General features: G+C 60.8%; 54 protein-coding genes and 2 tRNA genes (1 of these 56 running past the window's edge). 34 read left to right on the top strand and 22 right to left on the bottom strand.

Annotated elements, in window-relative coordinates; genetic code table 11:
- Positions 1-382, top strand: the 3' portion of a protein-coding gene (locus tag ACOYQJ_RS21775; protein WP_422908074.1) for a hypothetical protein. It extends 254 nt beyond the left edge of the window; the window shows 382 of its 636 coding nt (coding positions 255-636); its start codon lies beyond the left edge, outside the window; the stop codon is at positions 380-382.
- A 505-nt stretch (positions 383-887) separates the two neighbouring features.
- Here the strand turns inward: ACOYQJ_RS21775 and ACOYQJ_RS21770 are convergent.
- A tRNA-Ser gene (locus tag ACOYQJ_RS21770) sits at positions 888-977 on the bottom strand.
- Between the two features lie 155 nt (positions 978-1,132).
- On the opposite strand from ACOYQJ_RS21770, the gene ACOYQJ_RS21765 reads away from it, so the two are divergent.
- The 8 genes from ACOYQJ_RS21765 (at position 1,133) to ACOYQJ_RS21730 (ending at position 8,818) form a co-directional block, all read left to right on the top strand.
- Complete coding sequence (locus tag ACOYQJ_RS21765; RefSeq protein ID WP_422908073.1) at positions 1,133-1,942, top strand: DUF2059 domain-containing protein; 810 nt, start codon at positions 1,133-1,135, stop codon at positions 1,940-1,942.
- A 277-nt stretch (positions 1,943-2,219) separates the two neighbouring features.
- Positions 2,220-3,347, top strand: a complete 1,128-nt coding sequence (locus ACOYQJ_RS21760; protein WP_422908072.1) for a calcium-binding protein — start codon at positions 2,220-2,222, stop codon at positions 3,345-3,347.
- Positions 3,348-3,657: 310 nt separating this feature from the next.
- Entirely contained in the window at positions 3,658-4,245 is a 588-nt protein-coding gene (locus tag ACOYQJ_RS21755) for a 50S ribosomal protein L21 (RefSeq protein ID WP_422908071.1), read from the top strand.
- An 18-nt stretch (positions 4,246-4,263) separates the two neighbouring features.
- Entirely contained in the window at positions 4,264-4,533 is a 270-nt protein-coding gene (gene rpmA / locus ACOYQJ_RS21750) for a 50S ribosomal protein L27 (RefSeq protein WP_422908070.1), read from the top strand.
- A gap of 165 nt (positions 4,534-4,698) precedes the next feature.
- Positions 4,699-5,241 carry a GNAT family N-acetyltransferase gene (locus tag ACOYQJ_RS21745; RefSeq protein ID WP_422908069.1) on the top strand — a complete coding sequence of 181 codons (543 nt, stop codon included), beginning with the start codon at positions 4,699-4,701 and terminating at the stop codon, positions 5,239-5,241.
- A 94-nt stretch (positions 5,242-5,335) separates the two neighbouring features.
- Entirely contained in the window at positions 5,336-6,382 is a 1,047-nt protein-coding gene (gene obgE / locus ACOYQJ_RS21740; RefSeq protein ID WP_422908068.1) for a GTPase ObgE, read from the top strand.
- A complete protein-coding gene (proB, locus tag ACOYQJ_RS21735) occupies positions 6,370-7,476 on the top strand; it encodes a glutamate 5-kinase (RefSeq protein ID WP_422908067.1) in 1,107 nt (368 codons plus the stop codon). The genes obgE and proB overlap by 13 nt, the downstream gene beginning before the upstream one ends.
- A 76-nt stretch (positions 7,477-7,552) precedes the next feature.
- Positions 7,553-8,818, top strand: coding sequence for a glutamate-5-semialdehyde dehydrogenase (locus ACOYQJ_RS21730; RefSeq protein WP_422908066.1), 1,266 nt, complete (start codon positions 7,553-7,555; stop codon positions 8,816-8,818).
- Between the two features lie 72 nt (positions 8,819-8,890).
- On the opposite strand, the gene ACOYQJ_RS21725 is transcribed toward ACOYQJ_RS21730, so the two are convergent.
- Positions 8,891-9,496, bottom strand: coding sequence for a histidine phosphotransferase family protein (locus ACOYQJ_RS21725; RefSeq protein ID WP_422908065.1), 606 nt, complete (start codon positions 9,494-9,496; stop codon positions 8,891-8,893).
- A gap of 27 nt (positions 9,497-9,523) precedes the next feature.
- Between ACOYQJ_RS21725 and ACOYQJ_RS21720 the strand changes: the two genes are divergently transcribed.
- The 3 genes from ACOYQJ_RS21720 to olsA all read left to right on the top strand — a co-directional run bounded on the left by ACOYQJ_RS21720 (position 9,524) and on the right by olsA (position 11,427).
- Entirely contained in the window at positions 9,524-9,709 is a 186-nt protein-coding gene (locus tag ACOYQJ_RS21720) for a DUF3553 domain-containing protein (RefSeq protein ID WP_422908064.1), read from the top strand.
- A gap of 132 nt (positions 9,710-9,841) precedes the next feature.
- Positions 9,842-10,606 carry an L-ornithine N(alpha)-acyltransferase gene (gene olsB / locus ACOYQJ_RS21715; RefSeq protein WP_422908063.1) on the top strand — a complete coding sequence of 255 codons (765 nt, stop codon included), beginning with the start codon at positions 9,842-9,844 and terminating at the stop codon, positions 10,604-10,606.
- Complete coding sequence (olsA, locus tag ACOYQJ_RS21710; protein WP_422908062.1) at positions 10,603-11,427, top strand: lyso-ornithine lipid O-acyltransferase; 825 nt, start codon at positions 10,603-10,605, stop codon at positions 11,425-11,427. Before olsB ends, olsA begins: the two co-directional genes overlap by 4 nt.
- On the opposite strand, the gene ACOYQJ_RS21705 is transcribed toward olsA, so the two are convergent.
- A complete protein-coding gene (locus ACOYQJ_RS21705; RefSeq protein WP_422908061.1) occupies positions 11,424-12,041 on the bottom strand; it encodes a thiamine phosphate synthase in 618 nt (205 codons plus the stop codon). The two genes, olsA and ACOYQJ_RS21705, sit on opposite strands and share 4 nt — an antisense overlap.
- A 173-nt stretch (positions 12,042-12,214) precedes the next feature.
- Between ACOYQJ_RS21705 and ACOYQJ_RS21700 the strand changes: the two genes are divergently transcribed.
- Positions 12,215-12,997 (top strand): RNA methyltransferase, encoded by a 783-nt coding sequence (locus ACOYQJ_RS21700; RefSeq protein ID WP_422908060.1) that lies wholly within the window; start codon positions 12,215-12,217, stop codon positions 12,995-12,997.
- A 44-nt stretch (positions 12,998-13,041) separates the two neighbouring features.
- Here ACOYQJ_RS21700 and ACOYQJ_RS21695 read toward each other — a convergent pair whose 3' ends face one another.
- A complete protein-coding gene (locus ACOYQJ_RS21695; protein WP_422908059.1) occupies positions 13,042-13,362 on the bottom strand; it encodes an SH3 domain-containing protein in 321 nt (106 codons plus the stop codon).
- A gap of 208 nt (positions 13,363-13,570) precedes the next feature.
- On the opposite strand from ACOYQJ_RS21695, the gene ctaA reads away from it, so the two are divergent.
- Positions 13,571-14,719, top strand: coding sequence for a heme A synthase (ctaA, locus tag ACOYQJ_RS21690; RefSeq protein WP_422908058.1), 1,149 nt, complete (start codon positions 13,571-13,573; stop codon positions 14,717-14,719).
- Between the two features lie 3 nt (positions 14,720-14,722).
- Entirely contained in the window at positions 14,723-16,201 is a 1,479-nt protein-coding gene (locus ACOYQJ_RS21685; RefSeq protein WP_422908057.1) for a carboxypeptidase M32, read from the top strand.
- A gap of 6 nt (positions 16,202-16,207) precedes the next feature.
- Here ACOYQJ_RS21685 and ACOYQJ_RS21680 read toward each other — a convergent pair whose 3' ends face one another.
- Both ACOYQJ_RS21680 and gyrA read right to left on the bottom strand, forming a co-directional pair.
- Positions 16,208-16,558 carry a DUF6614 family protein gene (locus ACOYQJ_RS21680; protein ID WP_422908056.1) on the bottom strand — a complete coding sequence of 117 codons (351 nt, stop codon included), beginning with the start codon at positions 16,556-16,558 and terminating at the stop codon, positions 16,208-16,210.
- Between the two features lie 49 nt (positions 16,559-16,607).
- Positions 16,608-19,364, bottom strand: coding sequence for a DNA gyrase subunit A (gene gyrA, locus ACOYQJ_RS21675; protein WP_422908055.1), 2,757 nt, complete (start codon positions 19,362-19,364; stop codon positions 16,608-16,610).
- A gap of 196 nt (positions 19,365-19,560) precedes the next feature.
- On the opposite strand from gyrA, the gene ACOYQJ_RS21670 reads away from it, so the two are divergent.
- Entirely contained in the window at positions 19,561-19,830 is a 270-nt protein-coding gene (locus tag ACOYQJ_RS21670) for an usg protein (RefSeq protein WP_422908054.1), read from the top strand.
- A 123-nt stretch (positions 19,831-19,953) separates the two neighbouring features.
- Here the strand turns inward: ACOYQJ_RS21670 and ACOYQJ_RS21665 are convergent, their stop codons facing one another.
- Together ACOYQJ_RS21665 and hemB are read right to left on the bottom strand one after the other, a co-directional pair.
- The gene (locus ACOYQJ_RS21665; protein WP_422908053.1) at positions 19,954-20,523 is read right to left on the bottom strand and encodes a lipid-binding SYLF domain-containing protein; all 570 of its coding nucleotides are present in this window, start codon (positions 20,521-20,523) and stop codon (positions 19,954-19,956) included.
- A 117-nt stretch (positions 20,524-20,640) separates the two neighbouring features.
- The gene (gene hemB, locus ACOYQJ_RS21660) at positions 20,641-21,639 is read right to left on the bottom strand and encodes a porphobilinogen synthase (protein WP_422908052.1); all 999 of its coding nucleotides are present in this window, start codon (positions 21,637-21,639) and stop codon (positions 20,641-20,643) included.
- Positions 21,640-21,750: 111 nt separating this feature from the next.
- On the opposite strand from hemB, the gene ACOYQJ_RS21655 reads away from it, so the two are divergent.
- From ACOYQJ_RS21655 to ACOYQJ_RS21640, 4 genes are all read left to right on the top strand, one after another.
- Positions 21,751-22,278: a component of SufBCD complex gene (locus ACOYQJ_RS21655; protein ID WP_422908051.1), complete on the top strand. Its 528-nt coding sequence runs from the start codon at positions 21,751-21,753 to the stop codon at positions 22,276-22,278.
- Between the two features lie 48 nt (positions 22,279-22,326).
- Positions 22,327-25,797, top strand: a complete 3,471-nt coding sequence (mfd, locus tag ACOYQJ_RS21650) for a transcription-repair coupling factor (RefSeq protein WP_422908050.1) — start codon at positions 22,327-22,329, stop codon at positions 25,795-25,797.
- Between the two features lie 47 nt (positions 25,798-25,844).
- Positions 25,845-26,123, top strand: a complete 279-nt coding sequence (locus ACOYQJ_RS21645; protein ID WP_422908049.1) for an excalibur calcium-binding domain-containing protein — start codon at positions 25,845-25,847, stop codon at positions 26,121-26,123.
- 86 nt (positions 26,124-26,209) lie between these two features.
- Positions 26,210-27,097, top strand: coding sequence for an endonuclease/exonuclease/phosphatase family protein (locus ACOYQJ_RS21640; RefSeq protein ID WP_422908048.1), 888 nt, complete (start codon positions 26,210-26,212; stop codon positions 27,095-27,097).
- Positions 27,098-27,145: 48 nt separating this feature from the next.
- Here ACOYQJ_RS21640 and ACOYQJ_RS21635 read toward each other — a convergent pair whose 3' ends face one another.
- Genes ACOYQJ_RS21635 through ACOYQJ_RS21620 form a run of 4 tightly spaced genes read right to left on the bottom strand, consistent with a single transcriptional unit; the run spans position 27,146 to position 30,143 of the window.
- On the bottom strand, positions 27,146-28,222 hold the full coding sequence (locus ACOYQJ_RS21635; RefSeq protein ID WP_422908047.1) for a methyltetrahydrofolate cobalamin methyltransferase: 1,077 nt from the start codon (positions 28,220-28,222) through the stop codon (positions 27,146-27,148).
- Positions 28,219-28,881, bottom strand: coding sequence for an HAD family hydrolase (locus tag ACOYQJ_RS21630; RefSeq protein ID WP_422908046.1), 663 nt, complete (start codon positions 28,879-28,881; stop codon positions 28,219-28,221). Before ACOYQJ_RS21630 ends, ACOYQJ_RS21635 begins: the two co-directional genes overlap by 4 nt.
- Before the next feature lie 12 nt (positions 28,882-28,893).
- Positions 28,894-29,820 carry a methylenetetrahydrofolate reductase gene (locus ACOYQJ_RS21625; RefSeq protein ID WP_422908045.1) on the bottom strand — a complete coding sequence of 309 codons (927 nt, stop codon included), beginning with the start codon at positions 29,818-29,820 and terminating at the stop codon, positions 28,894-28,896.
- 26 nt (positions 29,821-29,846) lie between these two features.
- Positions 29,847-30,143 (bottom strand): virulence factor, encoded by a 297-nt coding sequence (locus ACOYQJ_RS21620; RefSeq protein WP_422908044.1) that lies wholly within the window; start codon positions 30,141-30,143, stop codon positions 29,847-29,849.
- 219 nt (positions 30,144-30,362) lie between these two features.
- Between ACOYQJ_RS21620 and ACOYQJ_RS21615 the strand changes: the two genes are divergently transcribed.
- The 3 genes from ACOYQJ_RS21615 (at position 30,363) to ACOYQJ_RS21605 (ending at position 33,028) form a co-directional block, all read left to right on the top strand.
- On the top strand, positions 30,363-31,049 hold the full coding sequence (locus ACOYQJ_RS21615) for a sulfotransferase family 2 domain-containing protein (protein ID WP_422908043.1): 687 nt from the start codon (positions 30,363-30,365) through the stop codon (positions 31,047-31,049).
- Between the two features lie 32 nt (positions 31,050-31,081).
- Positions 31,082-32,194, top strand: coding sequence for a Ppx/GppA phosphatase family protein (locus tag ACOYQJ_RS21610; RefSeq protein WP_422908042.1), 1,113 nt, complete (start codon positions 31,082-31,084; stop codon positions 32,192-32,194).
- Positions 32,195-32,302: 108 nt separating this feature from the next.
- Entirely contained in the window at positions 32,303-33,028 is a 726-nt protein-coding gene (locus ACOYQJ_RS21605; protein ID WP_422908041.1) for an RlmE family RNA methyltransferase, read from the top strand.
- On the opposite strand, the gene ACOYQJ_RS21600 is transcribed toward ACOYQJ_RS21605, so the two are convergent.
- A complete protein-coding gene (locus tag ACOYQJ_RS21600) occupies positions 33,017-33,241 on the bottom strand; it encodes a hypothetical protein (protein ID WP_422908040.1) in 225 nt (74 codons plus the stop codon). The genes ACOYQJ_RS21605 and ACOYQJ_RS21600 overlap by 12 nt on opposite strands.
- A gap of 177 nt (positions 33,242-33,418) precedes the next feature.
- On the opposite strand from ACOYQJ_RS21600, the gene ACOYQJ_RS21595 reads away from it, so the two are divergent.
- The 4 genes from ACOYQJ_RS21595 to ACOYQJ_RS21580 are packed head-to-tail and all read left to right on the top strand — an operon-like array spanning position 33,419 to position 37,155.
- Positions 33,419-34,045: an SGNH/GDSL hydrolase family protein gene (locus tag ACOYQJ_RS21595; protein ID WP_422908039.1), complete on the top strand. Its 627-nt coding sequence runs from the start codon at positions 33,419-33,421 to the stop codon at positions 34,043-34,045.
- Positions 34,042-34,488, top strand: a complete 447-nt coding sequence (locus tag ACOYQJ_RS21590; RefSeq protein ID WP_422908038.1) for a lipocalin family protein — start codon at positions 34,042-34,044, stop codon at positions 34,486-34,488. The genes ACOYQJ_RS21595 and ACOYQJ_RS21590 overlap by 4 nt, the downstream gene beginning before the upstream one ends.
- Positions 34,485-35,894, top strand: coding sequence for a carnitine 3-dehydrogenase (locus ACOYQJ_RS21585; protein ID WP_422908037.1), 1,410 nt, complete (start codon positions 34,485-34,487; stop codon positions 35,892-35,894). Before ACOYQJ_RS21590 ends, ACOYQJ_RS21585 begins: the two co-directional genes overlap by 4 nt.
- On the top strand, positions 35,881-37,155 hold the full coding sequence (locus tag ACOYQJ_RS21580; RefSeq protein ID WP_422908036.1) for a glycerate kinase type-2 family protein: 1,275 nt from the start codon (positions 35,881-35,883) through the stop codon (positions 37,153-37,155). The genes ACOYQJ_RS21585 and ACOYQJ_RS21580 overlap by 14 nt, the downstream gene beginning before the upstream one ends.
- On the opposite strand, the gene ACOYQJ_RS21575 is transcribed toward ACOYQJ_RS21580, so the two are convergent.
- Positions 37,146-37,895 carry a hypothetical protein gene (locus ACOYQJ_RS21575; protein WP_422908035.1) on the bottom strand — a complete coding sequence of 250 codons (750 nt, stop codon included), beginning with the start codon at positions 37,893-37,895 and terminating at the stop codon, positions 37,146-37,148. The two genes, ACOYQJ_RS21580 and ACOYQJ_RS21575, sit on opposite strands and share 10 nt — an antisense overlap.
- A 113-nt stretch (positions 37,896-38,008) precedes the next feature.
- Between ACOYQJ_RS21575 and ACOYQJ_RS21570 the strand changes: the two genes are divergently transcribed.
- The gene (locus ACOYQJ_RS21570; protein ID WP_422908034.1) at positions 38,009-38,884 is read left to right on the top strand and encodes a glycosyltransferase family protein; all 876 of its coding nucleotides are present in this window, start codon (positions 38,009-38,011) and stop codon (positions 38,882-38,884) included.
- Positions 38,885-38,887: 3 nt separating this feature from the next.
- Here ACOYQJ_RS21570 and ACOYQJ_RS21565 read toward each other — a convergent pair whose 3' ends face one another.
- The 5 genes from ACOYQJ_RS21565 to ACOYQJ_RS21545 form a co-directional block, all read right to left on the bottom strand.
- Positions 38,888-39,424, bottom strand: a complete 537-nt coding sequence (locus ACOYQJ_RS21565; protein WP_422908033.1) for a hypothetical protein — start codon at positions 39,422-39,424, stop codon at positions 38,888-38,890.
- A gap of 262 nt (positions 39,425-39,686) precedes the next feature.
- Entirely contained in the window at positions 39,687-41,201 is a 1,515-nt protein-coding gene (trpE, locus tag ACOYQJ_RS21560; protein ID WP_422908032.1) for an anthranilate synthase component I, read from the bottom strand.
- Positions 41,202-41,216: 15 nt separating this feature from the next.
- Positions 41,217-43,064, bottom strand: a complete 1,848-nt coding sequence (locus tag ACOYQJ_RS21555) for a peptidyl-prolyl cis-trans isomerase (RefSeq protein WP_422908031.1) — start codon at positions 43,062-43,064, stop codon at positions 41,217-41,219.
- A 34-nt stretch (positions 43,065-43,098) separates the two neighbouring features.
- Positions 43,099-44,295 (bottom strand): aminotransferase, encoded by a 1,197-nt coding sequence (locus ACOYQJ_RS21550; RefSeq protein WP_422908030.1) that lies wholly within the window; start codon positions 44,293-44,295, stop codon positions 43,099-43,101.
- A gap of 57 nt (positions 44,296-44,352) precedes the next feature.
- Positions 44,353-44,754: a winged helix-turn-helix transcriptional regulator gene (locus ACOYQJ_RS21545; RefSeq protein WP_422908029.1), complete on the bottom strand. Its 402-nt coding sequence runs from the start codon at positions 44,752-44,754 to the stop codon at positions 44,353-44,355.
- Between the two features lie 93 nt (positions 44,755-44,847).
- On the opposite strand from ACOYQJ_RS21545, the gene ACOYQJ_RS21540 reads away from it, so the two are divergent.
- Complete coding sequence (locus tag ACOYQJ_RS21540; protein ID WP_422908028.1) at positions 44,848-45,714, top strand: SDR family oxidoreductase; 867 nt, start codon at positions 44,848-44,850, stop codon at positions 45,712-45,714.
- A 132-nt stretch (positions 45,715-45,846) separates the two neighbouring features.
- On the opposite strand, the gene gpt is transcribed toward ACOYQJ_RS21540, so the two are convergent.
- Genes gpt through fabI form a run of 3 tightly spaced genes read right to left on the bottom strand, consistent with a single transcriptional unit; the run spans position 45,847 to position 47,779 of the window.
- Positions 45,847-46,353 carry a xanthine phosphoribosyltransferase gene (gene gpt, locus ACOYQJ_RS21535; RefSeq protein ID WP_422908027.1) on the bottom strand — a complete coding sequence of 169 codons (507 nt, stop codon included), beginning with the start codon at positions 46,351-46,353 and terminating at the stop codon, positions 45,847-45,849.
- 10 nt (positions 46,354-46,363) lie between these two features.
- Positions 46,364-46,966: a LysE family translocator gene (locus ACOYQJ_RS21530; protein ID WP_422908026.1), complete on the bottom strand. Its 603-nt coding sequence runs from the start codon at positions 46,964-46,966 to the stop codon at positions 46,364-46,366.
- Between the two features lie 6 nt (positions 46,967-46,972).
- Entirely contained in the window at positions 46,973-47,779 is an 807-nt protein-coding gene (gene fabI / locus ACOYQJ_RS21525) for an enoyl-ACP reductase FabI (protein ID WP_422908025.1), read from the bottom strand.
- A 113-nt stretch (positions 47,780-47,892) separates the two neighbouring features.
- Between fabI and pdxH the strand changes: the two genes are divergently transcribed.
- From pdxH to ACOYQJ_RS21500, 5 genes are all read left to right on the top strand, one after another.
- Complete coding sequence (gene pdxH / locus ACOYQJ_RS21520) at positions 47,893-48,498, top strand: pyridoxamine 5'-phosphate oxidase (RefSeq protein ID WP_422908024.1); 606 nt, start codon at positions 47,893-47,895, stop codon at positions 48,496-48,498.
- 143 nt (positions 48,499-48,641) lie between these two features.
- Entirely contained in the window at positions 48,642-49,169 is a 528-nt protein-coding gene (locus ACOYQJ_RS21515) for a cold-shock protein (RefSeq protein ID WP_422908023.1), read from the top strand.
- The gene (locus ACOYQJ_RS21510; RefSeq protein WP_422908022.1) at positions 49,145-49,615 is read left to right on the top strand and encodes a DUF192 domain-containing protein; all 471 of its coding nucleotides are present in this window, start codon (positions 49,145-49,147) and stop codon (positions 49,613-49,615) included. The genes ACOYQJ_RS21515 and ACOYQJ_RS21510 overlap by 25 nt, the downstream gene beginning before the upstream one ends.
- Before the next feature lie 46 nt (positions 49,616-49,661).
- Positions 49,662-49,738 (top strand) — tRNA-Pro (locus tag ACOYQJ_RS21505).
- A 585-nt stretch (positions 49,739-50,323) separates the two neighbouring features.
- Positions 50,324-53,998 carry a vitamin B12-dependent ribonucleotide reductase gene (locus ACOYQJ_RS21500; RefSeq protein ID WP_422908021.1) on the top strand — a complete coding sequence of 1,225 codons (3,675 nt, stop codon included), beginning with the start codon at positions 50,324-50,326 and terminating at the stop codon, positions 53,996-53,998.
- Positions 53,999-54,500 lie beyond the last annotated feature (502 nt).

The raw sequence follows: 54,500 nt of genomic DNA, 5'->3' as shown, positions 1-54,500 counted from the left end.
TGCAATGACCGGCAAGGGGTTGTTGCAACTTTTGACGATAAATGCGCTGGAAAATGGGAGAACATCTTTCAACCGGTTTGATGTGGAGAAATTCTTTGTTGACCACCACGCGCATGAAGCCGCGAATTTTGTTGAGCAGACGCTACCGCTGATCATCAACCCTGAAGCCGTCTCCACTTTGCCAGATGATCCACACCGCCACCGCGCAAGGCATGAACGCGGCAAGAATGGCAGCACTTGGCAGCGACTGAAGGTCATCGGACAGGACGAACCCTTGCCTGAACCTGAACCGCTACCGCTGAACGGCAAATTTTCGCTGTTAGAATTGGTTGAACACAGTTGGCAAACCGGAAGGCTGGCCCGCGCGATGGACGGCAACTGAATACGAACACCGGCGGTTGCATCCACAGTCGCCGGGATAGTGACCGCAACGATCCTCATGCAGTTTTTTGATTTTTCCCTGCATGAGGATCGTTGCGGTTGCGACACGTCCGAGCCGGTTGGGGTGCCTCATCAGCACAGCGCCAACCGGCCACCGTTGGAAAGCATCAAGATGACCTTCACGATCCGAAATCCGACAGATGTGACTGGGTGGCTGACAGCGTTTAGGACCACTGATTTCACAGTTACAACGATGTTCAGGCCGGAACAGGTGCAGTCAATCGACGTATGCGTACGGGTTGATGGTTCAGAGTTTTACAGTATCGCGATAGGGCCGGTCGATCAGGACGGGCAACATCGGTATTGCTACTATCCGAAACATCACAAGTGACCATCTGTTGCCAGTTGTGGCGGGATGTATTGTTCCTGAGTGGATAGGCACAAGGTCAGTCACCTGACGTGGCAACTACCTAAATATTTGATTTTATTGATAAAAATAAGCCAAATGGCGGAGAGACAGGGATTCGAACCCTGGGTGGACTTGCGCCCACAACGGTTTTCGAGACCGCCCCGTTCGACCACTCCGGCACCTCTCCGCGGGGGTCTGGTGAAGGGGCGTTTAGCGGCTTGGCGCGGGGCTTGCAACATAGAAATTGCCGGTAATCGGCAGGATCTTTCTGCAAGCGCCAAGTCGCCCTTGGATTCCCCCCGGCACATCCTTAGGTTTGGCTCTGCCCTGAAAGGATTCTCGATGCGGAAATCTCTGATTGCCAGCCTTGTCATGTTCTCTCTTGCTTCGCCGCTTGCGGCGGCGCCGGTTGATGATGTGTTGGAGGCCATGCGCATCGATGAAATGATCGATATCATGCGCAGCGAAGGGCTGACCTATGGCGAGGAACTGGCCATGGACATGTTCGGCCGCCCGGGCAACGCCAAGTGGCAGGCCATGCTTGCGCAGATCTATGACACCGAAAAGATGGGTGAAGTGGTGCGCAGCGCTTTTGTCCGCAGCTTTGGAGATGCCGAGGCCGCGCCTTTGGTCGAGTTTTTCGAAAGTGATCGCGGGGTCAAGATTGTCAATCTGGAACTGGACGCCCGCCGTGCCATGGTTGACGACGATGTGGAAGATGCAGCGCGGGCTTCGTTCCAGGAGATCGATGGCAGCGATGACGAGCGCCTGTCGCAGGTTCAGGCCTTTGTCGAAGCCAATGATCTGATCGAGGCGAATGTGGCCGGGGCGATGAATGCCTCGTTCCAGTTCTATCGCGGTCTGGTCGAGGGCGGTGCCTTCGATATGAGCGAGCAGGACATTCTCACCGATGTCTGGTCACAGGAAAGCGAAACCCGGCAGGATACACGCGAATGGCTGTTTGCCTTCTTGTTGCTGGCCTATGGGCCCCTCGAGGATGGCACGCTGGACGCCTATATCGAGATGTCAGCCTCGCCCGAGGGCAAGGCGTTGAATCAGGCGCTGTTTGATGGGTTCAACAAGATGTACGACGAGATTTCCTTTGCCTTGGGTCTGGCCGTGGCCGAGCAGATGCGGGGCGAGGATCTCTGATACTCGCCGTTTGACGGATCGCGTGGCAATTTTGATTCGCCTGATATCCTGCCTTCATTTCCTCTTGGAAACAGTTTCTGGAAACGGACGTTTTGGTTTCCGGTCCTCGGGATAATCACCGGGGGGCTGTCCGTCAATTACGGCGATCTTGCCTCTAATATGTCGAAATCCTTGCAAAATCCCCGCGAATGCGGCGGATGTATGGCATGGCGTCGCTGCGAATGGTGGGTGTGGCAGCGCGTGTTTGTTTCGATGTCAAAGAACGAGGGACCGTTCCGTGAGTTATTATTCCTACTCATCTTGGGGAAGCTGCAGCTATAGCAGCAATTATTCGTATTCCGGCTGGGGGGGATCCTATTCCGGCTGGGGTGGGTCCTGGGGCGGCTCCTATTCTGGTTGGGGCGGTTATTCGAGCTGCAAATGGGGCAGTTCATCGTGGGACAGCTGGGGAAGCTATTCCAACTGGGGCAGCTACGACTGGGGCGGCAAGAGCTGCTACAGCTGGAGCGACGACAGCGCCGACGATGAGACGACGGATGAGGGCGAAGATACCGTCACCAGCGGCGGCGAAGACACCGTCGGCACGGGCGAAGACACGGTTGCCAACCTTGACGACTACATCGAGGGCACCTCGGACAGTGAAATCCTTGATGGTGGTGACGGCAATGACACGCTGAAGGCGGGCGAAGGCTTTGACACCGTTTACGGCGGCGCGGGCGACGATCAGCTGGTCGGCGGCGATGACGCGGACGAAGTCTATGGCGATATCGGCAGTGACACGCTCTACGGTGAGCAGGGCGACGATACCCTGAACGGCGGTGATCAGGGCGATGAGCTTTATGGCGGCACCGGCAATGACCTTGTCCAGGGCGGCTATGGCGACGATCTGGTCGAGGGCAACGAAGACGACGACACCCTGATGGGCTGGGAAGGCAACGACACCATGGACGGCGGCACGGGCAACGACTCGATGACCGGCGGCACCGGCATGGACGAGATGTCCGGAGGTGACGGCAATGACACCATGGACGGTCAGGAAGATGACGACACGCTGTATGGCGGCGCGGGCGACGACGAGATCGGCGGCGGCCTTGGCGAGGACTTGCTTTATGGTGACGATGGCGACGACACCCTGAACGGCGGCGAAGGCGCTGATGTACTCGAGGGTGGCGCTGGCGCGGACACCTATGTGCTGGCCAAGGATGGCTCGTCCGACCAGATCGTCGGCTTTGAAGATGGCACGGACGTGATCGACCTGGTCGACAGCGGGCTGACCTACGAAGATCTGATGATCACCTCGGATGACGACGGCGTGGTGCACATCAGCTTTGACGACGAAGAACTGGCGAGCCTTGATGGCGTGGCCGCGGATGATTTCAGCGAAGAGGATTTCCTCTTTATCTGATTTGCAGGCAAAACGTCTGGAGGCCGGTCCGGCAATGCACGGGCCGGCCTTTTCTTTTCGCTCCGGCCTGCCAATGGTCTGCGGTCACCTTGAAAAACAAGGGGCAGGGCGATGGAAGGGCGCTTGACACCCGCGCTTGGAATATGGATAAGGCGCCCACCAAAGGACGGGGCTTCGGCTCCGCCTTTTGTTTTTTGAAACGATTGCCCCGAAGGGGGCACGCAGTTTGCGGCGATCCATGCTGGGGCAGGATCACGAACACCGGGCGGACCCGGCGGCCACAGGACGCGACAGAACAAGGACGACGCGCATGTTCGCGGTACTTAAGACCGGCGGCAAACAATACAAAGTTCAGTCGGGCGATACGCTCCGGGTGGAAAAGCTGGCCGCAGACGCGGGTGAAACCGTGCAATTCAACGAAATTCTCATGCTGGGTGGCGACAATGTGGTTGTCGGCGCGCCGCTGGTTGCTGGCGCGGGCGTTCAAGCCGAAGTCGTTGACCAGATCAAAGGCGAAAAGCTGATTCACTTCGTCAAGCGTCGCCGTAAGCATGGCTCGCAGCGCACAAAGGGCCACCGCCAGAAGCTGACCCTGATCAAGATCACCGAGATTCTTGCATCGGGCGCAGACAAGACCGGCGTCAAAGCCGCTGTTGGCTCTGGTTCGGTTCCTGCCGCCGCTGCTGCTGCACCCGCAGCCAAGCCGGCCAAAGCCGCTGCCCCCGCAGCTGGTGCCGACGATCTGACCCAGATCACCGGTGTCGGCCCTGCCGCCGCAGCCAAGCTGAACGACGCGGGTGTTACCACCTTCGCCCAGCTTGCCGCTGTTGATCCCGAGACCTTCGAGGCCACGAAAGTGAAGCCTGAGTGGGTCGAACAGGCCAAATCGCTGGCCTAAGCTCAAGGAGAGTACCTCATGGCACATAAAAAAGCAGGCGGTTCCTCCCGCAACGGTCGCGACTCCGCAGGGCGTCGTCTTGGCGTCAAGCTGTACGGTGGCCAGTCGGTTATCCCCGGCAACATCATCGTGCGTCAGCGCGGCACCAAGTTCTGGCCAGGCGCCGGCGTCGGCATGGGCAAGGATCACACGATCTTTGCGACCGTGGACGGCTCCGTAACCTTCCACAAGGGCCTCAAGGGCCGCACCTTTATTTCGGTTCTCCCGGTGGCGGAGGCCGCCGAGTAAGCCGACCTTAAGGTCTTCGAGACAAAAAGGGGGATCGGCGGTACCGCCGGTCCCTTTCTTCGTTTCCGGGCACATGACGCGGCGTCACGTCTCTGTCAGGGTGTCCTGTTAAACGTTGATAAGACCCGTATATCTGTATGGTCGATGCACAGGAGGAGCGTGCAGATGAGCCTTGATGCAATGGAAAAGCAGCCGACGGTCGAGACCGAGCGTTTCGATCTGCGCCCCTTGCGGCGGTCGGATCTGGGGCTCTTGGAGCATTACGCTGGGGATGAGCGCGTGGCGCGCATGACCGCGGCGATTCCGCACCCTCTGCCGCCCGGTGCTACCGAGGCCTTTGTAAACCGCGCCACGGCGCCCAATCGGTCCGAGATGGTCTGGGCGATTGACGGCACAAAGGCGGATGGGCCGGAACTGATGGGGGTGATGTCCCTCAAGGTGATGGATCGCGCGCAATCCGAGCTGAGCTATTGGGTCGGGCCGCCGTTCTGGAACACCGGGCTGGCCTCGATGGCCGCCACGGCGCTGGTTACGGCCAATCCGCTGGCGAACGATACGATGTTTGCCTGCGTTCTTCAGGACAACCCGGCCTCGGCCCGGGTTCTGGTGAACTGCGGGTTCGAATATATTGGCGACGCCGAGGCCTATTGTGTCGCGCGTGCCGCCAAGGTCCCAACCTGGACTTATATCAACCGCCTTGGCTCTTAATCGGGGGCAGGGCGCCAGTCCGCCCTTCCTGCCGCTTGTGACGCGGGTGAAAGGCGGCTAAACCGCCCCTCACGTCGCAAGTGGAACCACACCCATGAAATTCCTCGATCTCTGCAAGGTTTATGTCCGCTCCGGCGCGGGCGGCAACGGCTGTATCTCATTCCGCCGGGAAAAGTACATCGAATACGGTGGCCCGGATGGCGGTGACGGCGGCAAAGGCGGCGATGTCTGGGTCGAGGCCGTGGATGGCCTGAACACCCTGATCGACTTTCGCTATCAGCAACATTGGTTCGCCAAGAACGGGCAGGGCGGCATGGGCCGCAACCGGACCGGCAAGGATGGCGACGATATCGTGCTGCGCGTGCCCGTCGGGACCGAGATCCTCGAAGAAGACGAAGAAACCGTTGTCGCCGACATGACGGAACTGGGCCAGCGGGTCTTGCTGGCCAAGGGTGGCAACGGCGGCTGGGGCAACCTGCATTTCAAAACCTCGACCAACCAGGCGCCGCGCCGCGCCAATCCCGGTCAGGAAGAGGTCGAGCGCACGCTTTGGCTGCGCCTCAAACTGATTGCGGACGTCGGGCTGGTAGGGCTGCCCAACGCGGGCAAATCCACTTTCCTTGCCGCCACGTCGAATGCGCGGCCCAAGATCGCTGACTATCCCTTTACCACGCTGCATCCCAACCTTGGTGTCGTCGGTGTGGACAATACCGAATTCGTGGTCGCGGACATTCCCGGCCTGATCGAAGGCGCGCACGAAGGCCGTGGCCTTGGCGATATCTTCCTTGGCCATGTCGAGCGCTCGGCGGTTCTGTTGCACCTGATCGACGGCACCTCGGGCACATTGATCGAGGATTACCAGACCATCTGCGACGAACTCGACGCTTATGGCGCGGGTCTTGCAGACAAGCCGCGCGTGACGGTTCTGAACAAGATCGACGCGCTGGACGAAGAAGAGCGTGTCTTTCTCAAGGATGAGCTTGAAGCCGCAGGAGCCGAAGGCGTCATGCTGATGTCCGGCGCCACCAAGGAAGGCGTGACCGAGGTGCTGCGCGCCCTGCGGCCGCACGTCGAGGAACGCCGCCGCGCTGACAGGCCCGCCGCGCAGGAGGACGAAGAGGACGGGACATGGACTCCCTGACCTCGGCCAAACGGATCGTCATCAAGATCGGCTCGGCGCTTTTGGTCGACCGGGCCACGGGGCAGTTGCGCGCCGATTGGCTGCGCGCCATGGCCGAGGACGTGGTTGAGCTGAAACAGCGCGGCGTTGACGTGGTTCTGGTCTCCTCCGGCTCGATTGCGCTGGGGCGCGGCGTGCTGGGCTTGCCCGCAACGGCGCTGTCGCTGGAACAGTCACAGGCCGCGGCCAGTGTCGGGCAGATCCGTCTTGCCCGCGCCTACGAAGAGGTGCTGGCGCCGCATGGCCTGACCACCGCGCAGGTTCTGGTGACGCTCGAGGACACCGCGGATCGCCGCCGCTATCTGAACTCGCGCGCCACGCTGGAAACGCTTTTGGGGTTCGGTGCGGTGCCGATCGTCAATGAGAACGACACGGTTGCCACGGACGAAATTCGTTATGGCGACAACGACAGGTTGGCGGCCCAGATCGCCGTCACCGTGGGCGCCGACGTGTTGATCCTGCTTTCGGACGTGGACGGGCTATATACTGGAAACCCGAATGACGACCCCACAGCCACGCGCTTTGACGTGGTGACCGAGATCACGCCGCAGATCGAGGCCATGGCGGGCGATGCAGGGTCGGGCCTGTCCAAAGGCGGGATGAAGACCAAGCTGATGGCCGCCAAGACCGCCACCGCCTCTGGCTGCGCCATGGCGATCACCCATGGCTTTGAAAACCATCCCCTGAAGCGCCTTGCGACGGGCGCTGCCGCCACATGGTTCACCCCGCAGCTTGATCCGCACGCCGCGCGCAAACGCTGGATTGCCGCGATGAAACCGCAGGGCGCGGTGCTGGTTGACGAAGGCGCGGCAAAGGCGCTGAGCAGCGGAAAATCACTGTTGCCCGCAGGATTGCGCGGCGTCGAAGGCCGCTTTGGCCGCGGCGATCCGGTAACCATCCGGGTGACCGACGGGCGCAGCCTGGGTCAGGGGTTGACCCGCTACACCCATGACGAAGCCCGCGCCATTGCGGGCCATCACAGCGCCGAAATCGAGGAAATCCTCGGGTATCCGGGCCGCGCGGTTCTGATCCACCGCGACGACATGGCCCTGTGATCGGCAAATCTTTTGACCAACACGCGACTTCTTTTCATAACTGCACGACAACCAACAACAGCCAGACGGAGACACCATGAAGGATATCACTGACATCCCCGCCCTCATGTCCGAGATCGGTGCGCGCGCCAAAACCGCCGCGTCCGAGCTGGCTTTTGCCCCATCGGCCGCCAAGCAAAAGGCGCTTGAGGCCGCCGCCGATGCGGTCTGGGCTGCGCGGGCCGAGATTATCGCCGCCAATGCCAAGGATCTTGATTTTGGCCGGGAAAAGGGCCTGTCTGATGCGATGATGGACCGGCTGATGCTGGACGAGCCGCGCATTCAAGGCATTGTGGATGGCTTGCGCGCCGTTGCGGCGCAGGACGATCCGGTTGGTGCCGTGCTTGAGGAATGGGACCGCCCGACCGGTCTGCACATCAAACGGGTGCGCACACCTTTGGGCGTGGTCGGCGTGATCTATGAAAGCCGCCCCAACGTTACGGCGGATGCGGGCGCACTGTGCCTGAAGGCTGGGAATGCGGTGATCCTGCGTGGCGGCTCGGAAAGTTTCCACAGCTCCAGCGCCATCCACGCCTGTCTGGTGCAGGGGCTCAAGGCGGCCGGTCTGCCCGAAGACGCGATCCAGCTGGTCCCGACCCGCGACCGCGCCGCGGTCAGCGAAATGCTGACCATGACCAATTTTATCGATGTGATCGTGCCGCGCGGTGGCAAGGGCCTTGTCGGGCTTGTCCAGCGCGAGGCCCGCGTGCCGGTCTTTGCCCATCTCGAAGGCATCGTGCACATCTACATCGACAAGGACGCCGATCCGGTCAAGGCGCTGCGCGTGGTGATGAACGCCAAGACCCGCCGCACCGGAATCTGCGGCGCCGCTGAATGCCTGCTGATCCACCGCGATGTGCTGGATACCATCGGGCAGGGGCTGATCAAGGCGTTGCTCGAAGCCGGAGTCGAAGTGCGCGGCGACGAAACGCTTCTGGGCATTCAGGGGGTGACGGCGGCGCAGGACAGCGATTGGGGGTGTGAATATCTGGACATGATTATCGCCGCCCGCGTGGTCGAGGATCTCGAAGCCGCCATCGCTCATATCAACAAATACAGCTCCAGCCACACCGAATGCATCATCACCGAGGATGACGCCGCCGCCGATCGGTTCTTCCAACGGATCGATAGCGCCATCCTGATGCGGAATGCCTCAACCCAGTTTGCGGACGGCGGTGAATTCGGCATGGGCGCCGAGATTGGCATCGCCACCGGAAAGATGCACGCGCGCGGCCCGGTGGGTGCGGCGCAACTGACCAGCTTCAAGTATCTGGTGACCGGCGACGGCACCGTGCGCAGCTAAGCGAATGCACATCAAAAAAGGCGGCCTGATCCCACCGGATCTGCCGCCTTTTTTCATGCACTTGCATCACGCTCAGGGGATTTCGATCCGCAGGCTATCGCTGCCCTTGTGAACACGGATCTTGCGGCCGCGTTCATCTGCAACCAGCGCCAGCATCGCGAATTGGACTTTGTCGGCAGTGATCTCTTCCGGGCCAGGACCGCCTTCGAGATGGGCCCAGAGCGGTTGATTGATGTTCAGCCGCGGCCCTTTGGCGCCAATCGACCAGCCGGCCTCGCTTTTTTCGAAGCGGACCGAGCCGCCTTGCGGCAGGGCGGATTCGCAGCACAGATAGACCAGAAAGGCCAATTGAACATCGGTTCGCAGCATATCGAGTTCCGGGCGCCAATCTGCCTTGACCCGCGCGGATTTTGTCAGATCGCTCAGGACGGACACAACCTCGCGGCGGCCCATCATCTGCGCAGCGCCAGCACTGCCAAAGGCGACGCGGAAAAAGCGGATTCGCGCGGCGGCATTGGCACAACTGTCGCGGATCAGCTCCATCTCGGGCAAATCGCTGCTGATGCCGGACAGATCCAGCAGTTCCAACCCGTTCTGGATCGCCCCGACTGGGCTAATCAGGTCATGGCACAGGCGCGACCCTACCAAGGCGGCGAGAGTGGCACTATCTTTAGGCATTGTAAGCTCCGGCAAAAAGGACAGCCAATGGACGATTTGAACGCGTTTCTCGAACCTGGAATGCTGGTCGCGCATCCTGACAGGCCCGACTGGGGTGTTGGTCAGGTACAGTCCAACATCGGGAGCCGTATCACAGTGAATTTCCGCGAAGAAGGCAAAGTCGTCATCGATGGTCGGCGTGTGGGTTTGGTTCCAGTCTACGAGCAGGAATAAAATACGCAAGTTTAAGAAAAGTTAATTCAAATATTCAAGTGTTCGAAGGTTTGGCGAGTCGTAAAACGCGGCGGCATTGCGGTTTTTCTGTTGTCTGAATAGAAGCGGATCAGGACAGGGCAGGGATCATCCATGACGGCAGCACCCCAGCAGGCCTTTTCGGTAAGGCTTGCCCGGACACAAGACGACGTCCTTGCAGCGCAGCGTCTGCGCTATGAGGTGTTCGTCAGGGAACTTGGCGGCGACGGGGCGCTTGTCGATCACAAGGCCGGATTGGAGCGCGATCGCTTTGATCCCTATTTCGACCATCTTCTGGTGACGGATGTGGCGCGGGGCGATGTGGTTGTCGGAGTCTACCGACTGCTGCGCGACGATCAGGCCCGCGAGGCCGGGCAGTTCTATTCCGAAGACGAATACGACCTGACACCACTGCGGGCGAGCGGGCGCAGGCTGCTCGAATTGGGGCGGTCCTGTCTGCACCCTGAGTATCGCGGCGGCCCGGCGATGTTCCATCTTTGGCAGGGGCTGGCGGACTATGTGCTGGCCCATAAGATCGAAATTCTTTTTGGTGTGGCAAGCTTTCATGGCACCGATCCGCAGGCGCTGGCGCAGCCCCTGTCGTTGCTTCACCATCGCCATCTGGCGCCACCGGAACTGCGGGTGCGGGCGCGCAACTTCCAAAGCATGGACCTGATCCCCGAGAACCAGCTGGACCGCCGCGCGGCCATGCTTGAGGTGCCCGCGCTGATCAAGGCCTACCTGCGTCTGGGGGGCTGCGTTGGCGAAGGTGCCTTCGTCGATCACAGCTTCAACACCACGGACATCTGTCTTGTGATGGACACCGCGCGGATGAATGCCCGGCAAAAGGGGCTGTATGTGAAAGGGCCGGAGGCATGAGCCCCTGGGAGGAACCCGCGCGGCCGCCGTTCCCGCGCTTTGGCCTTCTGGGCTGGGCGCTGGTGGGGCTGCGCGGCATCACTATGGGCACGGTCGTCTTTGGCGGTCTGGCACTGCTTTTGCTGGTGCGGCTGGTGGAACGTCCGCTGTTTGGCATGGATCGCCCGGTCACGCCCTGGATAACCCAAGGCGTCTGCCGCGCTGCTCTGGCCATTCTCGGGCTGCGGGTTGCCGCGCGCGGCGCCGCCCTGACCGGGCGCGGCGCTGTGGTGGCCAATCATTCGTCGTGGCTGGATATCTTTGTGCTGAACAGCCGCAAGAACATCTATTTTGTCTCCAAGGCCGAGGTCGCAGGCTGGCCCGGGATCGGCTGGCTGGCGCGCGCCACGGGCACCGTCTTTATCAAGCGCGACCGCCGCGAGGCCAAGGCGCAGACGCTGTTGTTCGAAGAGCGTTTGATGCATGGACACAGGCTTTTGTTTTTCCCAGAGGGCACCTCGACCGATGGCCGCCGGGTTTTGCCGTTCAAGACAACGCTGTTTGCGGCCTTTTTTTCCGAACGGCTCGAACATGCCATGCAGATGCAGGCGCTGAGCGTGATCTATCACGCGCCAAAGGGCGCCCCCCCCGAGTTTTATGGCTGGTGGGGCGATATGGATTTCGGATCATCGCTGCTGCGCATGCTGGGCACCTGGCGGCACGGGCGCGTTGATCTGATCTATCATCCGCCTGTGCGGGTCGATGATTTCCCAAACCGCAAATCGCTTGCCGTGCATCTGGAAGAGCAGGTCCGCGCCGGGCATTCGTCGGCCTTGATCTAAAGCATGGCCTGCCGGAGGCCGCGCAGGGCTGCCAAAGCATCGTCCTGCGACCAGATCTCTTCTCCGATGGCAAAGAAATCGGTGATTGGGGCGAGGTCGCGGATGCGTTCGGGGGTCAAGCCGCCTTCGGCGACGACCGGCACTTCGATCATTTCGGACCACCAGGAAAACAGCTCGTCCCCGGCGGTTTCGCCATCCCCCAGGGCGCCTGTGATTGGCCCGAAGGCGACATAGTCGGCGCCCGCTTCGCCCGCGTTCATGCCGTCGTGGCGTGATTGGCCGCAATAGCAGCCGACAATCGCATCGGGGCCAAGCTCCTTGCGCGCGGCGCGCACCGAGCGGGCCCCATCGGTCAGGTGAACCCCGTCCAGACCAAGCCGCTGCGAGAGCACCACATGGGTGTCGATCACCAGAGCCACGTCAAAGCGATGCGCCACCTCGCGCACCGCATCGGCGGCGCGCATCAGACGGTCTTCGTCGCGGGTGGCAAGGGACAGGCGCAGACAGGCGATCTCTTCGGCCTCCAGGACCTGCGCAAGACGGGTGGGGAAGGTGCCCAGATCGAATTCGGGCGGGGTGACCAGATAGATCTGTGGGGCGTCCTGCTCGCTCATGGTGGGCTCCTTAATGGCTTGGTGCGTTGTCTTATCGTGGGATTTGGCCTTTGACCATGGGGATTTGCGTGTAGGGCGGGTCGAAGAATGGGTATTTGGCACAAGATGAAGATTGGGCCGGGTTGCGATTTTCGGAGCGGACCGTTAGGGGGAGACGGTTTCAGGAGATTGCCATGCCGACCGACATGCCACAGCCGAGTTTTGTACTGGTACGTCCACAGATGGGCGAAAACATCGGCGCGGCGGCGCGGGCGATGTGGAACTTCGGCCTTGATCGGATGCGTCTTGTGGCGCCGCGCGACGGCTGGCCCAACCCCAATGCGGTGGCGATGGCCAGCGGCGCGGGGCGGCTGTTGGACGAGGCATTGTTATGTGACGATATTGCCGGGGCAGTGTCCGATTGCACCTATGTCATGGCCACAACCGCCCGTCCGCGCGATCTGACCAAGACGGTTTTCGCCCCCGAGGCCGCCATGGCCGAAGCGCATCGGCGTATTGCACAGGGGCAAAAGGTGGCGGTGCTGTTCGGGCCGGAACGCGCTGGCATGGAAAACGACGATATTGCGCAGGCCAATGCGATCATCTCGGTACCGGTGAACCCTGTTTTTGCCTCGTTGAATCTGGCGCAATGCGTGTTGCTGTGCGCCTATGAATGGCAACGCGCCAGCGGTGAAACTCTGGCCGTCCGCGAGGAACTGGCCGGAACCGACTGGGCCGAAGGGCAGGAGGTCGATCATCTGGCGCGCCACTATGAAGAGCGGCTGGACGAGGCGGGCTTTTTCTTTCCCGAACACAAGGCCGGCAGCATGAAGGTCAACCTGCGCAACATGTGGAGCCGTATGCCCCTGACCCGCGCTGACGTGCAGATGATGCACGGCATTCTTCGGCAAATGGTGCGCTGGAAGGAAAAATCAGACGGCAAAGCTCCGGCCAATAAAAAGTCGGACCGAGCGTAAGGCCCAGTCCGACAGTCGGCTGATCGGTCAGGGAGGTGTCCCGATCAGTAATTGTTGTAGCCGTTGTTGTGCTTTTTCGGCGCGGGCTTGTAATAGCCGGTGTTGCAGGCGTGGTTCTGCAGATACTTGGCGGAAACCCAGTAATAATAGTTGTTGAAGGCGACCTTGGCCCAGCCGTGATGATAGCCGACCACATGCACTTTGGTGCAGGGGTTGAACGAGCCGACTACGTGGTAATTGGTGCCGGGGCCGGAACGGGCGTTCAGCGTGATGCCTTTGTCGACCCAATAGGTCGTGGCGGAGGCGGCACCCGCGGCGAGGGTTGCGGAAACGGCGATAACGGCGGCGGTCAGAAAGTTTTTCATGGGGTAATGTCCTAAGGTTGAACGTGGTCGTTGAATGCTGATGTCGTCTCGGTTTGATGTACCCAAGCTACATCTTCGGCCACTTTCCCATAAGTCAGGAATGCCTGACTGGGGTATTCCTGACCCGTCCCCCTGCGGCACGGCGTCTGGGGCGCTTGAAGCCCTGTCACCGCAGGACTAATGTTCGCGCCAGACTTGGAGGCAGGGAATGGCTGAAAAACGTAAGCTTTTCGAGGAAGTGGCAAGCGGCGCGCAGGTCGAGGCCAAGGCGCCCGCAGGCGGGATGATCGACGCTGGCAAACGCGGCGCGCGCGGTGGCATTCGACTTTGGCTGATGCTGATGTTCGCGCTGGTGGTGGTGATGATTGGCGTGGGCGGGCTGACCCGTCTGACCGACTCTGGCCTGTCTATCACCGAATGGAAGCCGGTCACCGGGGCGATGCCACCGATGGATGCCGCGACCTGGGATTCCGAATTCGAAAAGTACCGGCAAATCCCCGAGTATCAGCTTCAGAACAAAGGCATGACCCTGTCCGAGTTCAAATCCATCTATTGGTGGGAATGGGGGCATCGCCAACTGGGCCGGGTGATCGGCCTTGTCTGGGCCATCGGCTTTTTCGGCTTTCTGCTGGCGCGGCGCATTCCGACGGGCTGGACCGGGCGGTTGCTTGGGCTCGGGGCTTTGGGCGGACTTCAGGGCGCTGTCGGCTGGTGGATGGTCTCGTCCGGACTGGGCGGCGAGATGCTGGATGTCGCCTCGTATCGGCTTGCCACCCATCTTGGGTTGGCCTTTGTGATCCTTGGGTTCATCGCCTGGTATGTGTACTCATTGGGGCGCGAAGAACGCGACCTGATGCAGGCGCGCCGCGATGCCCAGCCCAAGCTGTTCTCGATTTCGACCGGGTTGATGCATTTCGCCTTTTTGCAGATCCTGCTGGGCGCGCTCGTGGCCGGGATCGACGCCGGGCGGACCTATAACGACTGGCCGCTGATGGCCGGGGCCTTCTTGCCGCCGTTCCCCTTTGAGCTTGAGCCGCTGTGGCGGAATTTCTTTGAAAACGCCGGGCTGGTTCAATTCATGCACCGCATGGCAGGCTATGGGCTTTTTGTCTTTGGCATCGTCGTTTGGCTGCGCGGTCGCCGGGCACCCAATGCCGACACAAGGTTCCGGTTTAATTCGGTATTTGCCATGTTGCTCGTCCAAGTTGCGTTGGGTATCGTCGCGGTTGTCTATGGGGCACCGCTACAGATCGCGATCTTGCATCAACTGGGCGCTGTCATCCTGTGGGCACTGATCCTGCGGGCGCGGTTCGCCGCCCGTTATCCGAAAAAGCAGTCCATTCGAGAGGGCGTATAAAAAATGCAGGCTTTTAAAGAGTTGATGTCCTTCCAACGGGAAACCGAAGCGCTGGCGCAAGTGGCCGGGCGGCTGAGCTGGGATCAGGAGACCATGATGCCGCGCGGCGCGGCCGAGCAACGCAGCGACGAACTTGCCGCGATGGAGGCCGTCTTGCACGCGCGCCGTGTTGCGCCGCAGATCGGCGACTGGCTTTCCAAGATCGATGCCGAAGCGCTGGACCCTGTCGGGCAGGCTCACCTCTACCATATCCGCCGCGCGCATGATCGGGCGACCAAGGTGCCCGCGCGGCTTGCCTCTGAACTGGCGCGGATGATCAGCCGCGCCCATGTGGTCTGGGCCGAAGCTCGGGCCGATGACGATTACGCCGCCTTCGCGCCAACCCTGGCCGAGGTCGTCGCCCTGCGGCGCGAAGAGGCGCAGGCGCTGGCCAATGGCGGTGACATCTATGACGCGCTGCTGGACGATTATGAACCGGGTGCCAAAGGCAGCGATCTGGAGGCGATGTTCGGGGCTTTGCGGCCGCGTCTGGTGGCGCTGCGCGAAGCTGTGCTGGCGAAACCGGCGCCCAAGGGTGTGACCGGCACCTTTGACGAACACGGCCAGATGAAACTGACGCGTCTTGTGGCCCGTAGTTTTGGATATGATTTCAAGCGGGGCAGGGTCGACAAGGCCGTACATCCCTTCAGCTCGGGCAGCGGCGATGATGTGCGCATCACCACCCGGACAAACGCCCTTGATCCCTTTGGCTGTGTTTATTCGACCATCCACGAGGTGGGTCATGCCAGCTATGAGCAGAACATCAACCCTGACTACCGCCTGACGCCTTTGGGGCGCGGTGTGTCGATGGGCGTTCACGAAAGCCAAAGCCGCATCTATGAAAACCAGTTGGGTCGTTCGCGCGCCTATACCGGATGGCTGTTTGGCCAGATGCGCGACACCTTCGGCGATTTTGGCATCGCCGATGAAGACACCTTTTACGCCACCGTGAACATGGTCAAGAACGGCTATATCCGCACCGAAGCCGATGAGGTCCAATACAACCTGCATGTGCTGCTGCGCTTTGATCTTGAGCGTGCGCTGATCAAGGGTGACCTGCCGATCGGCGATCTCGAAACCGCTTGGAACGACCGTTTCGAGGCCGACTTTGGCTATGCGGTCGACAGACCCTCGGACGGGGTCTTGCAGGATGTGCATTGGTCGGCAGGGCTGTTTGGCTATTTTCCGACCTATTCTTTGGGCAACGTCTATGCGGGCTGCCTGAACCAGTGCCTGCGCGAAGCGGTGCCGGATCTCGACGACCAACTGGCCCAGGGCGAAACCAGCGCGGCGACGTCATGGTTGAGGGATAATCTGCAACGGCACGGCAGCCTTTATGAGCCGCGTGAGGTCATCGCCCTTGCCTGCGGCGGCAAAGCCCCCAGCGAAGCGCCACTGCTGGATTATCTCGAAGAGAAGTTCCGCGCGCTTTATGACCTGTAACCGCGTTTAAAGCATCGCCATACGCTCGGCCCGCTCGGGATCGGGGAAGGGACGATACAGCCCAAATTCGGCGTGCATGATCTGATCGTGCACGGCGCGATACAGCTTGTCGATGTGTTCATCGTGCTGCCCCAGCATCCGAAAGGCCTGATCAAGCTGGGCCAGATCCTTGACCGCGATTTGCAGCAGGAAATCGCGGTGGCTGGAGGATGCAAGGTTGAGTTTGCGGCGATATAGCTGCCAGCTCAGGATGACCTCGCGCTCTTGCAGGTGGGTCATCCATTCGTCGAGCGCCTTGGCGAATTTCAGCGCCACGCCGTCGTTTCGCAGATCAATCGAACAGGTATAGAGGTTCATCGGAGTCTCCCTTCCCGCACGATTATGGGGAAGGGAGGTTAATTCCCGATTATTCCGCGCCGCCCTCGGGTGCCGCAGCTTCGCCGCCGTCTTCGTCCTCGTCGGTTTGCTCGGCAATCCAGGCGACCGAAACGACTTCTTCGTTCTTGCCGGTGTTGAAGACCTTCACACCGCCCGCGTTGCGCGACCGGAATGAAATGCCGTCCACAGGCACGCGGATCGATTGGCCGGTGGAGGTGGCCAGCATGATCTGGTCGTCCATTTCCACCGGGAAGCTGGCCACAATATCGCCGCCACGCATGGATTTTTCCCAAGCGGTGACGCCCATGCCGCCGCGCCCGCGCACCGGATAGTCGTGGCTGGACGACAGTTTGCCCAACCCCTTGGCGGTGATCGTCAGGATCAGGTTTTCGGCGGCCGACATTTCGGCATAGCGTTCCTGCGGCAGCGGCGTGTTGGCATCGCCTTCCTCGTCGCTGCTTTCTTCTTCGGTGACGCCCGCCATTAGACGGCGCATCTTGAGATAGCTGGCGCGCTCGTCGGATTCGGCGTCAAAGTGGCGGATGATCGACATCGACACGACCTCGTCATCGCCCATCAGGCGCACGCCGCGCACACCGGTCGAGTTGCGCGAGTTGAAGACCCGCACATCAGGCACCGGGAAACGGATCGCGCGGCCCGAGTTCGTCACCAGCATCACGTCATCATCTTCGGAACAGATGCGTGCGTTGATCAGGCGGGTGTTCTCATCCTCGCCCTCGAACTTCATGGCGATCTTGCCGTTGGACTTCACATTGGTGAAATCCGACAGCCGGTTGCGCCGGACACTGCCCTTGGACGTCGCAAAGACGATTTGCAGGTCATCCCAGTCTTTTTCGTCGCGGTCGACGGGCATGATCGCCGCCACAGACACGCCTGTCGGGATCGGCAGGATATTGACGATCGCCTTGCCCTTGGAGGTGCGCCCCCCCTGCGGCAGGCGCCACGTCTTGAGCTTGTAGGCCATGCCGTCGGTGGTGAAGAACAGAAGTTGCGTATGGGTATTGGCGACAAAGAGGTTTGTCACCACGTCGTCGTCTTTCATCGCACCGCCCGACAGCCCCTTGCCGCCGCGCTTTTGCGCGCGGAAATCAGCCAGCGCGGTGCGTTTGATCCAGCCGGACTGGGTAACGGTGACGACCATGTCTTCCTGTTCGATCAGGTCTTCGTCGTCCATGTCGCCGGACCAGTCGACAATCTCGGTGCGGCGCGGCACGGCGAAATCATCGCGGACCTGACGCATCTCGTTGCTGATGATCTCCATGATGCGCTCGCGGCTTGACAGGATATCAAGGTAGTCCTTGATCTTGGCGGCCAGCTCTTCCAGTTCATCGGTGACTTCCTTGACGCCCAATTGGGTCAGACGTTGCAGACGCAGTTCAAGGATCGCGCGGGCCTGGGCTTCGGACAGGTTATAAGTCCCATCCTCATTGGCCTTGTGGGTCGGATCGTCGATTAGCGCGATATAGGGTAGAATTTCTCCTGCCGGCCAGCGGCGAGTCATCAGTTTTTCTCTTGCCTCGGAGGCATCGGCGGAGGCCCGGATCGTGGCCACAACCTCGTCCACGTTGGACACAGCGACGGCGAGACCACACAGAATATGTGACCGCTCCCGAGCTTTACGCAGGAGATAAGCTGTTCGGCGCGCGATCACTTCTTCGCGGAAATCGATGAAGGCGGTGAGGAAGGTACGCAGGGTCAACTGCTCGGGCTTGCCGCCGTTCAGTGCCAACATGTTGCAGGCGAAAGAGGTCTGCATGGGCGTAAAGCGGAACAACTGGTTCAGCACCACCTCGGCGGTGGCGTCGCGCTTGAGTTCAACAACAACACGCACGCCATCGCGGTCGGATTCGTCCTGAACGTGGGCGATGCCTTCGATCTTCTTGTCGCGCGCGGCCTCGGCAATGCGCTCGATCATCGTGGCTTTGTTCACCTGATAGGGAATCTGTTCGATCACGATGGCGAAACGGTCTTTGCGGATTTCTTCGATCCGGGTCTTGGCGCGGATGATGACGCTGCCACGTCCCTCAATATAGGCTTTGCGCGCGCCCGAGCGGCCAAGGATGACGCCGCCGGTCGGGAAATCGGGGGCGGGGATGTATTGGATCAGATCCTCGGACGACAGGTCCGGGTTTTCCATCAACGCAAGCGTCGCGTCGATCACTTCGCCCAGGTTGTGGGGCGGGATACGTGTCGCCATGCCGACAGCGATGCCTTCGGCGCCATTGACCAGAACGTTGGGATAGCGCGCGGGCAGAACCGTCGGTTCCATCCGTTCGTTGGCATAGTTGGCGACGAAATCGACGGTGTCCTTGTCGATATCCTCAAGCAACGCCTCGGCCGACTTTTGAAGCCGGGATTCCGTGTAACGATAGGCGGCGGGTGGATCGCCATCCATCGAGCCAAAGTTGCCCTGACCGTCGATCAGCGGCAGCGACATGGAAAAGTCCTGCGCCATCCGCACCAGCGCGTCATAAACCGCGCTGTCGCCGTGTGGGTGATAGCGGCCCATGACGTCGCCAACCGCTGTCGCGCATTTGCGATAGGGCTTGGCGCGGGTCTGACCGTTCTCCCACAGCGTATAAAGAATGCGCCGGTGCACGGGTTTCAGGCCGTCGCGCAGATCGGGAATCGCGCGGCTCACGATCACGCTCATCGCGTAATCGAGATAGCTCGTCTTCATCTCGTTTTCGATCGAGATCGACGGCCCGCCGTGCGGAGCGCGTTTTTCTTCTTCGTTTTCAGGGGTTTCGGGCGTATCGCTCACGAGTGTAGCCTGTCCGTTGGTCTGCCATATCTTGTTGTCAGAGGTTATACCCTAGACAAGTTGTAGGGTGCAATGGCAGCGGGCGGTGCGATTTTGGCAGCCGACAAGGAGGCCTGCTAACATGCTGTTTTTATTGAAAAGTAAAGATTTGGCGCGCAGAATTCTTTTCTCAGGCAAAAATCATTGAGGTGTCGCAATGCCGACCAGCGAAACGGAACTGATGTTGAAAGGCTATGGGCTGACCACGGCCGAATTCTTTTACCACATGCCGGACTATGCCCACGTGCTGAACACGTTCATCTGGCAGGACTACGATCTTGCGCCGGATCACCCGCGGCTGTTCAAATTCATCGAGTTTTGGCAGGACGAGATTGAGGGGCCGCTGCATTCGATCCGGTTCACGCATCGCAAGATGATCTCACCGGGGGAATGGCGCAATGTGGTGGGGGAATTCCACTATCATTGAATGCCCGCGCTCCGGAAGGGCGCGCGCGGGCTATGTCCGTGAAGGCAATTGAGCTGGACGGGGGTCTTTTCGTTCCGAAAAGCCCCCTTTATCGACCGTAACGCTCACGCTGGAATGGGCGTATCAAGGGATGATGCGGGTGTACTTCACGCCTTCCAGCGTCGCGCCAATCCGCAGGCCCGCCTGTCCGAAGATCACCGCGATGACCGGGGCCAGCGAGGTTGTCGTCTCGGCGGCAAGCGTCTCGCCGCGCTCGGGGATCGCATACTCGATGTTGGCCCCAGCCGCATAGCCGGGCGAACGACGGAAGGTCTGCAGCGCCTCTTCGGTCATGAAGAACAGCACATGGGCGTATTGCTGGGCGCCGATCTGAAGCCCGCCCGAGGCCTTGGTGACCGAGTAATAATCCACAGTCGCGCCGCCGACACGCAGGGCACCGCGGCCATAACCGCCGCCGAAGCCAAGGCCAGCTTCGGTGACAAGCGGCATCACCAGAATGCCCGCCGCCTTGGACGCAAGGCCCTGTGTCGCCGGATAATCGGAATACATCTGGCTCAGCGTCGCATCGACGCGTGCGTCGATGGTGGCCGGGCCGCGGCCGCCAATGCCATTGCCGCAGGCGGCGAGAAACGGAACGGCGCAAAGGCCAAGGGCCAGGTTGCGCCGGGAAAGGGTGCGTCGTGTAAATGTCATCTGTCTGCTCATTCTTTTGCCAAAGCCTCGGGTCCGGATTATGTTCCGGTTAATTCACGTTATACGCATGGCGGAGGCTCTTGTCACCATATCATGTGGTCGCTCGGCGGAGCGCCGCTATCCTTGCAGGATGCGTGCGGCGGCGGGGGCGAAATAGGTCAGCACGCCATCGCAGCCCGCGCGCTTGAAGGACATCAGGCTTTCCATCATGACCTTGTCGCCATCGACCCAGCCGCGCTCGCCGGCGCCGGCGAGCATCGCGTATTCGCCGGAAACCTGATAGGCAAAGGTCGGCGCGCCGAACATGTCCTTGGCGCGGCGGCAGATATCCAAATAGGGCATGCCCGGTTTGACCATGACCATATCGGCCCCTTCCGACAGATCCCGGTGGATCAGCCGCATGGCTTCGTCCGAATTTCCCGGATCCTGCTGATAGGTTTTCTTGTCGCCTTTGAGCGCGCCGGACGCGCCCACCGCGTCGCGAAACGGGCCATAGAAGGCGCTGGCAAACTTGGCCGCATAGGAAAGCAGCAGCACGTTTTGATGGCCGGCCTCCTCCAGTGCGCTGCGCAGTGCGCCAATGCGCCCGTCCATCATGTCCGAAGGGCCGATGATGTCGGCCCCCGCATCGGCCTGAGACAGTGCCTGTTTGACCAGCGCTTCGACGGTGCGGTCATTGACGATCTCGCCATCTTCGACAAAGCCGTCGTGGCCGTTGATGTTGTAAGGATCAAGCGCCACGTCTGTCATCACCGCCATGTCGGGCACCGCTTCCTTGATCGCGCGTGTGGCGCGGTTGGACAGGTTCTGCGGGTTCCACGCCTCGGCGCAATCTTCGGTTTTCAGCGCGGGATCGGTGTAGGGAAACAGGCAGATCGCCGGGATGCCAAGGGCATGGGCTTCGATTGCCGCTTCGACCACCTTGTCCACCGACAGCCGGTTCACTCCGGGCATGGATCCGATGGGCTCGACAATGCCGGTCCCATCGCGGACAAAAACGGGCCAGATGAAATCGGCGGGCGACAGAGTGGTCTCTTGCACAAGGGCGCGGATCGCCGGGGTCCGGCGCAGACGGCGCAAACGTGTGGCAGGGAAAGCGGCAATTGTCGGTTTCATGGGGCTTGGTCCTTGTAAACGCACCCTTTGGGTGGCATGGAATGGCCGGTCTCACAAGAGCCGCGCAGCAATTTTGCGCCGCGCGGTTCTCGCAGGAAGAAAGACGGGCGCTTGGACTGGTACAAAACCGTATTTGAAGTGATCGACATGCGGTCGTTCTCGAACCTGTGGTTCTGGATCGTGTTGGCGGTGGTCTGGTCCTCTGCAAGCCATTGGGTGCTGGGGGTGCCTTTTGACATGGTGGCGCGGGCGCGGCGCAATGGCGGGCAGGCGGAAACCGATCTTGAGGATCTGGTGCGGATCAACACCAACCGCCTGATTTTCATCGCGGAAGAGGCCGGGCTTTGGCTGACGGCGCTTGGGTCAGCTTGTTTGACGGGGCTGGCCATTCTGGGCTTTTATTACGACGTGGAAATGGCGCAGGCGCTGTTTCTACTGGGCTTTCCTTTGACGCTGGTGGGTTTGCTGAGCATCGCGTCCTCGCGGCGCATTCAGAGCGGCGAAGGGCAGGGCGAGGCGCTCTGGCGCCGGTTGCGGATTCACCGGACATTGGTGCAATTCATCGGCATGGCTTCGATCTTTTGCACGGCGCTTTGGGGCATGTACCAGAACCTCTCGGCGCATGTTTTGGGCGGTTAGGCGCAGCCCGCCATTGACGCCGCGAGGCGCTCGGGCCATTTGACCGACATGGCAAAAAACAGCATCACCATCGGCGGCGCCCCTGAAGGGTTTGACGCCACTCTGCTTCTCAAGGAAATGGCGCGGGCCGATGGGCCGGTGATCCATGTAGCGCGCGACGACAAGCGTCTGGCGTCCATGCGCGACGCCTTGGCGTTCTTTGCGCCTGATGTGCCGGTGATGTCTTTCCCGGCCTGGGATTGTCTGCCTTACGACCGGGTGTCGCCGAACGCCGATATTTCCGCCGCGCGCATGGCGACGCTGGCCGGTCTGGTGCACGGAATGCCGGGGCAATACATCCTGCTGACAACGCTCTCTGCGGCCACGCAGCGATTGCCCGCACGGTCAATATTGAAAGAGGCGGCCTTTGCCGCCCGCGTCGGCGATCGCGTCGACGAAGAGGCGTTGCGCAACTTTCTGGTGCGGATGGGATTTTCTCAGGCGCCCACGGTGACCGAGCCGGGGGACTACGCCATTCGCGGCGGTATCATCGACATCTTCCCACCGGGCAGCGGCGGGCCGGTGCGGCTTGATTTCTTTGGCGACGTTCTGGATGGCGCGCGGCGCTTTGATCCGGTGTCCCAGCGCACCACCGAAAAGCTTGATCTGGTCGAACTCGCCCCGGTCTCCGAGGTTATTCTGGACGAGGCCGGTATCACCCGGTTCCGGCAGAACTATCGGATCGAGTTTGGCGCAGCGGGCACCGACGATCCGCTGTACGAGGCGGTGAGCGCGGGCCGCAAACATCAGGGCATCGAACATTGGCTGCCGTTCTTCCATGCGCGGCTTGAAACCCTGTTCGACTACCTCCCGAATGCACCTGTGGTGATGGATGATCAACTGACCGCCGCGCGCCTGTCGCGTTGGGACAGCATCGAGGATCAATACGAAACCCGCCGCTTGGCCATGGCGCAGAAAAAAACCATGGGCAGTTCGGTCTACAAGCCGATCCCGCCGGATCAGCTGTATCTGGACGATGAAGCATGGCTTGGGGCATTGGGCGATCGGCGGGCCGTGCAACTGCATCCCTTGCCGCAGGCCAGCGGGCCGGGTGTCGTGGACGCGGGCGGGCGCATCGGGCGGAACTTTGCGCCGGAACGGCAGCAGGAAAGTATTAGCCTTTTCGGAGCCTTGGCAGAGCATGTGAAGGCAAAGCTTCAGGACGGACCCGTGCTGATCGCCTCATATTCCGAAGGCGCGCGGGAACGTCTGACCGGCCTGATCGAAGACGAAGGGCTGGCCGAGGCGGTTCCAATCAGCAACGGCACCCGGCTTGGTAAACGCGGCCTGCATCTGGCGGTCTGGGCGCTTGAGGCGGGTTTTGAAGCGCCTTGGCAGCACGGCAAGATAACGGTGATCTCAGAGCAGGACGTTCTGGGCGATCGCCTGATCCGCCAACCGCGCAAGAAACGCCGGGCCGAGAATTTCCTGACCGAACACCAAAGCCTGACACCCGGCGATCTGGTGGTCCATGTCGATCACGGCATCGGGCGGTATCAGGGGCTTGAGGTGATCACGGCGGCGGGCGCGGCGCATGAATGCATCAGCCTCGAATACGCCGAAAACGCCAAGCTGTATTTGCCGGTCGAGAATATCGAACTGCTGTCCAAGTACGGCCACGAAGAGGGCCTGCTTGACCGTCTTGGCGGCGGCGCTTGGCAGGCCAAGAAGGCCAAGCTCAAGGAACGCATCCGCGAAATGGCGGATCGCCTGATCCGCATCGCTGCCGAACGCGCCCTGCGCAAAGCCCCCGTGATGGACCCGCCCCCGGGTGCCAACGAAAGCTTTGCCGCGCGCTTTCCCTATCAGGAAACCGACGACCAGCTTGGCGCGATCAATGACGTGATGCAGGACATGCACTCGGGGCAGCCAATGGATCGCCTGATCTGCGGCGACGTTGGCTTTGGCAAGACCGAGGTGGCGATGCGCGCGGCCTTTGTAGCCGCCATGTCGGGCGTTCAGGTGGCGGTGATCGCACCCACAACCCTGCTGGCGCGTCAGCATTACAGGTCATTTGCTGAACGATTTCGGGGATTTCCTCTACAGGTCGCGCCTTTGTCGCGCTTTGTCGGCACGAAACAGGCCGCTTTGACGCGCGAGGGGATTTCCCGTGGGACCGTCGATATCGCCGTGGGCACGCATGCTTTGCTGGCCAAGGGCATTCGGTTCAACAACCTTGGCCTGCTGATCATCGACGAGGAACAGCACTTTGGCGTGCAGCACAAAGAGCGCCTGAAACAGCTGCGCAGCGACATCCACGTGCTGACCCTGACCGCAACGCCGATCCCGCGCACCTTGCAACTGTCGCTGACCGGCGTGCGCGATCTGTCGATCATCGGCACGCCCCCGGTCGACCGTCTGGCGATCCGCACCTATGTGTCCGAATTCGATCCCGTGACGATCCGCGAGGCGCTGCTGCGCGAACATTATCGCGGCGGGCAGTCCTTCTATGTTGTGCCGCGCATCACTGATCTGCCCGAGATCGAAGCGTTCCTCAAGGAACAGGTTCCCGAGGTCAGCTATGTCATTGCCCATGGCCAGATGGCCGCGGGCGAGCTGGACGAGCGGATGAACGCCTTTTATGACGGCAAATACGACGTGCTTCTGGCGACAACCATTGTTGAATCCGGTCTGGATATCCCGACGGCGAACACCATGGTCGTGCACCGCGCGGATATGTTCGGCCTGAGCCAGCTGTACCAGATCCGGGGCCGGGTGGGGCGCTCCAAGACGCGGGCCTATGCCTATCTGACGACGAAACCGCGCGCCAAGTTGACAGCGACTGCCGAAAAGCGCCTGCGCGTGTTGGGCAGCCTTGATACGCTGGGGGCGGGGTTCAACCTTGCTTCTCAGGATCTGGACATTCGCGGGGCGGGCAACCTGCTGGGCGAAGAACAGTCCGGCCAGATGCGCGACGTCGGCTATGAGCTGTACCAGTCGATGCTGGAGGAGGCGATTGCCAAGATCCGCAGCGGCCAGATGGAAGGGCTGACCGAGGACGATGGGCAATGGGCGCCGCAGATCAATCTGGGTGTGCCGGTGCTGATCCCCGAGAGCTTTGTGCCCGACCTCGACGTGCGTCTGGGCCTGTATCGCCGCCTGTCCTCGCTGACCACCAAGGTGGAGCTTGAAGGGTTTGCCGCCGAGCTGATCGACCGTTTCGGCAAACTGCCGCGCGAGGTGAACACCCTGCTGCTGGTCGTGCGGATCAAGGCGATGTGCAAACGCGCCGGGATTGCCAAGCTGGATGGCGGACCCAAGGGGGCGACCGTTCAGTTCCACAACGACAAATTCGCGCGCCCCGAGGGACTTGTGGATTTCATCAAGGCTCAGAACGGTCTGGCCAAGATCAAGGACAACAAGATCGTTGTGCGCCGCGATTGGTCCACTGAAAAGGCCAGGATCCAAGGGGCCTTTGCCATCGCCCGTGATCTGGCCGAAGCGGCGGGAACGATCAAGCGGCGCAAGGAAGGCGCCTGAAACCGGGGCTTGTCTTGCTCCTGTAACCCGGCCTAAAGAGTTAACAATTGGTTAACAAATTTGGTCACATCATGCCCTTCAAGATTATCTTGGCGGCTCTTTTTGTAGCTCTGCCCGCTTGGGCAGAGCCTGCCGAGGAACGCAGCCCAACCGAGCGTTTGAACGCCTTTCGCACGACGCAGGCCTTTGATTGTCGGGATGTCAGTTGCAAACGGCTTAGCTCTTGCGCCGAGGCCTGCTACAAGCTGCTGCAATGCGGGCAGACCAAGCGTGACGGCGACCGCGATGGAATCCCTTGCGAAAATCTCTGCTCGCGCCGCTGCTGAGAAACAGCGACCGGGCGAATGGCCACGTTGCCTGTGCGGCTCGCCGACCGCATGATGCGGGCCGGATCTGAGCCTGAGGTCGAAACGTGCGGATTGCCAGCCTGAACATGCAGAATATGCGCCTCTTGTCCGATGGCGGGCCGCATCTTTTTGGCGCCCGTGATCGCGACGATACAGAAGACGCCGCGCTGGACGCAGAAGACCGTCGATTGACGGCCGAGTTGCTGGCGCGGACAGGTGCGGATGTTGTCGCGATGCAAGAGGTCTTTGACCAGAAAAGCCTTGATTTCTTTCACGACCGGCACTTGGTGCCGCTTGGCATGGAATACCCGTTTCGTTTGTGCCTGCCGGGCAATGACGGGCGCGGGCTGGATTTGGCGGTCATGGCACGCCGGCCTTGGGACAGCGCGCAAAGCCACGCCGGACTGTCACCGGAAGAACTGGGGCAAGAAGCTCCGGAAGGGATAGATCCTGCATTGCCGATCTTTCGGCGCGATTGCCTTGAGGTGCGCTTTGGTGACCTCAGCCTGTTTGTCGTGCATTTCAAAGCGCCTTACCCGGATGCCGCCAAGGCATGGGAAGTGCGCCGGCTTGAAGCGCAGGCGGTGGCGCACTTGGTGGGACAAGCAGGGCCGCTTTGGCTGGTGGCGGGCGATTTGAACGAACCGGACGGACAGGAGCGCGCGGTTGCCCCTCTTGAAGCGCTTGGGGTGAACCTGCTGGCGCGCTTGCCTGATGTCGAGCGCTGGACCTATTTCGATCCTCATGCGCGTCGCTATCACGGGCCAGACGGGTTGATCGCCTCGCCAGCCTTGGCCGCGCGCTATCCGGACGTGTTACCCGAGGTGCTGCGCTGCGGCCTTGGACGCGAAACGGCGCGCTATCATGGCCCACGACTGGCCGGAACGGGCTGGCACCGTCCACATGCCAGCGACCATGCTGCCGTCGTGGCGGAATTTCGGGATTTGTATTAAAAAAAAGAGCCGCTTGCGCGGCCCTTTTCATTTGGTCGTGGTCCGAGATCAGGCGCGCCCGCGACGTCCGCCGCGACGCCCGCCCGCACGCCCCGAGCCGCCTTCGCTCGGAGCTTTGTTGAACTTGATCCATTCGCCGCCTGACTCGTCGTTGTTGGTCAGGAAGTTGGCAGCGCGGATCGCCTCCATTTCCTTGCCGGGACGCGGTTTGGTGCTGCCCATGCCGAACAGGGTCACAAAGGTCTCATCGTCGATGTCTTCCGGCAGGATGATGCCAGCGGCTTCCACGGCGGCGCGCTTTTCGGCGATGGCCTTGGGGCCGATGGGCAGGGCAACCGGGTTCATGATCGCCGAGGTCATGCCAGCGCCCATTGCCATGGGCAGGAAGGCGTTGTTGATGCCGTGGCGGTTGGGAAGTCCGAACGAAATGTTAGAGGCGCCGCAGGTGGTGTTGACACCCAACTCCTCGCGCAGGCGGCGCACAAGGGTAAAGACCTGAAGGCCAGCGGTGCCCATGGCGCCGATCGGCATGACCAGTGGATCGACCACGATATCATGCGCCGGGATGCCGAAATCGGCCGCGCGCTGGACGATCTTCTTTGCGACGGCAAAGCGCACCTCGGGGTCTTCGGAAATGCCGGTGTCGTCGTTGGAGATCGCCACGACCGGGACGTTGTATTTTTTGACCAGCGGGAGGACGAGTTCAAGCCGTTCCTCTTCCCCGGTGACCGAGTTCAGAAGCGGGCGGCCTTTGGCGGCCTTCAGGCCATTCTCGAGGGCGCCCGGCACGGAAGAGTCGATGCACAGTGGGCTGTCGGTGACGGCCTGTACGCATTCGATCAACTGGGTCATCAGCGTCGGTTCGACAAAGTTGTTGTCGGCGTAACGCGGATCCTCGGCCATCTTGTTGGAAAACACCGCGCCCGAGTTGATGTCGAGCACCGTGGCGCCTGCGGCGACCTGCGCGATGGCATCAGCTTCGACCCGGCTGAAATCGCCGCGCTCCAGCTCTTCGTTCAGGATCTTGCGGCCCGTGGGGTTGATACGTTCGCCGATCACGCAGAACGGCTCGTCAAAGCCGATCACAGCGGTCTTGGTCTGCGACTCGATAACGGTGCGGGTCATGTCACTGTCTCTCCTGATTGGCGCGCCAAGATGGCCTTAAGCGCCGTGTCGTTGAAATCTTCCAAGGTTTCGTGGGCCCCTGCGGCCCGCAGGCTGGCGTCATCCGCAGCCGAGCGGATGCCCACCGTGTAAGCCCCCGAAGCGCGCGCGGCCTTCAGCCCCGATGGGCTGTCTTCGAAGGCGATGCAGGCCTCGGGCGACACGTCCAGCGCCCGCATGGCGGCAAGGTAGGGTTCCGGATCGGGTTTGCCGCGGGCGCATTCGTCGCCGATGATCAGCACTTCGAACTGGTCGCGCAGGCCGATTGCGGCGAGCATATATTCAGCGTTGATGCGCGGCGCGTTGGTCACGATCGCCACGCCCCAGCCATCAGCCTTGGCCTTTGCGATCACCCGATCCGCGCCCGGCATGCAGGGTTGCCCGCCCAATAGCCGTTCGCGAAAGCGGGATTCCTTCAGGTCGGACAGCGCCTGCGCATCCTCTCCGGGAAACAGCTTCGGAAAGCTGTCGAGGTTCAGATGCCCATGGATATGCTCCATGTAAAACGCCTCGTCGATGGACTTTCCGCGCTCTTCGAACATCTCTGAGAAGACCGCAAAATGCAGGGGGTCAGACTGGATCAGCGTGCCGTCCAGATCAAAAAGCAAAGCATGTTTCATGCGGGGCTTGTATCAGCCAGACTTGGCGGCGGGAACCGCAGAAGCGCCACCATTTTCGATTGCCCAGGTCGCGTTGCTCTTGATCCCGCCGAGGGGGAAGAAGTGCACCGTTTCAATGTTGAAATCCGGGTTGGCGGCCTTGTGTGCGGCCAGCTTTCCCAGAACCTCGTTCGGCTCGTAGGGCAGCAGTAGCTTGGTTACATCCATGGCGCGCTTTTGCAGAACCTTGAGCGAGGGGCCGACGCCGCAGGCGATGGCGAATTTGATCAGGGTTTGCAGCTTGGCCGGGCCGGCAATGCCGATGTGGATCGGCAGGGTGATGCCTTCGTCGCGCAGGCGGTTGGCCCAGGCGATGATCGGATCGGCGTCAAAGGCGAACTGGGTGGCCAGCGCCATTTTTGCGTCGGTGCGGCTTTGGAAATCCTGCTTCCAGCGCAGCGCTTCCATCACCAGCTTGTCGCCGCCATTGGCGTCGATGTCTCGGTTGCCTTCGGGGTGGCCAGCGACATGCAGGCGCTTAAAGCCTGCCTGATCGAAAAGGCCGGTTTCCATCAGCTGCATGGAGCTGTGGAAATCGCCATGTGGTTGCGCCACACCGCCCGCCAAAAGCAGGGCCTGCTCGACGCCGGCTTCGCCCTGGTAGCGGGCAATCCAGTCAGCCAGGGTCGCTTTGTCCTTGATGATACGCGCCGGGAAGTGCGGCATCACATTATAGCCGTCCGCCGAGAGGCGTTTGGCGGTGGCGACCATGTCCTCGATCGGGGTGCCTTCGATATGGGCGATGTAGACGCGGGTGCCTTCGGGCAGAAGCGCCCGGAAATCCTCGACCTTTTCGGCGGTGCGCGGCATCACCTCGATCGAGTAATCCTTGAGAAACGGTTCGAGATCGCCATTGCGAGGGCTGGCTTCTTCACGCTTGCGGAAGTTCAAAAGGGCCATGATCTTGTCCTTCATGTTCACGGGCCTCAGGCCCAGCCGTCGTTTTCAATCAGCGCCTTTAAGCGCGCGGTGTCATATTCGGTGTCGATGCGATGCGCTTCGGCATTCGCCGCCTCTTGCGGATCGCCCTCGATGGTGCCTGAGGCCACCTTGCGCCATTCTGCAAGATAGGCATCGGTTTCCGAGGCGCCGACCTTCATGGCCGCTCGGTCAATGGCCTGCTCAAAGCGTTCGGGCAAAACGGCCTTGGCGCCGCGGCGGCCCTTACCCACAATGACTTGAGCAGGGATGTCGCGCCAGTATACGATGGTCAAGTCAGCCATGGGGCGGTGATTCCTGTTGTCTTGTGCTACCTTCTAACGACACGTGAAAATCCTTCAGGGTCGAATTTCGACTTGTGCCGCGCCTTACGCGACAGGCTAGGGCGGTTGGACGAAAAGTCCAACAGTGGATTTGTATCCGAGTGTATTATTTTGCCGTTTAACAAAGCTGGCAACCGGGACTTAATTCTATGCCGTTAAGCCATGCGAATGGTTGTTCGCGTGGATGCATATAAACTGGCCTATATGCCGATGCCCAAGGCGGCATGCTCTTCCGTCAAGGAGGTGTTGGCGCGGCTCGATCCGGCCGTGACGGTCCCTGATCCCGAACGGGACGGGGTTTTCACATGGCACCGGATTTATGCAACCAAACGGTTCCGCATGAAACGCTGGATCGGGCTTGAGGATTACTTTCGGTTTTGTGTGGTGCGCGACCCGGTCAAGCGCTTGTTGTCCGTATATACCAACCGGGTGGTGCAGCTGAGAGAGTTGCACAACAGTCCGAGGTTGCGGGAAAATCCCGGCCATTTGGTGTTGGATCCTGACCCGGATTTCTTTTTCCAGAACATCGACGCCTATCGCGGCAAGGCCTCGACGATCAAGCATCACGCCTTGCCGGCGCATATCTTTCTGGGGCCTGATCTGGATATGTATTCAAGAGTTTATCGGGTCGAAGACCTGACCGCGCTGGCCTGGGATCTGAGCCTGTGGACAAGGCAGGATATTGCGATGCCGCGCTCGAACCAAAGCGACATCCGGCTGACACTGGACGATCTTCAGGACAAGACAATTGACGCCCTTCGTCCCTTTCTGGACGCGGAATATTCCTTTCTGTCAGGCTTTTACGAAAATCCTCTGGGGGCGCGCTACCATCGTGCTTGCGCGATACCGGAACGCCGCGTATCGTGACCTCAAGTTGATATCGGAAAAGGCGCAAAATCATGGCGCCAAAGCGTCCCAAGGGTGCGGGCGCTTTCCCGAAACCGGTCGAGAGCACCGCGCCTGACAGGCCCGATCCCAATGCGCTGTACGCGGCATTGGATCTGGGTACAAATAGTTGTCGCATGCTGATCGCTCAGCCAAAGGGCAGTCAGTTTCATGTGGTGGACAGTTTTTCGAAGTCCGTGCAGCTTGGGCACGGGCTTGAAAAGTCTGGTCGGCTCAGCCGTTCGTCCATGGCGCGGACGGTGTCCGCCATTCGCGTGTGCCAGCAAAAGATCGACCGTCACAAAGTCAAGAACATGCGCCTTGTCGCGACCGAGGCGTGCCGCCGCGCCCACAACGCGCGCGATTTCATTCGGCAGGTCAAACGCGAGACAGGGTTGATGCTGGAAATCATCCAGCCCGAGGAAGAGGCGCGTCTGGCAGTGATTTCCTGCGCGCCGCTGGTCAGCACCAAGACCGAGCAGCTGTTGGTGGTCGATATCGGCGGCGGCTCGACCGAACTGGTCTGGATTGACCTGTCCAAGGTCGAACCGCGCGATCGTCCGCGCGCCATCATGCGTCTGCACGCCGGATTTCACGCCCCCGCAAGCCCGTTTCCAACGGCGCGGGTGGTCGATTGGATCAGCGTGCCGCTTGGCGTGGCGACGCTGCGCGATCAGTTCAGTGATGTGGACGATGACGCCGCGCGCTATGCGCTAATGAGCTGGTATTTTGAGGAAAACCTCGCAGAATTTGCCCCCTACAAGGATGAACAACAGCGCGAGGGGTTCCAGATCGTCGGCACCAGCGGGACTGTGACCACCGTGGCGGCTTCGCATCTGGGGCTACGCCGCTATGACCGCACAAAGGTGGACGGGCTGCGGATGAGCAGCGATCAGATCGAGGCGGTCATCCAGCGATATTTGCAGATGGGCCCCACCGGAAGACGGCGCGACCCGCGTATCGGACCTGACCGGCATGCCTTGATCATGAGCGGTTCGGCGATCTTGCAGGCGCTGTTGCGGCTTTGGCCGACAGACCGGCTTTCGGTTGCGGATCGTGGGCTGCGTGAGGGTTTGCTTTACGCCCAAATGTCGGCGGATGGCGTTCTTGAAGATGGTCCGCTATAGAAGGGGCGATTTTCGTGTGAAAATCGCGTTTTGGGGGCGCTGCCCCCGTCGCTGATGCGACTCCCCCGGGATATTTGAAGACCGATGAAACACTTAGGCGATTGAGATATGGCACAGGGACCGAAGAACAGTTCCGGGCGCGGGCAGCGCGACCTGAAGGTCAAGGTAAAGTCGGCGCGTGGGCGCAAGCTGTCCTCGACGCTTTGGCTGCAGCGGCAGTTGAATGACCCCTATGTCAAACGCGCGAAGGCCGACGGGTTTCGCGGACGCGCGGCCTACAAGATTCTGGAGATCGACGAAAAGTACCGCTTTTTGGTGCCGGGGGCGCGGGTGGTCGATCTGGGTGCGGCGCCGGGGGGCTGGTGTCAGGTGGCGGTCAAGCGGGTCAATGCCCTGGGCGAAAAGCAAGGCAAGGCGGTTGGCACGGTTCTCGGGATCGACCTTCAAGAGATGGACCCGATCGCCGGGGCGGAGTTGCACCAGCTCGATTTTATGGAGGACGGCGCCGACGACAAGGTCAAGGCCTGGCTGGGCGGCCCGGCTGACGTGGTGATGTCAGATATGGCGGCCTCGGCCTCGGGCCATAAGCAGACAGATCACCTGCGGATCATCGCGCTGTGCGAAGCGGCGGCCTATCTGGCGTTTGACGTGCTGGAAGAGGGCGGCACCTTTGTGGCCAAGGTTCTGGCCGGAGGCGCGGAAGGCTCGCTTCAGCACATCCTGAAGCAGCGGTTTAAAAAGGTGGCGAATTTCAAACCGCCTGCCAGCCGATCGGATTCTTCTGAGAAATTTGTCGTGGCCACCGGCTTTCGCGGAAAACTGTCAGAAGAATAGTGCCTTGCGACGCGGGGACAGGCTGGGGCGATCCAGTGATTTTGCCGCCTTGGCCTGAAAATCTCGGGCAAAACCGGGTGAGACGGTACGAAAATCCTTGATCGGTTGCGGCGCGCTTTCCTCGGGCAGGCACACTTGCTGGTGCAGCTTGAACAAAAGGCTCCGGCGGTTCTGAACCTCGGAAGGTGGCAGTTTTTCTGTGGTGCGGGTCATGGTGGCAGCATCCCCTTGGCGTGGCAGATGTCCCGTCGTAGTGCGCGAATGCGGCAGCATTGGCGCTGAGGTGTGCCATCGCCGGGGCAAAGGCGCGTCCGGGGGATTGACCCCTGTGGAAATCCCCGGTCCGATGTCGAAAACCCGCGTTACGCGGCGCAATCGGGAGGAAATCGGATGGCGGTGATTCTTTGTTACGGCGACAGCAACACGCATGGGACGCGGCCCATGTTGGAGGCCGGGATCTCTGAACGATTTGACGTGGGTGCTCGTTGGCCGGATGCCATGGCCTCGGCGCTTGGTCCGGATCATCAGGTGATTGCCGAGGGCCTGCCGGGGCGAACCACCGTGCATGACGATATCGTGGAAGGCGGCGCGCGCAATGGATTGGCAGTGCTGCCCGCCATCCTGCACAGTCACAAGCCGCTGGATCTGATGATCCTGATGTTGGGGACAAACGACCTCAAGAACCGCTTTTCGATGACCGCCTACGAGATTGCCCGATCGCTTGAGCGCATGGTTCTGGCGACCCGGGCCGAGGATGTCGTGGACAATATCCTGCTGGTCGCCCCGGCGCCGGTGAAGGAATGCGGCACGCTGGTGGATGTCTTTGCCGGGGCGGAAGCGCGGCAGACGGGGCTTGAGACGCATATCCGGCAGGTGGCTGACCGGCTTGGCTGCGGTTTTGTCGCGGCGGGTGATACTGTCGCCGTGTCGGATGGTGACGGCGTGCATTGGGAAGAAGAGGCGCATTTGCGCTTTGGCGCGGTTATGGCGCAGGCCGTCAAGGCGCGTTTGCGGTGAGGGCTGTTCTGGCCCTTGTCTTGCTTGCGGGCTGCGCCGCCAAAGCGCCTCTGCCGGATGTGCCGATCCCGCTGCGCAACCCGACGTCGCAGATCGCCTCGCAGGCGGACGCCTCGTTGCAGCGGCTTCAGGGGGCGTGGATTGTGGTGCAGGGCGCGGGCATGGCGCCCGGAAGCCGTGTGCTGATCACCGGGCAGAGCTTTGCCGTGGACGGCGTGCAAATCGGCTTTGCGCCCGAAGGCACGGGTCGGTTTCGTCTGGGGAACGAGGCGATCTGGGTGCATTGGCTTGATGTCGATAACCGGACGGCGGCTATGGGCGAGCCCGGCGGCAAGCGGGTCTGGATCATGGATCGGACCGGGCAGCCCGGCGAACGGCTGGGCGCGGCGCGCGAAATCCTTGAATGGTACGGCTATGATCTGAGCCGGATGGAGGTAGAATGAAACAAGTGGCGGCAATCGTTGGCGGCGGCGTGATTGGTGGCGGCTGGGCGGCGCGCTTTGCCCTGATGGGGTGGGATGTGCGCGTCTTTGACCCGGACCCCGAAGCGCAGCGTAAAATCAACGAAGTCATGGCCGGGGCCGAACGTGCGCTGCCCATGCTCTACGAGGCGCCCATGCCCGCGCGCGCGGGCATCACCTATCACGATGATCTGTCCGAGGCCGTTACCGGCGCCAGCTACATACAGGAAAGCGTGCCCGAACGGCTGGACCTCAAACACAAGGTGCTGGCAGGAATTCAAGCGGCCTGCGCGCCGGATGCGGTGATTGGGTCTTCAACCAGCGGGTTCAAACCTTCCGAGTTGCAGGACGGTGCAGCGCGGCCTGGCCAGATCATTGTCGCGCATCCTTTCAATCCGGTCTACCTTTTGCCTTTGGTCGAGCTTGTTCCCGGCGTGAAGGCCGATGCGCAGGTTGTTGAAAAGGCAAGCGAAATACTGACCGGCATTGGCATGTTTCCGCTGCACGTCAGGGCCGAGATCGACGCTCATATCGCCGACCGCTTTCTTGAGGCCGTCTGGCGCGAGGCGCTTTGGCTGGTGCGCGACGGCATCGCCACAACCGAGGAGATCGACAACGCCATCCGCTATGGCTTTGGCCTGCGGTGGGCGCAGATGGGCCTGTTTGAAACCTACCGCGTCGCGGGCGGCGAGGCTGGGATGCGGCACTTCATGGCGCAGTTCGGCCCCTGTCTGACATGGCCCTGGACCAAGTTGATGGATGTGCCCGAGTTTACCGGCGAACTGGTTGATCTGATCGCAGGGCAGTCCGATGCACAATCGGGCCACCTTTCAATCCGCGAACTGGAGCGACTGCGCGACAACAACCTTGTGGCGATGTTGCGCGCTCTGAAGGGGCAAGAGGCCGCGGCCGGTAAGTTGCTTCTGGATCACGATGCAACGCTGCGCCGGCCCTTGGGCGACGATGTGCCCTTGGTCACGGTTCGGCGGATCGTGCCGGTGGATTGGGTCGATGTGAATGGCCATATGAACGAAGGCCGCTACGGGCAGGTCTTCTCGGACGCCTCCGAGGAATTGATGACCCGTGTCGGCGCGGATCGCGCCTATATCGACGGTGGAAACAGCTATTTTACCGCTGAGACGAACATCAAATATCTCGCGGAAACTCTTGTTGGGGAACCAATTATTGTCGAAACGCGTGTCACTTTGGGCGAGGGCAAAAAGCTGCGGCTCTGGCATGAAATGAAGCGCGCAAAGGACGGCGAAGTACTGGCAAGCTGCGATCAGTTCTTGCTGCATGTGTCGCTGGATACGCGCAAATCCTGTCCGCCGCTGCCCGCGGTTCTGGCAGAGGTCGAAGCGTTGGCCAAGGCTCATGCAGATGGATAAACGCCGTTTCCTGACAGATCTGTTTGACACGGCGGTCGCGGCGGCGGACCCGATGAAGGCTTTGGCCGATGTGCTGCCCGAGCGGCCGAAGGGGCGCACTGTTGTGGTGGCCATCGGCAAGGGCGCGGCGCAAATGGCGGCTGCTTTCGAAACGCTCTGGAAGACGCCGGTCGAGGGCGTGGTGGTGACCCGCTACGGTTATGCCGGGCCGTGCAAATACCTGCCGGTTTTGGAAGCCGCGCACCCGGTGCCGGACGCGGCGGGCGTCAAGGCGACCGAGGCGGTCTTTCAAGCTGTAAAAGGGCTTTCCAGCGACGATCTGGTGGTGGCTCTGGTCTGCGGCGGCGGGTCGGCATTGTTGCCCGCGCCGCCGGACGGTTTGACCTTGGAGGATGAGCAGGCCTTGAACCGGGCGCTTTTGGCCTCGGGCGCGCCGATCGGCGTCATGAACGCAATTCGCAAACATGTCAGTCGGATCAAGGGCGGCCGTTTGGCGGCGGCAGCGGCGCCCGCGCGGGTGGTCAGTCTGGTCGTTTCGGACGTGCCAGGCGATGATCCCGCGCAGGTCGCCTCGGGGCCAACTGTGCCGGATGCGGTTACGGCGCAGGATGCTCTGGATATGATATCGCATAGGAATATTGTTTTACCAAAGTCTGTTATGGCGCATATTTCAAGTTCTGCCTCGGCTGCGCCAAACCCCGATGATCCGGTGTTCATTGGCAACGAGGTAAGCGTCATCGCCTCTGCCCGGTTGTCGCTGGAGGCTGCTGCCGCGCGGGCCGAGGCATTGGGTGTGCCAGCGGTGATCCTTTCCGATGCCATCGAGGGCGAGGCGAAAGACATCGGCATGATGCACGCCGCCATCGCGCGTGAAGTGGCGTTGCGCGGGCGGCCCTTCAAAGCGCCAATCGTTGTGCTGTCCGGCGGTGAGACCACCGTGACGCTTGGGGAAAATCCGGGGCGCGGCGGGCGGAACACGGCGTTTCTGCTCAGCCTTGCCGCCGGGATCGAAGGGGTGGAGGGGATCACAGCCCTTGCCGCCGACACCGATGGGATCGACGGATCCGAGGACAATGCCGGAGCCTTCGCGGACAGCACCAGCCTTGTGCGGTTGCGGGCCTTGGGACAGGATCCGGGCCACTATGTCAAAGCGCAGGATCCATATGGCGCCTTCGAGGTATCGAATGATATTTTCGCCCCCGGGCCGACTGGTACAAATGTAAATGATTTCAGGGCTATATTGATTGAACCTCAGGCATAGATATAGCCGAGTCGCGCCTCTTGCTCGGGGTCGATCTGCGATTGCAGAAAGGTCAGGTCTTCGTCGCTGAACGCCTTGGGCGTCTCGGGGCGCGCGTCAACTGACGGCAGGAATTTGGACCCGAGCCGCTTGACCACGGGGCGGTACGCCACTTGTCCAGCGGGCACCGACAATAGGTCATGCAAGTCGGCAAGAAAACCCTCAGGCGCGGCCTGAACCGCTTCGAGCCGACAAAACACCACTGTGCATCCTCGCTCGAGATAGGACAAAAGCCCCTGCAATTTCGCCTGTCTGAGCGCAAAGAGATTGGCAAGGGGGCGCCCTGTCAGCGGGTGACGGTCATGTTGCAGCGGTTGGCCTTGGCCGCCGAACTCCGCCACCTGCGGGAAATAGCGTTTGCGGTCGGCTATGGTGGTCCATTCGGCACGGATAAACTCGGAAAAAGGTAAGGCTTGCATGGCCGGAGGGCAGTGCCAGGGTTTGGCATGCATCGACAAAGCCCAGCTCTGCGCGTCCCGCACCACGCAGATCACCGCGACGTTCGGCGCGATCGCGGTCATATGGGGAAAGCCGTGCTTCCAGCCAAGCCCTTCGATCGGGCGCATCGGGCTGTTCCGCCCGATCAGCCGTTTGATAAAATTTGTGCCTGAAGAGCGTTCGCCAAACACCTGATACAGCGTCGGTGGCTGTGGTCCGGGCTTGATTTGCCAGCCGGTCGTAAGGAAATCCTGCGCGATCATCACGGCCTCTTATCCTTTTGCCGTCACGATAGCGCGCGGAACAGCAGATAGCGATTCTCAAAAGCACGCAATTGCGGTAGCTTAGGGCAAAAGAAACAAGCGAGGCAGAGCAGATGCAATCGGTGGCCGCCGCCCTGACAATGGTGCGCGACGATGCCTTTTTCCTGAAGGCATGGCTGCGCCATTACGGCGAAGCCCTTGGGCGTGAAAATTGTTATGTGGTCAACCACGGCCGCGGTGAAACGGTCGCGCAATTGGCTGAGGGTTGTAACATCATCGGCATTCCCGGCGATCCGCATCCTAATTTCGACATGAAACGCTGGCGTATGCTCAACAACATCGTGCAGGGACTGCGGTGTTACTACAACCATGTGATTGTCGGAGATGTGGATGAGCTGGTTGTGGTCGATCCGGCCTCTGGGATCGGTCTGCTGGACTATCTGCGCAAGGCCAAGCTGCGCCGCAATCTGACGCCATTAGGGCTTGAGGTCATTCATCGGATCGATATCGAGGATCAACCGATTTCCGACCGGATCATTGGCCCGCGCCGCCATGTGCGTCTGGCGCCGCATTACTCGAAACCTTGTATCATCAGCACCGGGAACAAGATCGCACGCGGTGGGCATTTCACCCAAAGCGACAAGCTGTTCGCGCCCGAGGATCTGTATCTATTCCACCTGAAATTCTGTGATTTTGGCGCTTATGTCGACGTGATGGACCAGCGCAATCGGGTGACCGGCGCTTTGCAGGGCGAGATCAAGGATATCGCCATTGGCCGCCATTGGTTTGCCGAGGCGCGCGGCGAAGATCGGGCCGTGTATGACGGGTTTTCGGCGCTGAAGATGCAGGAAGGATTTGATTTCAGTCACGTGCGCAAGGCCATGCAGAACAGCTGGAAGCCACGCGGGGAAACCGGGTTCTGGCAGTTCGACAGACCCGACTATCCGGGGCAATACCGTCTGCCGGATCGATTTGTCGGAACGATCTGAGGTTTAACGTCCCTGTGAAGAGACGAAGGACACGTTGCCGAAATTGATGCCGGGCAGGGCGTCGGACATTGTCGCGGACGCGGTTTGAACAAAGGCGCGCGAATTGCCGTCCATCATGTTGAACCCGGCCTCCCAGACACTTGTCGGCGTATAGACCAAAACCATGGCGCCCAATACCCCGACCAGCATCCCGCCCGAGTTCCGCTTTTTCCCGCCGGATTTGGTCAGAAAGCGGAACAGGTGCATCAGCAACATGACGCAAGATGCGGCCAACAAAGCGGCCAGCACCATGAGGATATAGGCGTGGTAATGGTCGGGCAGGCTGCCCTGACGCAAAGAACCTTCGATCACGCCGCGATTATTGGCAACCGAGACGACAATGTATGCCCAGCCAAACCCCAACAGGGCAGAACCGATGGGCCGGGACGTTGTAACATCCTTGACCACGCCGCGTTCACCGGTGCGGTAGAACGTAGGATCAATTGATTTGATCCGGCGCTGGAAGTCTTGATGGGTTTGTTTGGTAAGCGTGCGTGTCATGCGATTTTGATAGATATCGAATGAGGCATGTATTTGGTAAAATGCGGCGCGACTTGCCATAATTTGGCTTCGCTCGTTAAAATTTGGTTGAAATCAAAGATGATCTTAGGTCAATTGACGGTTTTTCCGGGAAATTTAGCGGAACTTTCAGAAAATTTTGCGTCCTGCTCGTCTAAGGCGAAGCCATAGATTTCGAATCAGTTAAGCCTTGTGTGCAAATCTTGGCCGATCCCTTGGATTGCGATCCGGAGGGCACCAGCTGTCAGCTGTTGCGGTTTCCAGTGAACCGAGCCGCATCGGCGGCCGCGCGCCGGATGGCGTTCGATTTGTGAACGGTCTCCTGATATTCTGCTTCGGGGTCGCTGTCATAGACCACACCGCCACCGGCCTGAATATAAAGCTTGCGGTCCTTCACAAGTGCGGTGCGCAGGGCGATACACATATCCATATCGCCGCCCGCACTGAAATAGCCGACACCGCCGCCGTAGACACCGCGCTTTTCCGGCTCCAGTTCGTCGATGATCTCCATCGCGCGGACCTTGGGTGCCCCAGAGACCGTGCCAGCAGGCATCCCCGCGAAAAAGGCGGACAGCGCGTCCTGATCATCGGCTAACTCGCCCACCACGTTCGATACGATGTGCATCACGTGGCTGTAGCGTTCGATGATGAATTGTTCGGTCGGACGCACGGTACCGATTTTCGAAACCTTGCCGGTGTCGTTGCGGCCCAGATCCAGCAGCATGAGGTGTTCGGCCAGTTCTTTCTTGTCGGCCAGCAAATCGGCCTCAAGCGCGCGATCCTGCTCGGGCGTTGCGCCGCGCGGACGGGTGCCGGCAATCGGGCGAATGGTGACTTCGCGGCCAAAGACCCGCACGAGAATCTCGGGGCTGGCGCCGATGACCTGAAAGCCGCCAAAGTTGAAATAGAACATGAAGGGCGACGGGTTGGTGCGCCGCAAGGATCGATACAGCGAAAACGGCGGCAGCGGGAAATCCTGGGTCCAACGCTGCGAGGGTACGACCTGAAAGATGTCACCCGCGCGGATATATTCCTTGGCGGTTTCGACCGCGTCCTTGTAGCTCTGATGGGTGAAGTTCGACACAGGCTCGCCCAGATCGGCGGCATCGCCCAGATCGCGCGTCGCCTCGGGCAGGGCGCGTTCGAGATCGCGCACCGCGTCCATGACACGTTCGGCGGCCTGCGCATAGGCCGCACGGGACGACAGCCCGTCCTGCACCCACGCGGGCGAGACAACGGTGACTTCGCCTTTCACGCCGTCCAGAACCGCGATGACCGAGGGGCGCTGCAACATGGCGTCGGGCAGGCCCAGCGGATCGGGGTTCACGTTGGGCAGATGTTCGACCAGCCGGATCATGTCATAGCCAAGATAGCCAAACAGGCCCGCTGCGGCCTGCGGCAGATCCTCGGGCAAGTCGATGCGCGACTCGGCGATCAGGGCGCGCAGGGCGGTCAGCGGATCGTCTGACTGATCTTCAAAGGCTTCCGGGTCAAAGCGCGCCTGACGGTTGATGCGCGCCTGCGTGCCGTGGCAGGTCCAGACCACGTCCGGCTTCATCCCGATGATTGAATAGCGTCCGCGCACTTCACCGCCGGTCACGGATTCGAGCATGAAGGCATCCTTGGCCGCCCCCGTCAGCTTGAGCATCAGCGATACAGGCGTGTCGAGATCGGCAGCAAGGCGCGTGTACAAAAGCTGGTTTTGCCCGGCTTGATAGCCTTTGGCGAAGTCATCGAAAGTCGGGGTCAATGCGGACATGAGCGTAACAGGGCCTTACTGGAAGTTCGCGTGAACGGCGTTCAGCGCCTGCTGGTCGATCGTGACCCCGGCACGTTGCTGGATATCGGTGGACAGCGCCTGAAACAGGTCTTGCGCCACGTCATTGGCGGCCTGATCCCCGAAAATCTGGGTCAGTTGCTTGACCTCGTCGCTTTCCAGATCGGCGGCGATCACCTCGTCCAGACGCATGACAAAAGCCGTGCCTTCGCCGGGCAGGGCGGCGGTGGCGCCCGGCTCCAGCTTGAACGCTTCGGCCACCAGACCGGCTGGAATATCCGAGGCCTGAGCGTTGCGGTTCAGGCCGGTTTCGGTCTTGGCGGTCAGGCCAAGGCCCTCAAAGGTCTTGCCTTCGGACAGTTGCGCGGCAAGAGCCTTGGCCTCTTCGACCAGCGCGTCGGTCTGGGCCTGGTGTTCCCAGCCCGCCACCACGGCATTGCGCACATCCTCGAAAGGTTGCGGAGCGGGTTCGCGCACCTCTTCAAGTCGCATGGCAAAGAGGCCGCCATCGCCCAGTTGGTCAATCTTCGGATAATCATCGGCGGTCACCGCCTGCGCGGCCTCGCGGAAGGCGTCATAGCCTGCGATGCCCTCGCTGCTTTGCGCGGTCCAGCCGATCTGGTCCAGCGTCAGGTCGGTGCTGTCGGCCAGCTCTTCCAGTGTGGCGCCAGCGGCCAGTTCGTCGTCAAGGCTTTGCGCCATGCCGTCAATCACGCGGCGGGCGCGGTCCAGCGCAAGCGTGTCACGCAGGGCGGGCTCGGCCTCTTCAAAGGTCGTTTCATGTGCAGGCAGGATCGCGTTCAGCCGGAACAAGGCCGGGCCAAGCGGCGTCGGCGCGGGGCCAGCGATATCGCCCACCTCGGCGGCAAAGACCACATCGGCGGCGCCGTCCAGATCGTCACGGCTCACGTCGCCCATGTCGGTGTCGGCCAGTTCAAGGCCGCGTTCCTGCACAAGCGCTTCAAAGGTGATCTCGCCTGAGGTCAGCCTTTCAAGCGCGGCCTGCGCTTCGGCGTCATCGGCAAAGACCAGACGTTCGACAAGGCGGCGTTCCGGCATATTGAATTCGGCCTCACGCTCGGCATAGGCGGCGCGCAGGCTTTCTTCGTCGACCTCGACGCTATCGACGATCATATCGGGCGTCACCCAAGCGTAGGTGATCTGCTTGGTTTCGGGCAAAGTGAAGCGGTCGATATTCGCTTCGTACCATGCGGTCAGCTCGTCTTCGGTCGGCACGGGCAGACCGGTGGTCAGCGCATCGGCGCCCAGTTCAGCCCAGGTAAAGGCGCGGCGTTCGGCGGCATAGCCAGCCAGTGTGTGGATATAGGTGTCAGGCAGTTTCGTCCCGGCCAGAACCGCGCCCTGCAACAGCGTGGCGGCGCTTTGCGAGCGCAACTGCTCCTCAAAGTCGCGTTCGCTCATGTCGATACGCTCCAGCGCGGCGGCATAGGCGACGCGGTCCAGCTTGCCATCGGGGCCGTGGAAGGCATTGATATTGGAAAGTTCTTCAGCCAGCCGTTCGTCGCCGACGGAAATCCCAAGGGTGTCGGCTTCGCTTTCAAGCGCGGCAGTGACCACCATCTGGCTCAGCACGCGCTGCGGCAGACCCATGGCCTGTGCCTGCGGGAAACTGACGGGCTGTCCGGCTTGCGCTTCGACGGCGCGAATTTCGTTCTGCAGGGCGCGGGCATAGTCGCTGACCGGAATATCTGCGTCCCCGACCGAGCCAATCTTGCGCACATTGCCCGAGAAATTCGTCACGCCAAAGCCGCCAAGCCCAACCACGAGCATGCCGATCAAGATCAGACCAAGAGATTTGGGCATTCCGCCGCGTTTCGATGCCATTTGGTTCTCCCCGGAGTTCTTAGGCTGGCCTTGTCTACGCTGCACCTTTCTGGGCTGCAAGGGGCCAGTCCAGCACCGCAAGCCGTTCGACAAAATCCTTGATACCGGCGGCATCGGTATTGGCAAAGGCGACGCGGAAATGACGGTCACCGCTGGGGTCACCGTCCGGGAAAAACATCGAACCGGGCAGCAGAAGGACCCCCGCCTCGCGCACCAGTTTCGGGGCAATCTGGGCCGAGGTTTCGGCAAACGGGTGTTCGATATAGGCGAAATATGCGCCAAGCCCGAGCAGCTTCCAGCCCTTTGCCTCAAGCTGCGGGAAATGGTCGGCGATGGCGCGACGCCGCGCGAGGATCTCGTCGCGCTGTTCGGCCACCCAGTCAGCTAGATTGCTCAGCCCCCATTCGGCGGCCATCTGGCCCATCTGCGGCGCGCAGATCGCGACGGTGTCCTGAAACTTTTCCATCTCGCGCAGCAGGTCGGGGTCCGCGATGATGGCACCCGCGCGGTGACCAGTCAGACGGTAGGACTTGGAAAAGCTGTAAAGCTGGATCAGCGTTTTATCCCAGTCACTTGTGGTCAAAAGATCATGTGGTGCGCCGGGCTGGCTGTGAAAATCACGGTAGGTCTCATCAAGGATCAGGCGCAGGCCCTGTTCGCGGGCAAGCTGGAAAAACGCGCGCAGGGTTTCAGGCGGATATTCCACGCCTCCGGGGTTGTTCGGCGAGACAAGCGCAATGGCGCGGGTTCTCGCGGTGATCAGCCCGGCGGCATCCTCGGCACTTGGGATAAGGTCCGGGCCGCTTGTCAAAGGCACCGCGGTCACGCCAGACATGTCCAGCCACATCTTGTGATTGAAGTACCACGGAACGGGCAGAATGACCTCGTCCCCTTCGGTGGTCAGCGCGGCGATGGTCGCGGCAAAAGCCTGATTGCAGCCTGCGGTGATGGCTACCTGATCCGGCCCGACCGAACCGCCATAGTGATGCGCCCAATTGGCGGCCAGTGCGGCGCGCAATCCGTCATTGCCCAGAACCGGCCCATAAAGGTGGGTTTCGGCGCGTTCCATTGCCTCGGCCATGGCCCGGCGCAGCTGCGGTGGGGGCGGATCGACCGGGGCAGCCTGGCTGAGGTTGATCAAAGGCCGATCAGGCGAAAAGGTAACACCATCGAGCCAGCGCCTTGCCTCGGGGATAGGGGGCGGGAAGGTGGCTTGGCTGCGGGTGGTCATGGCGCTCTCCGGGCTGGGTTTGGCGCAGGCTAACAGGCCCGCGCAGCGACGAAAAGCTCAGACCGCGGCGTCATAGGCCGCGCGGGCGGCGCGGATGCGATCGTGGTTCGCGCTTGCCCAATCGCTGAGGGTTGCGATGGGCTGCAAGGACGAGCGGCCAAGTTCGGTCAGGGCGTATTCCACCGACGGCGGTTTTGTCGGATAAACGGTGCGCGAAATCATTCCGTCGCGCTCCAGTTCCCGCAGGGTTTGGGTGAGCATGCGTTTGGAGATATCGCCCACGCTGCGCTGCAAGGCGGAAAACCGTTGCGGCGCACGTTCGAGAGAAATCAGGATCAGCAGCGTCCACTTCTGCCCGACACGATCCAGCACGTCGCGGATCGGGCAGGCGCCGGGCTCGGCCGGGCGCCCGGTTGGCCAATCCGCAAAGAGGGGGTTACCCCGAGGTTCCCTGGTCATGAAAAAGTGCCTCCTTCACGCAGACCTTTGGCAGGTCTACATCCGAGACCATATCCCGATTCGGGACCTGCATCAAAGGAAAGGATCAAGCTGATGGTATTGAAATATCTCGTGACAGGGGCCTCGGGCCAACTGGGAGCCAAGGTGATCGAGGCGCTGTTGAAAACCGAAGCGCCGCGCCAGATCGGCGGTTTGGTACGCCGCGACGAAGCGGCAGCCACGCTTGAGGCCAAAGGTATCGAGGTGCAGGTTGCGTCCTACACCGACCCAGAGGCATTGAAGGCCGCGTTCGAGGGTGTCGAGCGGCTGTTGCTGGTCTCCTCCAGCGAGGTTGGCCAACGCGCCGAGCAACACCGCAATGTGATCAGCGCCGCCAAGGCGGCCGGTGTGAACTTTGTCGCCTACACCTCGATCCTCGGGGCCAAGACCTCACCTTTGACGGTGCTGCCGGGCGAACACGTGGCCACCGAAGACGCTCTGGCTGCCTCTGGTCTGCGCTACGCGGTTTTGCGCAACGGGTGGTACACCGAGAATTACGTGATGGGGGCAGGGGCGGCGGTCGCGCATGGCGCGCTTATCGGCGCAGCGGGCGAAGGCCGGATTTCAAGCGCATCGCGTCAGGACTATGCAGAAGCTGCGGCGGCGGTTCTGAGCGGAGATTTGCCTGAAAGCGGAACGGTTTACGAACTGGCTGGCGATGGCAGTTACAACCTGACCGAGTTCGCGGCGGCAATTTCAGATCTGACGGGCAAGCAGGTGCCATACGTCGATATGTCAGCGGACGCCTATGCGGCCGCACTGGTTGGCGCCGGGTTGCCGGAGCCTGTGGCGCAGATGTTGGCGGACAGTGATCGCGGGGCGTCAGAAGGCGGGCTGTTCAGCGAAGACCGGACCCTGTCGCGTCTGATCGGTCGCCCCACGACGCCTTGGCGCGAGACGTTGAAAGCTGGTCTGGCGTGAACCGGGATTGATCCAAAGGGGGCCCTGACGGGCCGCTCTCACATCTGGGGGGCATGCCCCCCAGACCCCCATTGGCGCCTGTATCGCATGTCAGGCGTTAGCGGGATGGTCTGGGCATTTGGGAGACGCCAGTCAGTCGTCGTCGCCGTGGTAGGGTTTCACGTATTGCAAAGCCATATCCCATGGGAAGAAGATCCATGTGTCCTGGCTGACCTCGGTGATATAGGTGTCAACCTGCGGGCGCCCCATGGGTTTGGCGTAAACCGTGGCGATCTGCGCATTGGGCATATGTTTGCGCACGACTTCCAGCGTGCGGCCGGTATCGACGAGATCATCCACGACCAGAACGCCGGTGCCGTCGCCGATCACGTTCATATCCGGGGATTTGATGACAACCGGTTCGGATTGGGTTTGGTGGTTGTAGGATTTTACGCTGATCGTATCGACAGTGCGAATGTCCAATTCCCGCGCAACGATCATCGCCGGGGCCATGCCGCCACGGGTGATCGCCACCACCGCGCGCCAGGCGCCATTGTCTGGGCCTTTGCCCTGCAGGCGCCATGCCAGCGCACGTGCGTCGCGGTGCAGCTGGTCCCAGCTGACGTGAAAGCCTTTTTCGTGGGGCAGGCGGTCGTTCATGGGATCTCTCCTATCGGTCGAATAGCAGGCGCAGGCCAAGCAAACCCAGCAGGGCTCCGGCGGCGCGGTCAATGACGGGTTTGAGGCGCAGATAGCCCGCGCGTGCCGGAGGCGTGGCCAACAGCGCGGCGAAGGCAGCATAGACGCAGCATTCCACGGCGAAATGGTTGAGGACGATCATGGCTTTGGCGCCAACAGGCAGGTCCGGGGGAAAGATCACCACAAGGACCGAAGCGGCAAACAGCACCGATTTGGGGTTGGCCAGGTTCACAAGGACGCCGCCCCAAAAGGCGCGGGCACCGGGGCGCGCGCTGTCGCCGACGGGGGCGCGGGCGTCGCGCCACAGGCCGTAAGCGATCCAGATCAGGTAAAGAGCGCCTGCGATTTTCATCAGCGCAAAGGCCCAGGGGACGAGGGCAAAGATGGCCTCAAGGCCAAGCAGTGCCGCGCCGGTCCATGTCGCGGCCATCAGGCCAAGCCCTGCGCCTGTGGCGGCGCCCGTCAGAAAACCGCCGGAAATGGATTGCCGCAGTGCATAGAGAAGGGCCGGACCCGGGATCGCCATCGCCGCCAGAAGCGTGATGTTGAAAGCCAGAAGGTGGGTCCAGTCCATCGCGGTTTATCCTTTGGTGATGTCCGGGGCGTCAACAGCCTTCATGCCGACCACGTGATAGCCCGCATCAACGTGGTGGGTTTCGCCGGTCACGCCGCTGCCCAGATCGGACAGCAGATACAGCGCGGATTTGCCCACGTCTTCGGTGGTCACGTTGCGGCGCAGGGGCGAGTTGTATTCGTTCCACTTCATGATGTAGCGGAAATCGCCGATGCCAGACGCGGCCAGCGTCTTGATCGGGCCGGCCGAGATGGCGTTGACGCGAATGCCGTCCTTGCCCAGATCTTCGGCAAGATACCGCACCGAAGCCTCAAGCGCGGCCTTGGCCACCCCCATGACGTTGTAATGCGGCATGATACGCTCGGCGCCGTAATAGGTGAGGGTGACGGCGCTGCCGCCATTCTTCATCATCTTTTCCGCGCGCTGCATCACGGCCGTGAAGCTATAGACCGAAATATCCATGGTCATTGTGAAGTTGTCCCTGGACGTATCCACGTAGCGACCGCGCAATTCGTTCTTGTCTGAAAAGCCGATGGCGTGGACGATGAAGTCCAGATTGTCCCATTTTTCACCCAGCGCGGCAAAAAGGCTGTCGATCGACGCGCCATCGGCCACGTCGCAGGGCAGAACGATGTCGCTGCCCAATTGCGCGGCCAGCGGGCCGACGCGCTTCATCAAGGCTTCGCCCTGATAGGAAAAGGCAAGCTCGGCACCGGCGTCTGCACAGGCCTTTGCGATGCCCCAGGCGATCGACTTATCGTTTGCCAGCCCCATGATGAGACCGCGTTTTCCCGCCATCAACCCGTTTGACATAGTTGCCTTCTCCACCCAGATAATCCGTTAAAGGTCGTTTAGGCGATCCCCCCCGGGCCATCAAGCCTGCATTCATCATTGCGGGCAGGGGGCCACTGCCAAGGAGACAGGACATGAGCGACAGAAGCGGTATCTTTGCGGGGGATGATCCTTTTGCGATTGCCCGTGCGTGGTTGGCCGAGGCCGAGGCAACGGAAATCAATGATCCCAATGCCATTGCTCTGTCCACGGTGGATGCCAACGGTTTGCCGAATGCCCGCATGGTACTTTTGAAAGAGATCGAGGCGCAGGCTTTTGTCTTTTACACGAACTACGGCAGCGCCAAGGCGCAAGAGATCGAACAGGCGGGAAAGGCGGCTTTCGTCATGCATTGGAAATCGCTGCGCCGCCAAATTCGGGTTCGCGGTCTGGTAGAGCGCGAGGAAGGGCCAAAAGCGGATGAGTATTACGCCTCGCGCTCTCTCAAAAGTAGATTGGGGGCATGGGCCTCGGAGCAATCGCAGCCGCTGTCCTCACGTGCGGCGCTTATGGCTGAGGTTGCGAAAGTCACCGCAAAACATGGGCCAAACCCATCGCGGCCGCCTTTTTGGGGTGGATTTCGCATAAATCCTTTGGAAATTGAATTCTGGGCTGATGGCGCATTTCGGTTGCATGATCGATTCCGTTGGACGCGTGTTGGCGTCAAGGGAGAATGGGAGATCGCGCGTTTAAACCCTTGAAAACATCTACATGCATGGGCGCAATTTCGCTCATAGAGGGAGTTGGTGACACAAAAATGCTCTTTCGGACAGGTTGAACTACCCCAGTGGAATGCGCGATTACTGAATTGGGATACGTCACTCAAAGACACTGGAAATAGGTTTTGGGACAACAGGACAACGCAGAAGAGCGGGTCAACGGCAAGGTAAAGTGGTTTGACCCGGTAAAGGGGTTCGGATTCGTGATCTCCGACGAGGGAGGCGCGGATATTTTGTTGCATGCCAACGTGCTGCGTAATTTCGGGCAAAGCTCTGTCGCGGATGGGGCCCGGATCGATATTGGCGTGCAGCGCACCGAGCGTGGTGTGCAGGCAACCGAGGTCTATCAGATCGAGCCGCCGGAAGGCAGCGAAGGCGTGCCTTTGGCCGATTTTGAAGATATCGACAGCGAAACCATGGCGAATGCGCCGCTGGAACCGGCACGCGTCAAATGGTTCGACAAGGCGAAGGGCTTTGGATTTGCCAATATCTTCGGCAAGCCGGAAGATATCTTCATTCATATCGAGGTGCTGCGGCGCTCGGGTCTGGCTGACCTGCAACCGGGTGAGGCTTTGGCCATTCGGGTGGTCGATGGCCGCCGCGGCCGGATGGCGATGGAGGTATTTGCATGGGAATCCGCCTTGTCGCGCTGACCATTTTGTCGGGGCTCTTTGCAGCCCCGGCGATGGCTGGTGGTTTATGCAGCGATGATTCCGTCTGGTTGCGCGGCGATTTCGGCAAGGTCCGCTTTACAGTTGATGTGGCGGACGAGCCAGCGGAACGCGCCCAGGGGCTGATGTTTGTCGAGGACATGCCCAGCAGCCGCGGGATGCTGTTCGCCTATAATTCGGCGCAACCCGTGGCATTCTGGATGAAAAACACTTTGATCCCGCTGGACATGATCTTTGCCGACGAACACGGCGTTGTCCAAAAGGTGCACGAAAACGCGATTCCGGGCGATCTGACCGCCATCGAAGGCGGCGGCATGATTCAGTACGTGCTTGAGATCAACGGTGGTCTGGCGGCACAAATGGGCATCACGGCCGGGACAGAACTGCGGCATCCGACAATTTCGGACGCTGCATGGCCCTGTGAATGAAATTGCCCTTTTCTTGGCGGTGACTTGTCGCTAAAGGAGGCGCAGTCGGGGCGTGGCGCAGCCTGGTAGCGCGTCTGTTTTGGGTACAGAAGGTCGTGAGTTCGAATCTCGCCGCCCCGACCACTCCAACATATATAGCGGTTTGCATCCGCGAGATGGGCTTCCCTTCCAAGGGAAAGTGAAAATGCCTGCGCCTTGTGCGGCGGGCCGAGTCTTTGCCTGCATCCGGGACAGATTCGCTGATTGAAATCCTTGAGCGTTGTCATCTGGCCACAACATATGGGTGCTATGCTTTTTCTTCGCACAAATTCCCAGGCTTGTTCACACTTATTAACGCTTGTGGATAACTTCCGGAAACAGCTGCGAAAATCTCGGCTTTGTTGATTGTCCGGCTTTTGGCCATCTTGTGAATGAATCGGGGATAACCACAGGCCCTAGTAGGCGCGCTGTCCGTCAACACTAAATATATGCTCGATCCGCCAAAAAACTCGTTGACGATCCGCTAAGATTTGCGCCATTTTGTGCAGGTCGAACGGGAGGGCCACTACATGTAGTGGTGGCGCCAAGGGCCGGCAGGGAGAACCTCAAGAGAGCTACAGCTTTCAGGGCACGCAATTACAGGCGGGTCGCGGTCCTTCTTTGCCTACAGACCCCCACTGCTCGGCACTTGGTACATGGGACACTTAACTAGGCAACGGGGCAGCTCGGATGAAAATCGAAAGAAAATTCACCAAAGCAGGGCAGGACGCATACGCGGCGATCGAATTCACGACGACCACGTCGGAGATCCGCAATCCTGATGGGACAACTGTTTTCAAGCAGGAAAACCTCGAAGTTCCCGCGAAGTGGAGCCAGGTTGCCAGCGATGTGATCGCACAGAAATATTTCCGCAAGGCCGGTGTCCCCACGCAGCTGAAGAAGGTCAAGGAAAAGGGCGTGCCTGAATTCCTGTGGCGTTCCGTCCCCGCTTCGAAAACCACCGAGCGCACCGGCGAGACCAGCGCCAAACAAGTGTTCGACCGTCTTGCAGGCGCATGGACCTATTGGGGCTGGAAGGGTGGGTATTTCACCACCGAAGCCGACGCCCATGCCTATTTCGACGAAATGCGCGTGATGCTTGCCACCCAGATGGCCGCTCCGAATTCGCCGCAGTGGTTCAACACCGGCCTGCATTGGGCCTATGGCATCGATGGACCGGGGCAGGGCCATTACTATGTCGATTTCAAATCCGGCGAGCTGACCAAGTCGACCAGCGCTTATGAACACCCGCAACCCCACGCCTGCTTTATCCAGTCCGTCAAGGACGATCTGGTTGGCGACGGCGGCATCATGGACCTTTGGGTCCGCGAAGCGCGTCTGTTCAAATACGGCTCGGGCACCGGCACCAACTTTTCGTCTTTGCGCGCCGCGAACGAGCCGCTGTCGGGCGGTGGCAAATCCTCGGGTCTGATGGGTTTTCTCAAGATCGGTGACCGCGCTGCGGGCGCCATCAAGTCGGGCGGCACCACGCGCCGCGCCGCCAAGATGGTAATCTGTGATGTCGACCACCCTGACATCGAGGAATTCATCAACTGGAAGGTCCTGGAAGAGCAGAAAGTGGCTTCGATTGTCGCTGGCTCGAAGATGCACGAAAAGATGCTGAACGGGATTTTTGAGGCGATCAAACTGTGGGACGGTGCAGAAAACGACGCATATGATCCCAAAAAGAACGAGGCGCTCAAGGGCGCGATCCGCGCCGCCAAGGGCGTGATGATCCCCGAGACTTATATCAAGCGGGTGCTTGATTATGCGCGGCAGGGCTATGCCAGCATCGAATTCCCGACCTACGACACCGATTGGGACTCGGAGGCCTATGCCTCGGTTTCGGGCCAGAACTCGAACAACTCGATCCGTGTCACCGATGCCTTCTTGCAGGCTGTGCGTGAAGACAAGGACTGGGAACTGATCCGGCGCACCGACGGCTCGGTCGCCAAGACGGTCAAGGCGCGCGATCTGTGGGAAAACGTCGGTCACGCCGCATGGGCCTGTGCCGATCCGGGCATCCAGTTCCACGACACTGTCAACGCCTGGCACACTTGCCCGACCGATGGCGAGATCCGTGGATCGAACCCCTGCTCGGAATACATGTTCCTTGACGACACCGCCTGCAACCTTGCCTCGATGAACCTGCTGACCTTCCTCAAGGGCGGCAAGTTTGACGCGGAAAGCTATATGCACGCCACGCGCCTTTGGACCCTGACGCTGGAAATCAGCGTGACTATGGCGCAGTTCCCCAGCCAGGAGATCGCGCAACGGTCTTATGACTACCGCACGCTGGGCCTTGGCTATGCCAACATCGGCGGGTTGCTGATGAACATGGGCTATGGTTATGACAGCGACGAAGGCCGCGCGCTTTGCGCCGCGCTGACCGCGATCATGACTGGCGTTGCCTATGCCACCTCGGCCGAGATGGCGGGCGAGTTGGGCGCTTTCTCCAAGTACGAGAAGAACAGCAGCCACATGCTGCGCGTCATCCGCAACCACCGCAACGCCGCCTATGGCGCAACCACCGGCTACGAAGAGCTTGCCGTCAAGCCGGTGCCGCTGGATCACGCCAATTGCCCCGACGCCGACCTGATCGAGCTGGCCATGGGCGCATGGGACGAAGCGCTGGAGCTGGGCAAGAAGCATGGCTACCGCAACGCCCAGACCAGCGTGATCGCCCCGACCGGCACCATCGGTCTGGTCATGGATTGCGACACCACCGGGATCGAGCCGGACTTTGCCTTGGTGAAGTTCAAGAAACTGGCCGGTGGCGGGTACTTCAAGATCATCAACCAGTCCGTGCCCGCGGCTTTGGAAAAGCTCGGCTATGGATCGGCACAGATCGAAGAGATCATCGGCTATGCCGTCGGTCACCAGACACTGGGCAACGCACCGGGCATCAACCACACCTCGCTGATCGGCCACGGCTTTGGTCCGGCGCAGATCGAAAAGATCGAGGCCGCGCTGGCCACCGCCTTTGACATCCGCTTTGTCTTTAACCAGTGGACGCTGGGCGAGGAGTTCTGCCGCGAGACGCTGGGCATTCCCACTGAAAAACTGAACGATCCAACCTTTGACATGCTCAAGCACCTTGGCTTTAGCCGCGCCGACGTCGACGCCGCCAATGACCATGTTTGTGGGACCATGACGCTGGAAGGCGCGCCGCATCTCAAGGACGAGCATCTGAACGTATTCGATTGCGCCAACGCCTGCGGCAAGAAGGGCAAGCGTTACCTGTCCGTCAACAGCCACATCACCATGATGGCCGCCGCGCAGTCGTTTATCTCGGGGGCGATCTCCAAAACGATCAACATGGCGAACGATGCCAGCATCGAGGATTGCCAGAAGGCTTACGAGCTGTCCTGGAGCCTTGGGGTGAAGGCCAACGCGCTGTACCGTGACGGATCGAAGCTGTCGCAACCGTTGGCCGCCGCGCTGGTTGAGGACGATGACGATGCACGCGAAGTGCTCGAAAGCGGCTCGATGCAGGAAAAGGCACAGGTCCTGGCCGAGAAGATCGTCGAGAAGGTGGTGATCAAGGAGGTCATCAAATCGCAGCGCACCAAAATGCCGGAACGCCGCAAGGGCTATACCCAAAAAGCCATCGTCGGCGGGCACAAGGTGTATTTGCGGACGGGTGAATATGAAGGCGGCTCGCTCGGCGAGATCTTTATCGACATGCACAAGGAAGGCGCTGGCTTCCGCGCGATGATGAACAACTTTGCCATCGCTGTGTCGGTTGGTCTGCAATACGGCGTGCCGCTGGAAGAATTCGTCGATGCCTTCACCTTCACCAAGTTCGAACCGGCAGGGATGGTTCAGGGTAACGACAGCATCAAGAATGCGACCTCGATCCTTGACTATATCTTCCGCGAACTGGCCGTGTCCTATCTGGACCGCACCGATCTGGCCCATGTGAAACCCGAAGGGGCCTCCTTCGATGATCTGGGTCGCGGCGAAGAAGAAGGCGTGTCCAACGTCAAGGAGCTTTCGGATAGCGCCGCCTCGCGGTCGCTGGAGGTGCTCAAGCAGATCAGCTCGACGGGCTACCTGCGCAAGCGTCTTCCGCAGGAGCTGATCGTCCTTCAGGGTGGTCAGGCCGGGGCAGTCGCCTTTGGTCAGACCGGCACCGACCCGGTGCAGGCGCTCAGCACATTGGTTCCCGAAACCGGAGTGGCGGCTGCCGCGACATCGACCGTGGCGATTGCCAGCGCGTCCATGACCATGGACGACCGCACCAAGGCCAAGATGCAGGGCTACGAAGGCGAGGCCTGCGGCGAGTGTGGCAACTACACGCTGGTGCGCAACGGCACATGCATGAAGTGCAACACCTGCGGGTCCACTTCGGGCTGTAGCTGAGCGAGAAGGCAGTGGGGGGCCGTCACCGTCGACCCCACTGCGATTTTCGGGGCGCGTGCGCGCGCTCCTGACGCGGATAAGGCCGCAGGCAAAAAACTCAAAACGGGCGGTGATAAACAGTGAGCCTTATCAGCGAACCTAAAGGGTCCCATCGGGGCCCTTTTTTTGTGCCTTGTCTTCGGGGAGGGCTCTGGCGGTGAATCTGAACTGGGCCGGAGCCGATCTGGAGATGATCAATGGTCCCCGGGGCAGGGGGCGATAAAAGCGAACAGAGCGTGAAAGCGGTGCCGATCCAGGGACGAGTCGCGCCAAACGAGTCACCTGCCTGGACGTGACCCAAGGGCACTTTCCCCATGGATGCTGCAGTGCGGCGTTCTCAAGTCCTGGTTGCGCTAAACTGCACAAAAATTCTGACGTTAACCATATGAAATATATATGTAATTTTGAGATTTTCAGAAATCTTTTGATTTCTTCAAAAAACTGCTTGCGGGTTTTGGGTGGT

Origin of the sequence: Pacificoceanicola algae, assembly GCF_049341065.1 — a bacterium.
Lineage (GTDB): Bacteria > Pseudomonadota > Alphaproteobacteria > Rhodobacterales > Rhodobacteraceae > Pacificoceanicola.
The sequence above is the reverse complement of the archived record's forward strand: the minus strand, read 5'-3'. Positions and strand labels throughout refer to the sequence as shown.

Excerpts from the sequence above, each read along its gene's own strand:
- ACOYQJ_RS21680 (WP_422908056.1), bottom strand. The coding sequence starts at position 16,558 with ATGAACCTCTATACCTGTTCGATTGATCTGCGAAACGACGGCGTGGCG.
- ACOYQJ_RS21600 (WP_422908040.1), bottom strand. The coding sequence starts at position 33,241 with ATGACCCGCACCACAGAAAAACTGCCACCTTCCGAGGTTCAGAACCGC.
- rpmA (WP_422908070.1), top strand. The coding sequence starts at position 4,264 with ATGGCACATAAAAAAGCAGGCGGTTCCTCCCGCAACGGTCGCGACTCC.
- ACOYQJ_RS21510 (WP_422908022.1), top strand. The coding sequence starts at position 49,145 with ATGGGAATCCGCCTTGTCGCGCTGACCATTTTGTCGGGGCTCTTTGCA.
- gpt (WP_422908027.1), bottom strand. The coding sequence starts at position 46,353 with ATGAACGACCGCCTGCCCCACGAAAAAGGCTTTCACGTCAGCTGGGAC.
- ACOYQJ_RS21625 (WP_422908045.1), bottom strand. The coding sequence starts at position 29,820 with ATGGCCCTTTTGAACTTCCGCAAGCGTGAAGAAGCCAGCCCTCGCAAT.
- ACOYQJ_RS21630 (WP_422908046.1), bottom strand. The coding sequence starts at position 28,881 with ATGAAACATGCTTTGCTTTTTGATCTGGACGGCACGCTGATCCAGTCT.
- hemB (WP_422908052.1), bottom strand. The coding sequence starts at position 21,639 with ATGAAACCGACAATTGCCGCTTTCCCTGCCACACGTTTGCGCCGTCTG.
- ACOYQJ_RS21565 (WP_422908033.1), bottom strand. The coding sequence starts at position 39,424 with ATGACACGCACGCTTACCAAACAAACCCATCAAGACTTCCAGCGCCGG.
- ACOYQJ_RS21705 (WP_422908061.1), bottom strand. The coding sequence starts at position 12,041 with ATGAGCGAGCAGGACGCCCCACAGATCTATCTGGTCACCCCGCCCGAA.
- ACOYQJ_RS21745 (WP_422908069.1), top strand. The coding sequence starts at position 4,699 with ATGAGCCTTGATGCAATGGAAAAGCAGCCGACGGTCGAGACCGAGCGT.
- obgE (WP_422908068.1), top strand. The coding sequence starts at position 5,336 with ATGAAATTCCTCGATCTCTGCAAGGTTTATGTCCGCTCCGGCGCGGGC.
- ACOYQJ_RS21720 (WP_422908064.1), top strand. The coding sequence starts at position 9,524 with ATGGACGATTTGAACGCGTTTCTCGAACCTGGAATGCTGGTCGCGCAT.
- ctaA (WP_422908058.1), top strand. The coding sequence starts at position 13,571 with ATGGCTGAAAAACGTAAGCTTTTCGAGGAAGTGGCAAGCGGCGCGCAG.
- ACOYQJ_RS21595 (WP_422908039.1), top strand. The coding sequence starts at position 33,419 with ATGGCGGTGATTCTTTGTTACGGCGACAGCAACACGCATGGGACGCGG.
- ACOYQJ_RS21605 (WP_422908041.1), top strand. The coding sequence starts at position 32,303 with ATGGCACAGGGACCGAAGAACAGTTCCGGGCGCGGGCAGCGCGACCTG.
- ACOYQJ_RS21610 (WP_422908042.1), top strand. The coding sequence starts at position 31,082 with ATGGCGCCAAAGCGTCCCAAGGGTGCGGGCGCTTTCCCGAAACCGGTC.
- ACOYQJ_RS21550 (WP_422908030.1), bottom strand. The coding sequence starts at position 44,295 with ATGACCACCCGCAGCCAAGCCACCTTCCCGCCCCCTATCCCCGAGGCA.
- ACOYQJ_RS21570 (WP_422908034.1), top strand. The coding sequence starts at position 38,009 with ATGCAATCGGTGGCCGCCGCCCTGACAATGGTGCGCGACGATGCCTTT.
- ACOYQJ_RS21580 (WP_422908036.1), top strand. The coding sequence starts at position 35,881 with ATGCAGATGGATAAACGCCGTTTCCTGACAGATCTGTTTGACACGGCG.
- ACOYQJ_RS21725 (WP_422908065.1), bottom strand. The coding sequence starts at position 9,496 with ATGCCTAAAGATAGTGCCACTCTCGCCGCCTTGGTAGGGTCGCGCCTG.
- ACOYQJ_RS21765 (WP_422908073.1), top strand. The coding sequence starts at position 1,133 with ATGCGGAAATCTCTGATTGCCAGCCTTGTCATGTTCTCTCTTGCTTCG.
- mfd (WP_422908050.1), top strand. The coding sequence starts at position 22,327 with ATGGCAAAAAACAGCATCACCATCGGCGGCGCCCCTGAAGGGTTTGAC.
- fabI (WP_422908025.1), bottom strand. The coding sequence starts at position 47,779 with ATGTCAAACGGGTTGATGGCGGGAAAACGCGGTCTCATCATGGGGCTG.
- ACOYQJ_RS21530 (WP_422908026.1), bottom strand. The coding sequence starts at position 46,966 with ATGGACTGGACCCACCTTCTGGCTTTCAACATCACGCTTCTGGCGGCG.
- ACOYQJ_RS21585 (WP_422908037.1), top strand. The coding sequence starts at position 34,485 with ATGAAACAAGTGGCGGCAATCGTTGGCGGCGGCGTGATTGGTGGCGGC.
- ACOYQJ_RS21730 (WP_422908066.1), top strand. The coding sequence starts at position 7,553 with ATGAAGGATATCACTGACATCCCCGCCCTCATGTCCGAGATCGGTGCG.
- ACOYQJ_RS21695 (WP_422908059.1), bottom strand. The coding sequence starts at position 13,362 with ATGAAAAACTTTCTGACCGCCGCCGTTATCGCCGTTTCCGCAACCCTC.
- ACOYQJ_RS21575 (WP_422908035.1), bottom strand. The coding sequence starts at position 37,895 with ATGATCGCGCAGGATTTCCTTACGACCGGCTGGCAAATCAAGCCCGGA.
- ACOYQJ_RS21670 (WP_422908054.1), top strand. The coding sequence starts at position 19,561 with ATGCCGACCAGCGAAACGGAACTGATGTTGAAAGGCTATGGGCTGACC.
- ACOYQJ_RS21665 (WP_422908053.1), bottom strand. The coding sequence starts at position 20,523 with ATGACATTTACACGACGCACCCTTTCCCGGCGCAACCTGGCCCTTGGC.
- ACOYQJ_RS21755 (WP_422908071.1), top strand. The coding sequence starts at position 3,658 with ATGTTCGCGGTACTTAAGACCGGCGGCAAACAATACAAAGTTCAGTCG.
- ACOYQJ_RS21635 (WP_422908047.1), bottom strand. The coding sequence starts at position 28,222 with ATGACCCGCACCGTTATCGAGTCGCAGACCAAGACCGCTGTGATCGGC.
- trpE (WP_422908032.1), bottom strand. The coding sequence starts at position 41,201 with ATGTCCGCATTGACCCCGACTTTCGATGACTTCGCCAAAGGCTATCAA.
- ACOYQJ_RS21500 (WP_422908021.1), top strand. The coding sequence starts at position 50,324 with ATGAAAATCGAAAGAAAATTCACCAAAGCAGGGCAGGACGCATACGCG.
- ACOYQJ_RS21685 (WP_422908057.1), top strand. The coding sequence starts at position 14,723 with ATGCAGGCTTTTAAAGAGTTGATGTCCTTCCAACGGGAAACCGAAGCG.
- proB (WP_422908067.1), top strand. The coding sequence starts at position 6,370 with ATGGACTCCCTGACCTCGGCCAAACGGATCGTCATCAAGATCGGCTCG.
- ACOYQJ_RS21620 (WP_422908044.1), bottom strand. The coding sequence starts at position 30,143 with ATGGCTGACTTGACCATCGTATACTGGCGCGACATCCCTGCTCAAGTC.
- ACOYQJ_RS21540 (WP_422908028.1), top strand. The coding sequence starts at position 44,848 with ATGGTATTGAAATATCTCGTGACAGGGGCCTCGGGCCAACTGGGAGCC.
- ACOYQJ_RS21555 (WP_422908031.1), bottom strand. The coding sequence starts at position 43,064 with ATGGCATCGAAACGCGGCGGAATGCCCAAATCTCTTGGTCTGATCTTG.
- olsA (WP_422908062.1), top strand. The coding sequence starts at position 10,603 with ATGAGCCCCTGGGAGGAACCCGCGCGGCCGCCGTTCCCGCGCTTTGGC.
- pdxH (WP_422908024.1), top strand. The coding sequence starts at position 47,893 with ATGAGCGACAGAAGCGGTATCTTTGCGGGGGATGATCCTTTTGCGATT.
- ACOYQJ_RS21700 (WP_422908060.1), top strand. The coding sequence starts at position 12,215 with ATGCCGACCGACATGCCACAGCCGAGTTTTGTACTGGTACGTCCACAG.
- olsB (WP_422908063.1), top strand. The coding sequence starts at position 9,842 with ATGACGGCAGCACCCCAGCAGGCCTTTTCGGTAAGGCTTGCCCGGACA.
- ACOYQJ_RS21545 (WP_422908029.1), bottom strand. The coding sequence starts at position 44,754 with ATGACCAGGGAACCTCGGGGTAACCCCCTCTTTGCGGATTGGCCAACC.